The organism is uncultured Microbacterium sp. (assembly GCF_963524805.1).
Classification (GTDB): domain Bacteria; phylum Actinomycetota; class Actinomycetes; order Actinomycetales; family Microbacteriaceae; genus Microbacterium.
Genome location: NZ_CAURGG010000003.1, coordinates 113,782 through 170,519, shown reverse-complemented (window position 1 = coordinate 170,519; position 56,738 = coordinate 113,782). Strand labels below are relative to the sequence as shown.

Here is a 56,738-nt window from a genome sequence, read left to right as displayed (position 1 = left end):
GCCTACCAGACCGCAGCGTCGAACCGTGTGGTGGTCGAACAGATCACCGCCGCACTGAATCGGCTGAGCGCAGGAACCTACGGCCGCTGCACCCGGTGTGGAGGCCAGATCGCTCCCGCACGACTCGAGGTCCTGCCGCACGCTGCCGCATGCATCGAATGTCAAAGCCATGCCGACGCCGCCTGACACGAGGCAGTCCGGCCCACTCCAGCGACGCACATCCCGAACGTGACGAAGGCGCCACAGAAACGAGGTTGACATGAAACCCGTCATGTACGGACGCATCGAGCTTGTCCGCGTCGATGACGACTGCTGGCGCCTGTGCGACGGCACACTTCCTGAGAACGATCCGACACGCGTCATCGCACTGGCAGAGATCGAGGACGACCGCGTGACAGTCCTGTGGTTGCAGAAGCGGAACAAGCGAAGTACGTTCTCCACTTTCGAGCACGCACTCTGCGCCGCCGAGAGGTTCATCTGCGATGCCGAGCGCAGGCGGCCGGGGCGTCCCGTCAATATCCCGCACTTTCCTCCGCTTCGGCGCGCTGTCGGGTGAGTCCCGAGGATCGTTCACGCGCAAGCTCACGGGCGTGCTTTGGCGGCTGACCCGTTCGGGTTCGCCCCGGTGAAGCTTGTTGCGGCGGTCTCTGCGAGCGCCTCTGCGATCGGCGTAGCGGTCCAGCCGAAGCGCTCTTCGAAGTCGCGCGCGTGGATGATGAAGGGAGCCTCGTACTCATAGAGCATCTCGCGACTCGCGCGCACCAAGGGGTTCAGCATCCCGACAGCCGTCATGGCGACTCCGCGGAGAGCTTGGATCTTTGCCGCTCCGGGTTGACCCGCCGCGGTCCACAGCGTGTCGCACAGGTCGCGCTGCGTGATCGGTCCTGTGGCCGGAAGGATCCATGCGCGGCCGTACGCGTCGTCGGCGAGCGCGACATCCGCCATTGCGCGGGCGACGTCCGGCACGTAGCCGAACGAGTGCGGCTGGTCCACACGTCCGAACACCTGCATCGGCTTGCCGGCTCGCGCTCGATCGGTGAGGAGCCTCCGGGTCAACGGATAGGCCGCGCCGATGTAATTCGACGGCCGCGCAAGCGCCAGCTGCACCCTCCCCGCACGATGGGCGGCGAGGGCATCGTCCGCCATGGCTTTGCGCAGCTGGCCTTTTCTTGAGCACGGCGTCTCGGGCGTCGCGTCGGTGATCACGCCGCGGTCGCCGCCGCCATAGGCGTACAGGTTGTCGGCGAGCACCAGCCGAGCGCCCGCCTTCTCCGTCGCCTCCAGCACAGCTGCCTGCAGCAGAGGAAATTCTTGGATCCAGCGCGTGTAAGCGGGCTGACTCGTTTGCAGCACGACGGTGGCGCCCGCGATCGCCTGGGCCAGGCGAGGCGCATCGCGCGCGTCCGCCCTCACGTACTCCACGCCTTGCGGAAGGGGTTCGCGGAGTTCGCTGCGCGAGATCACGCGGCACTCGAGGCCGCGACGGGTGAACTCGCCGGCAAGGCTCGTGCCGAGCGTGCCGGCACCGATAATGGCAATGGTCATCAGATTCTCCTTCACTTAACGCTGTTAATCGGTGGCCGTACGTCGTAATCGAGCACTCCGAGCCGTCTCATTTCAGAGCGTCGAGGAGAGCATTCACGAGGGTGCGCGCCCGAGTGAGAACCTCGGCGGGCTCGAACAGATCGATCTGATCCCGGAATGCCAGCGCAAGCGCCACGACGCCGTGCAGTACGGACCACACGCCTGCGGCCACGTCCCGTGGATCAGCGCGGCGCAGGTCTCCCGTATCCATTGCCGCATTCACCACACCCACCAGGCCTTGGAAGGATGCCGGATCGCCGGGCGCGGCGATGGCCCACTCCTTCGGCCGTACGAACATGACGTCGTACAGCATGGGATTCGCCAGCGCGAATTGCACGTACGCATCGGAACTGGCAGAGATGCCCTGAAGGGGTGTGACGGCCGAGCGTGCCGCTGCTTCAAGACTCGCGCCGAACTCATCGAAGCCGCTGCTGCATACCGCGAGCATCAGCGCGTCCTTGCCATCGAAATGCAGGTAGATGGTCGTGGCCGAGTAGCCGATCGCAGTGGCGATCTGGCGCATCGACAGACCGTCCACGCCCCGTTCCTCGAACAAGCGCGTCGCGGCAGTGAGGATCGCGGTGCGAACGTCGGTCGTTCCCGAGTCAGGACGTCGAGGGGCCATAGCGACAATCTACATAACACCGTTAAGTCCCGCAAGTTCCCAAGGGTGACGTGTCCGGACGGCTTGGCGTGACAACACCCTCATGGTGCATGGGGTGCAGCGAGATGTATCCGGGGTACAGGCCGGTACGGTCGGATGTCGCAGCCGATCGCTACTGTGGCGTCACGTTTCGCGTGATGGTGAACAGGAGAGCTCATGGCCGAATCGATCAGCGCCAAGCAATTTCACGACGAGCAGGGAACGGCTGGGTGGCACGTTCTGTACGGGGGTGCGCAGACAGTCTTTCCGACAGGCTCGTTCGCGACGGGAGTGGAGTTCATCCGACGCATCGCATCGGCGACTCTTTCGGTGGGCCGCGAGCCCGACATTGACCTGCGACCCGAAGCCGTGGTCGTGCGTACCGCGTCAACGCCGCGCGGACGACTGGACACCGCCGATGTCGAACTGGTCCGACGCGTCTCGGCCATCGCAGCGGATCTCGGGCTCACACCCGACCCGTCGCAGCTCCACACCATTCAGATCGCCATCGCCGAAGCGGAGGGGGTAAGCACGCGCGATTTCTGGCTCGCGGCGCTGGGCTATGAGTCGCTCGGCGGATTCGTCGTCGACCCGCTGCGACGCGGACCGCGAATGTGGTTCGACGAGATCTCCTCGCCGGGACGCGGCCGCACCCACATCGATGTAGCCGTACCGAGTGACCGTGCGGAGGCGCGTGTAGCCGCAGTGCTGCAAGCAGGGGGGCGGCTCGCGGATGACTCCCACGCACCAGAGTGGTGGACCTTCGCGTCGCCCGATAACCACGGTGTCGACATCGCCGCGTGGGGAGATGTCGACGACGGGGCGTGACCGCCTGTCCACCCAAGCAAGCGACAGCAGCCCGAGAGCCGGCGTCCTCGGCCGCAAGCTGTGGGGGTCCCCACGCCGGCACCGTTGAGCTCTCCTCACCCGGCGGCTGTCAGCAGATCATCGACGATCGTCTCGATGAGCGGGCGGGGGCGTCGCTATTTCAGCGGCTAAGCGCCAGTCAGGGTGCCTCGAGACCAAGATTCATTGAATTGCGCTGGACTTCCGGCGCGAGCGCGGCTGAGCGAGGTGACCGCCTCACGGTTTCCTGCCTCTCGCGGGTCGGTTGTACGGCAGGGACGTAGTCGCGGTCACGGGACCGACAGCTCACGGATGATGAGTCCGCGGAAGGTGGCCTGTCCTTCGTGGGCGTACAGGCGGATCCGGTTGTCGCCCTCAACCGGGAACACCCGGTGGGAGTGAACGACGCGGCCGTCTCCGACGAAGAGCTCCACGCTTGTGCGATCCACGAGGATTCGGACGCTGAGCCGACCTGTCGAAGGGTCGATCGGGGTCTGCGACTCGCCGCCGGTGGGATTGATCGTCGGGCGCCGATTGACATACGTGAACGGACCCCGCAAGAACGCACCCGCAGCGACGTGGCGGCCTCCACCGGGAGCGCGGCACACCTCGAAGCCGAGATTGGCCGGAGGGGCTGCGGGATCCCACACCACTTCGCACGACAGGTCATAGGCGAGCGAGCGGACGTCGAGATCGCGGGTGCCGGCGACCGTGACGTCGCCGAGTCGGTGCGTCTTGTTCGCGTAGCGCTCGAGTGCCGCTGTCGGTGTGGAGGCAAGGTAGTACTCGGCACCGCCGCGTTTGAGCCGCAGGTCGCGAACGATCATGTCGTCGCCGTTGTAGCCGTCGGTCGCGAGCGTCGGGGTGTTATGCGGGTAGTCCCAGAAGTTCGCCCAGCCGATCGCGCGGCGCAAGGTGGCATCCTCAGCGCCGGAAGCGCTGTGGTGCGGGTACGTCACGGCACCGTAGAAATCGAACCCGTAGTCCAGCCACTGAGGCTCGCCGTGATCCGGGGCGAATGACGCACCGTCGAACGACCCCGTCCAATAGGCATAGGTCGCAGGAAGGCCTCGCCCCTTGCCGTTCGCGCTGACGCCGAGGATCCATTGGGATGTGCCGTCGTCCGCCGTCATACGGAAGATGTCAGGGCATTCGAGCACCCCAATGTCGGTCCGCACGAACTCGCCGACCCGCTGCCATGAGCGCAGGTCCGCCGAGACGTAGAACCCGAGCTTCTGCCCCTCCGCGTTAGCCATGAACCAGCGGCCGCGGTCGACGTCCCAGATCACCTTGGGGTCACGGAAATCCGGCACCCCCGGGTTCGGCAGCACCGGCGACTCCCCGCCTGGGCGGAAGGAGCGGCCGCGGTCCGTCGAGTACCAGAGGTACTGCGCCTGCTTGCCGTGGGGCGCTTGCGTCACAAGCGCTATGACCGCACCTGCCCCATACCCGGCGGTGTCGTTCTCGTCGACGACCAGGCATCCCGACCAGCAGTCGCCGTTCCCGTTAGTGAACTTGGGGATCGCGACTCCCCGGTCCTGGAACGTTACATGGTCGCGGGTCGTCGTGCGACGCCACGCGGTGCCCCCGCCGCCGTCGATGTAGTCGGCGTTGTACAGGTAGTAGTAGTGATACTCCCCATCGAGGTAGATGGGGCGCTGCGGGTCATTCTTCCAGTTGTCCGGAACGCTGACGTGATAAACGGGACGCATGCGCGTACGTCCTCTCGGGTTCGCGGCTGATGCGGACGCGGAAGTTGCGGCGGCGGCGGCCGAGGACGCGGGGGTCGCAGTTGTCAGCGCGAGAGTGCTGCCGAGTGCTGCAGCTCCGGCTCCAGTGAGGAGTGACCGGCGTGATACCGACTCTGAGTCTTCCATCGGTACCTTCCATTTCAGAGGCAGCGTTGGCGCTGCCATTCCGTTGCGTTGAGTGGTCAGTCGACGGATGCCACGCGCCAGGCACGCAGCGTGGCCTCAGCTCCATCGAGGTCGACCGTGATGCGCCGCGCATCCGGGCGGGTCGGGTAGGCGCGCGCCGCGAGAGGAACTCCGTTCGCGAAGGCTTCCAGAGCGGAGTGGTCGACGAGAACGCGCAGACGCATCGTGTCGCCGTCGAGCGGGACGCGCCCCGAGAGCGGTGTGGCATCAGTGCTTTGATCGAGACTCGACCGGCTCCTGTCGAGTGAGAAGTCCACACCGTCGTCGACACGGTACAGGCGGTAGGTGGTGCGCTCCTCACCGTCATCAGTGGCGAGCACGGCGAGTTCGATTGAAGCGCCCGGCCGCAGAGTGGCAACAAGCTCCAGGTCGAGCTGGTCGCCGCCGATTCCGGCGGCATCCGCGTCGGCCGCGTCCCCGTCGAACAGGAGATCCGTACGCAGGGCATCGACCTCCGGCGCGGGCGCCTGGTGCAGCGACCCGTCCGCCCGCGCAGTCACAACGCGGGGCAGCGACATCACCCCGGACCAGCCAGCCGCGACGGCCGCGGCATCCGTCCGCCCTTCCTGCATCCAGCCGAACATGAGCCGTCTGTGGGACTCGTCGAGCATCGACTGCGGGGCGTAGAAGAATCGTCCCCCCAGGTCTAGCCGGTGAAGTGCGTGCGCCTCGAACTGATCGCGGCGGTAGTGGCCCGACCAGTACAGGGGGTGGAGTGTCACGCCGTTGTCCCACGCGGAGAACGCGAGCACATCCACATGGCCGACACGGAAGAGGTCGATGCACTCCCACATCGTCCCGGTCCAGTCGGATGCCGCGCGCGGCCGGTCAGCGGCCTCGCCGAGCAGCAGCGGCCCGACGTATCGCCACGCGCGCAGATCGTCGGACTCGTAAAGCAGAGCGGCACCGCCTACGCCGCGAAGGCCGCTTCCGATGATCTGACGCCATCGGCCGCTCGTGCCGTCCGTTCCCTCCTCGCGCCACACGCAGTGATCCCGGAAGGCGACAACATCGAGGTCCTCGGGTGGTGCCAGGATGACCGGGTTCGAGGGTTCCTTCGTCCATTCGACGAGGTCGTCGGACCCGGTCGCGAGGCACGGCAGCTCTATCTCGCCATGGCGTCCCGAATAGACGAGCGTCGGCACTCCCCCGTCGTCGACCAGCACGCCTGACCAGCAGCCGTCGACGTCGGGCCCGTCGCCGGGCTCCAGCGCGATCGGCAGGTGCTCCCAGTGGATGAGGTCGGTGCTGCGTGCATGGCCCCAGTGGATGCGGTCGTGGACCGCGGCAAACGGATTGTGCTGATAGAAGAGGTGGTACCAGCCGTCCCGCTGCGTGAGTCCGTTGGGGTCGTTCAACCAGCCTGCCGGTGCGACGAAGTGGAACCCCGGACGGTGTGGGTCCCGCGCAGCTCGGTCCGCGAGATCATCAGCTGCCACGTCGGGCTGGGCAGTGGTGTGGCTGGTCATGCGGCGTCGTTCTCCAGGTCGTCTGCGGCTTGTTCCAGCGCGGTTCCGGGTGCATCCGCGGGCGGTGCGTACAGCCCGCAGCGCACCCAGTGCTGAGGCGTCTCGCTCAGCCGGTGGAACACCGGCTTCTCCGCCGAGCACGGCTCGGCTGTCTGTCCCGACCACCGGCACTCCGTCGGCTCCAAGACCTCGCGACGCAGCTGCGCTCGCTCCACGGCATCGAACGGCTCGGTGCGTTTCGGGTCAGGCACCGCAGAGATGAGAAGTCGCGTGTACGGATGCGCGGGTTGTGCGAGCAATTCCATCGCGTCTCCGCCCTCGACGAATTCGCCGGCGAACATCACGACGATGCGGTCGGCGAGATAGCGCGCCGACGCCAGGTCATGCGTGATGTACAGCATCGAGATGCCCTGCTCCTCGCACAGGTTGCGCATGAGGTTGAGCACGCCGATCCGCACCGACACGTCGAGCATCGACGTCGGCTCGTCGGCGAGAAGGAGGCGAGGATTGACCGCGAGCGCGCGGGCGATGGCGATGCGCTGCCGCTGACCGCCCGACAGCTCGTGCGGGTAGCGGTCGAGCATCTCTTCGGGAAGCCCCACCTTCGCCATGAGCCGGCGCTTGGCCTGCTCGATCGCGGCACGGCCGGAGGCGGCGCCGTGGATGCGCAGGGGACGCTCGAGGAAGTGCCCGATCCGGTGGACCGGATTCAGCGAGCCGAAGGGATCCTGGAAGATCATCTGCACCGCCGAGCGATACTCGCGCGTCGCACGCCGCTTCGAGGTGGCGATGACGTCTTCGCCCTCGAACAAAAACGTCCCTGCGGTCGGCTGCTCGAGCCGCGCGATACAGCGGGCGAGCGTGGACTTGCCGCTTCCCGACTCGCCGACGAGGGCCACGATCTCGCCGTGCGCGATGTCGAGGTCGACCCCGCCGAGCGCGCGGACCTGCTTGCGGGAGAACGACCCGCCGATCGTGAAGGTCTTCTGCAGTCCCCGCGTGGAGAGCACCGGGGTGTCGTGTTCGGTCATGCGATGGCCTCCGTGATCAGGTCGGCGTCGGTGCTGGGCGCGACCCAGTGGGTCGGTGTCACCGCTTGCAGGTCGGGAATATCGCGGAACCGCACGCCCTCGCCGAGGCCCCGCAGGCGAGTGCGCGGACCCGTCATGGGAGGGAACGCGTTCATCAGGGCGCGGGTATACGGATGCTTCGGGGCGTCGAAGATCTCTTTCGACGGCGCGGTCTCGACGAAGCGGCCGGCGTACATGATCGCCATCCGGTCGGAGAGCTCGACCATCAGCGAAATGTCGTGCGTGATGAAGAGGATCGCGAATCCCAGCTCCTGCTGCAGATCCTTGATCTGCGCCATGATCTCCTGCTGGACGACGACGTCCAGCGCCGTCGTGGGCTCGTCCATGATCAACAGCGGCGGTCGCAGGGCCGTCGCCATCGCGATGACGACGCGCTGCCGCATCCCACCCGAGAGCTGATGGGGGTAGGACCGCAGGCGGTCCCGCGGAATGCCCACGAGATCGAGCAGTTCACCCGCCCGAGCCATCGCCGTCTTCTTCGACACGCCCTCGTGAGTGGTGAAGATATCGGCGATCTGGTCGCCGATCGTCAGCACAGGATTCAGCGAGTTCATCGCACTCTGGAAGACCATGGCCACCTGACGCCAGCGGAAGTCCCGCAGTTGCTCGGCGCTCAAGGCCAGCACGTCCGTCCCCGCGAATCGGATGGAGCCTCCGGCGATGACGGCGGGGTCGCGCAGCAGGCGCAGGATCGCGTTGGCGACCGTCGACTTTCCGCAGCCGGACTCGCCGGCCAAGCCGAACACCTCACGTTCGGCGATCGAGAAGGTGACGCGGTCGACCGCGCGCACCGTGCGGGCCTCGGTCACGTATTCGACGCTGAGGTCTTCGACCTCGAGCAAGGGGGTGCTCATCGCTTCTGCTCCTTCTGTGGGGCTGCGGCCTGCGCTGAGCTGTTCTTCGCGGACGCCGCCACCCGCGTGGGCTCATCGGGGGTGGTGCGCCGACGGGGCCGGCGCAGGCGTGGGTTCGTCGTCTCGTCGACGCCGTAGTTGACCAGGGCGAGCGCGAATGCGACGAGCGCGATGCAGACGCCGGGCGGCACGAACACCCACCAGGCGCCGGTCAGCAGCGCACCGTCGTTGCTCGCCCAGTAGAGGTTCGTTCCCCAGCTGACGGTGCTGATGTCACCGAGGCCCAGGAACTCCAGACCCGCCTGGGCGCCGATCCCGAAGATGACGCACGCGAGGAAGGTGCTCATGACGATCGAGGCCATGTTCGGCAGCATCTCTCGGAACATGATGCGCAGGCCGCTCTCACCGGTCACCTGCGAGGCACCGACGAAATCTTTGCCGCGGATCGACATCGCCTGCGACCGGAGCACGCGGGCGGAACCTGCCCATCCGGTGATGACGAGCACCAGGATGACGGTGCCGAGGCCCTGTGGCAGGAACGCCGCGAGAATCACGAGCAGCGGCAGGCCGGGCAGGAGCAGGAACACGTTGGTCACGAGCGAGAGCAGGTTGTCGACCCAGCGTCCGAGATAGGCGGATGCGAGACCGACCAGGAGGCCGACGAGCATGGCCAGGATGCCGACCGCGAAGCCGACGAACAGCGACGAGCGCGAACCCCAGATATTGAGGGCGAGGACGTCCTGCCCCTTCGCCGTGGTGCCGAGCCAGTGCTCGAGCGAGGGTGGCTGGGAACCCATGCCGGTGATGAGGTTGGGGTCGCCGGGCGAGATGACCGGCGCGAAGATCGCAATGAGCGCGAAGAGGATGAGGATCACGACTCCGGCGACCGCTTTGGCGTTGCCCATGACCCCCCGAAGGAGCCCTCCGCCGCCGCGCTTGCGGGGCGGGGGCGGTGCGAGCTGGGGCTGTCCATCAGCGCCGGGCGCCGTGCCGAGATCGAGCTCGGCCATCGCCTGAGGATTCTGTGCGAGTGACATCACGCGCTCCGTTCAGCTCACGCGCACGCGCGGGTCGAGCCGCACGTACACGATGTCCACGAGGAAGTTGGCGATCAGCACGAAGGTCGTGATCGTCACGAAGATCCCCTGCATGAGGGGGTAGTCGAGGTTCTGCACAGCGGAGAGCAGCGTGTAGCCGATCCCCGGATATGCGAAGACGACCTCGGTGAGCAGTGCGCCGCCGACGAGGAAGCCGAGCGACATCCCGAACGCGGTGACCGACGGCAGCAGCGCGTTGCGCGCCGCGTAGCTGGTGCGGATGCGGTTGGAACGCAGGCCCTTTGCCTCGGCCATGACGATGTAGTCCTCGGCGTTCGTGGCGATCATCGTGTTGCGCATCCCCAGCATCCAGCCGCCGATCGAGACCAGGACGATCGAGGTGGCCGGCAGGACGAGGTGATAGGCGACGTCGGCGATGAACGCCAGGGAGAACTCGGGAGTCATGCCCACTCCGAAGGCGTGTCGCACCGGGAACCACCCGAGCACCACCCCGAACACATACAGCAGTCCCATCGCGAGCCAGAAGTACGGGAACGAGCCGATGAAGATCAGGATGGGCGGGACGTACGAGTCGAGGACTCCGCCGCGGCGCCACGCCGCGAGGATGCCGAGAACGTTGCCGATGACCACCGCGATGATCAGCGACACGAGGCCCAGGAGAAGTGTCCAGCCGATCACGCTGCCGATGACGTCGATCACCGGCGTCGGGAACCTCGAGATCGAGAAGCCGAGATTGCCGCTGAAGAGCTGGCCGAGGTAGCGCAGGTACTGCTCCCACAGCGGGGCATCGCTGAGCCCGAATGACTCTCTGAGCGCCTCGATCTGGTCGGGGCGGAGCTGACCCTGCAGGCGCGCAACCATGCGCGACACCGGGTCTCCCGGCATGAAGCGCGGAAGGAAGAAGTTGAGGGTGATCGACACCCAGAACGCGACGAGATAGAACCCGAAGCGTCGCAGCATGTATCCCATGGTGTGACTCCTGGTTCGTCCTGCTGCGCCGCGTCCGCGACGCAGCAGGACGAACCGTTTCTCAGTCGGCGGTGACTGGCTCGAGGGTGGTGAGGACCAGGACCGTCGTCCGCGAGCGCGTGGACAGCGTCGCGTAAGGGTTCTCCTCGGTAGGCCAGCCGGTGAACCGCTCGTTGCTCGCCGCGCCCCACTCAGGGCCTGGGAACAGGGGCGCAAGCGGCGCTTCCTCTGCAAACAGCGCCTGCAGCTGGTTCGCGGCGTCGTGCTGCGCCGCCTCATCGGGTGCTGCCGCGAACTGCGCGAGCAGTGCGTCTGCTTCCGGGCTGCCGTAACGGTGGTAGTTGTCGAACGTCTGCTCGCCGACCGGCTTGACTGTCTCGGTTCCCATCACGCCGCGATAGAACTGGTAAGGCGTCGGGGCGTTGGCGCTCCAGACGATGCCCGAATCGAACGTGCCGTTCTCGTACCCCGCGACCACGTCGCCCCAGTCCTTCGCGGCGACGGTGACCGTCACACCGAGCTCGGCGAGGTTCTGTGAGATCACGTTGCCGACCGAGACCCAGTCGCTCGAGGTCGAGCCGACCGAGAAGTCGAACGCGAAGGGCGTGCCGTCGGGAAGCACCCGCTTGCCGTCTGCACCGAGGGTGATGCCCGCGTCATCGAGCAGCTTCCCCGCGCCCTCCAGGTCACGGGCCGTCCACGTGCACGCTTCCACGACCGTGTCGTCGCGCCACGTGTCATACGAGCCGCTCAGACCGGTGCAGTCGGCGGGAGTGGTGTAGCCCTGCATCCCGATCTCGGTGACCTGCTCGCGATCGACGGCCATGGAGAGTGCCTTGCGCACGTCCGGGTCGTCGAACGGTGCCTTGGTGGTGTTGAACTGCCAGTTGATCATCGAACCCGTGGGCGGGAACCAGTAGAACCGGTTGTCGGGGTCCTTCGCGACGTAGGCGTCTTCGATGTTCGGGATGAACTGCGGCGCCCAGTCCACGTCGCCGTTGGCAGCGGCGAGGTTCGCACCATCGTTGCCGGCGAATGCCAGCATCCGGATGCCTTCGATCTGCTGCTTCTCGGGCTGCCAGTACTCGGGGTTCTTGCCCAGATCGAACGACTGGGCCTGGAAGCTCGTGACCTCGGTGTAGGGACCGGTGCCGACCGGCTCCTCGTTGGCGAATTTGGTCGTGTCCTCGACCTCGCTCCAGATGTGGGCCGGCGCGATGATCTGCTGCCCGATGTCGAGGAGCGCGGGCGAGAACGGCTGGTTGAAGTCGAACTGCACCGTGAGCGGGTCGACCGCGGTGACGGTCTCGATGTAGTCGAAGCCGCCGCGGATCTCGCGCTGCAGCTCGAACGAGAGCACGACGTCGTCGGCGGTGAACGGCTCGCCGTCCGACCACTTCACGCCCTCACGAAGCCGGTAGGTGATCCCCATGCTGTCGGGGGCGACTTCCCATTCCGTTGCGAGCCACGGGGTCGTTGAGCCGTCCGCCGGGTTGTAGACGAGCATCGATTCGTAGATCGCCTGCTGCGTCATAGGGAACTCGGGGTTCGAGAACGGGTTGAAGTTGCGGTCGAAGGTTCCCATGTCTTCGCGCGGGATGGTGAGCAGCTGGCTGCCGTCCAGCGAGTCGGCCGAGGTGCCTCCGCCGCCGCTGCAGCCCGAGAGCGCGAGCGCCGCCGTCGCTGCGAATGCCGCAGCGATGAGCACCGCTTTCCGGTGAACTGTCATGATGAGGGTGTTCCTTTCTTCTTCGTTGAAGCCGAAGGGGCTGCGCGCCGGCTGGGATGTCCAGTCACACCGACGCGCGTTCGAGGAGCGGGCAGTCGACCGTCACGGTTTCCGTGGCGGTCGATTGACCCGCGATGATGGCGGCGAGGAGTTCCACGCCTTTCGCGCCCATCGTTTCGAAGGGCAGCGCGACCGTCGTCAGTCCGGGTCTCAGGTAGGCCGCGATGAGCTCCTGATTGTCGAATCCGATGACGGCAACGTCGTGGGGGATGCGCAGTCCGCGCTCCTTGATTGCGTCGTACGCGCCCATCGCCATGCGGTCGTTCGCGCAGAAGAGCGCGGTGGGCGGGTCGGCGAGGTCGAGAAGGGCGGATGCCGCGGCATAACCGCCGTCGGCGGTCGCGTGGCCGGAGATCTCGAGGTTCTCGTCGGCCGAGAGCCCTGCGTCGTGCAGCGCCTCATGGAAGCCGATTCGTCGACCGACGGCTGCGGGGATGTCGGGGTCGAGATTGACGAAGCCGATGCGACGGTGCCCCGCCGCGAGGAGGCGCTCGGTCGCGCGGCGCCCGCCGGCGCGCTCGTCGGGAACCACCGCGGGAAAGCGGCCTTCCCTATCGAAGCAATTGACGAGCACCGTTGGCACCTCACGGGCGATCTCAGGAATCGTGACCGCGCGGTGCCACGTCGCCGCGTAAAGGAGACCCTCGACCCGCTGTTCCAGGAGGCGCTCGATGGCCGCCGTTTCGGCCACGGGGTCTGACTCAGTGGGCGCGATCAGCAAGTACTTCTCATCAACGAGCGCACGGTCCTGCGCCCCCTTGATGATGTCGACCGCGAACGGATTCGTGACGATCTCGGTAACGAGTCCGTATGAATCACTCCGCTGATTCGCGAGAGCCCGGGCGCCCGCGTTCGGCCGGTAACCCAGCTCGGCAGCGACGGCCAGAACGCGGGCCCTCGTCTCGTCAGCCAGCGCCACGGACTGCCGACCGTTCAGGATCAGAGAGACCGCCGTGCGGGAGACGCCCGCCTGAAGCGCAACGTCAGCCATCGTTACCGATCGGCGAGTCGTCTTCGACATGGGCAGTGCTTCCGTGGGGGAGATGAAACTAACGCGCGTTAGTTGATACCTGAGTAAGACTAACCCGCGTTAGGAAGCGCGTCAAGCAGCAATTTGGAAGCGCTGAAGCCCCGCGCAACGGCTGGAAGGCAGATTGCGCAGCAAGCGCCGTACCAGTCGGGTGTACTCAGCTTCGTGACTCGGATGCGGCGGCAGCCCACATGGTTTCGCTGTGTCGCCCCGTAAAGTCCGCGTCAGGGCGTCGGGTGTATCGTCGACGTTCTCGAAGTGAGCGTCGACAATGCGCGGGTGCAAGAGTGACTCCCGCCCGACCCCTCGCAATTGCGCCCGTCAGACTGCTCAATCTCCCTGAGCGGTTCGGTTGTCGACAAGACAATGGCCGGAGCGGCCGGGGCTTGAACAAAGGCACCACCTGTGCGGTCGCGTCGCTGCCCTTCAAGTGACCTCCGGGGTCACCTGGCGGTCACTCTTGCGAGCGCGTAGGCCTTGAGTCATCCAGATCAGGCGAAGAAGGAATAGCCACTGACCAGGCATTTTGTGGCGGAGACGGAGGGATTTGAACCCACACCCCGCGATCTTTCAACGCTGTGCAGCTCTGTCCTCAGCAGTGATTCGCGAAGGTCGACCTTTCATAGTTGTGCACGACCCGCCAGGGGTGGGACGCGATTCTTCTCACGCGTTTCCCACCCGAACCGCCCTGCGAGCGACGACTAGAAGACGGTACGGTCTCAGCTGACAGATCCCGCGACCTTCGAACAAGTCTCGACAGTCGCTCGAACCCCTCAATCGTGCCACCCTCCCGATGCCGTCGCCGTTCTTGGTTTCAACACATGTGCGTCCGAAGCGACTCGAACGCCCCAACCTCCAGATCGCCGTCGGAGGCTCTGAGAACCGACTCACACGTGTCCTCATGGATGCGGCTCCGCAGCCGCGCCTCGCAGGATGAGGTGACGCTCTACGACGACGTAACAAGGAGGTACAGAAGATGAATGTCACATACGATTTCTCCGGCAAAGTGGCGCTGGTCACAGGAGCGGCATCGGGGATGGGCCGAGTGAGCGCCCTTGCATTCGCTGCAGCGGGCGCCGCGGTCGCGGTCACCGATATCGATACGGCCGGCGGATTGGCGGTGACGAGAGAGATCACGGATGCCGGCGGCAAGGCACAGTTTTTCCAGGTGAACGTCACCGACCCCGACTCGGTCCAAGAAGGCGTTGCCCGGCTCGTGGGCGCGTTCGGCGGGCTCGACTTCGCTCACAACAACGCGGGCGCCGAGGGCCAGCACGGCAAGTTCCTCGAGCAGACGAAGGAGAATTTCGACAGGACTGTAGCCGTCAACTACACGTCGATCTTCCACTGCATGCAAGCCGAGATCCCGGCGATGCTCGAACGAGGTGGCGGCAGCATCGTAAACACCGCGTCCGCCGCTGGCATCATCGGCGGCTACGCCTTCGCGCCATACGGCGGAGCCAAGACCGGCGTCATCGGCCTCACCAAGCACGTTGCGCAAGAGATGGCTGAACACAACATCCGCATCAACTCGATCGCGCCAGGACCTATCAACACCCCGTTCATCGCGGACTTCCCGAAGCCCGTCCTCGATCGCTTGCTCACCGGAACTCCCATCGGTCGCCTGGGCGAGCCCGACGAGATCGCGCAGGCCGTCCTGTGGCTGTGCTCCGACGGGGCGTCATACGTCATCGGGACCGCCCTGTCCGTCGATGGCGGGACGGTCATCGGGGGCATGTCCACTCGAGCGGACGACCTCGGTCACTGAACCACCGCAACGCAGAGCGGCCCGGGCGATTCGACCGGGCCGCTCTGCGTTCGACTCATCGGTGAGCGCGAGGAATCTCGGCCGTGTCGAAGGTTTCGTTGCGGTACTTGCCGTCGTAGTAGGGGAAGCGCGCCACGGTGGCGCGGATCTCGAACTGCGGGTGGTCGACGTCCCCCCACAGCACTTTCACCTCGGTCCCCTCGATCGCGAACTCTCGATCGATCCAGGCCAGGGAAATCATCGTCCCGTAGTCGAACGACGGAGTGCGACCCGTGGCCAGCCCGACCTTCTTCCCGTCGACGAGCACGTAGTCGATGCGCATCCGACCCTTGGCGTAGTCCTCGATCGCGATGACGGGGTCGTTGCTCATGCGGTCGTAGATGATCGCGTCTTCGCCGCGGAACTGTGCCGAGTAGACCTCGCCGACGTCATCGGCGTTCCACTCAAGCGTGACGGCCGTGCGAGGAGGATTTTGCGAGATTCGCTGCAGCGCCGCCTTGCCGGGAAACTCGTGATCGAAGTTGACGAGGTAGCCCCAGCCGATGTCGTAGGGCGTGACGAACGCGTTGGCCTTGTCGTCGGCGGCACTTCCGTGCAAGCCCAGGTCGAAGGGGATGACCTGGTCCATGAATCCGGCTAATGCCGGACCGGAGTCGCGGTACGGCGGCAGGAAGTGGATGACCTGGTTCGGATATCCGCCGTTCGTGTGGTTGACGAGCGAGTAGTTCCAGAAGCCCTGCGGACGCCCGCCCACCTCTTCGACCGCGGTACGCAGCTGTTGATACGCATCGCGGGCCACACTCGAGGGACCGTGCACTTCATAGGCGAGGGCGCCAGACATGCCGAGGCGGTGAACGCGAGCGGTTGCACCGGCGAGCTGCACCTCCTTGTTCTGGCCGAACGTGAGGTCGTGCAGGTCGCTCCCGGTGACCTTTTCCATCACCTCGAGCGACTTTGGTCCGTCTATCTGGAAGAAGTACTCATCGATCACCCACGTGCCCTCGACGTTCATCCCGCTTCCACGCAGGTAGAAGTCGAGAACGGGTGCCAACCAGTAGGCCCGGAAGTGGTTCTCGGCGACCTTCATGAGAAGGCCATCGGCGAGGATGTAACCGTCGTCGTTGCAGATGAGCATGTGCTTCGACGACCCGTCCGGCATGAGACCGAAGTCCTTATTTGTGCCGACCGAATTGAGGAAGGGCACGGCATCCGGACCTGTGACGTCGTAAACGGGGCTGTTGTTAAGCACGAAGCCGAGTGATGCGGTTTCACGCGCAGCGAGCGACTCCTCGCGCGTCGTCGAGTACTCGGCCGGCAGCCAGCCGAAGCCGATGTTGGTCTGCACGTTAGAGCCGGCAAAGATGGGGCTGTCAGGGGCGAAGATCACCTGCCCGATCGGCGCTCCGGAGTTCGTTTCTGCCATGAGGCTTTCTCCTTACGTTCATTTCTCCCGGGTAAGCCCTGCAGCAGCGGCGCTGCGGACCGAGTCATGCATCGGGACCCCGAACGTGGACCACTACCCCGGGGTCAGCCTTGAGTCAAGCCTCGTCCAGCCCGTCCGCATGCGCATCCATGACCCCACTAGTGCCGGCGGGCACGTGCGAGTCCAGCCAGCGGATGACCGCGCCCGCAGCCTCGTCAGAGTTCTGCTCGAACATCAGTCCATGTCCGTTGCCGATGAGCCCGATGTCTTCCAAGGCGAGCAGTTCAACGCTCGCACCGCACTCGTCGCGCAGGAAGTCGCGCACGGCCACGGCCCCGCTCCGAAAGCGCGACGCCGAGCCGCTCACGACCACGATCGGCACGCCGCTGATTCCCGGCACACCGTTCTCGTCGGCGTCCCAGGTAAGGGCGGTGATGCCGGCGGCGAGAGAACCCACACCGGGGATCGTCGCAAATGGGGGTCCGGCGGGCTCGATCGCGACGATCACCCGGACGAGTTCCGGCCGCAGATGGGCGGCTGTCCAGACGCCGATCGAACCGAGCGAGTGCGACACGACGATCGCGGGACCGGTGAGATCGAGGAGTGCGGCGAGGCGCGCGGCATCGATGCGGTTCACCTCGGCGAGGTCGGTCAGCAGGGGCGAGTTGGCCGCGGTGAGCTGTGCGAGCTCCGCGCTATCGCTCCGACGGCTCCAGGGCCACTGCGTCTGACCGGTGGCGGCATCGGCCGCCGCGAAAAGAATGGCCGTCTGCTGCGCTGTGCCCTGGGCGCCGATCGGCCCGAATACCTGGGCCGTCTGCGCGGACCGACCGTGGCCCGGGCGGTCGACCACGTAGCACGCGAACCCGTCCGCGACGAATGCCCGCGCCCAGCCGGGCCTGCCGTCGGGAGTGGTGAGCCAGGCCGTTCCCTGCCCACCACCTCCGTGCACGAAGATCACCGGAAGTGGGCGTGCTCCCCGGGCCGGCGCCTCCCACTCCACCCACATGGGTCCGCGCTGGTGTGTACCGCCGTCGACCTCCATGCGGTCGCCCGCGATCCAGAAGCCGCCGCGACGCGTCGTGACCGCGGGGATGTCCGCGTCGTGCGGTGCGCCTTTGATCATCTCGCTCAATCTGGAAAGACGACGGTCGTGCGGCCATTGACGAATACGCGATTCTCCAAGTGATATCGCACGGCTTTGGCGAGAACGCGCCGCTCGATGTCGCGCCCCTTGCGCACCAGAGTGTCGGGCACATCGCGGTGGCTCACGGGCTCCACGTCCTGCGCGATGATCGGCCCCTCGTCGAGGTCGCCCGTCACGTAGTGGGCCGTCGCACCGATGACCTTCACCCCGCGTTCGTACGCCTGGTGGTAGGGCCGTGCTCCCTTGAACCCGGGCAGGAACGAGTGGTGGATGTTGATGCACCGGCCCGACAGTTCGACCGAGAACTCATCGCTCAGGATCTGCATGTAGCGGGCGAGCACGACCAGATCGACCTGCAGTTCCTCGATGAGCGCCGTGATGCGCTGCTCCTGCTCGCGCTTTCGATCGGGCGTGACGGGCAGGTGGAAGAAGGGCACTTCCCCGAGATTGAGGTTGCCGTATACCTCCCCCGGGTGGTTCGACACGACTCCCACGACGTCCATGGGCAGATCGCCGGTGCGCGCGCGATAGAGCAGGTCCGCGAGGCAGTGGTCGAGCTTCGAAGCGAGGATGAGCACGCGCTTACGGGTGGTCGATGCCTCGAGCGTGTACTCCGCGCCGAAGGGCGCAAGCACCTCGGCGAGCGAGCGTTCGAGCGCCGCGGTATCCGTCTCTGCCGTCGAGGCGAACTGCACACGCGAGAAGAATCGATCCGATATCGGGTCGTCGAACTGCTGCGATTCCTGGATCGTGTAGCCGAGCTCGAAGAGCGCTCCGCTCACTGCAGCAACGATCCCCGGCCGGTCCTCGCACGACAGCGCGAGAACCCAGGAATCCCCTACCTGGTTCACGGGGCGACCTCCCGGTAGCGGCGAGCCCATACTCCCGACTTACCGGGCTGCATGATGCCGTTCGGATCGATGGCGTCTTTGATGCGCTCGTTGAGCCGGAGGAGCGCATGGTCATTGAAGTCGAACTGCGCGGCAACCGCATCCATGTGCTGGAGGTTCGTTCGGTAGATCGGGTAGCCGCGCTGGCGCATGACTTCGAGCATCGCCGAGTAGTTCTCGTAGACCGCATCCGTCTGCGCTTCGTCGTGCGGATCGAAGAACATCGTGCTGATGTGGATGACGCTGCGCGGCGAGAGCATCAGGCCGGAGAAGAACCGCTCGCCGGTCCTCTCGTACAGTCCGCGCATGAGGTGCGCCGTCTCCACGACATCGGCGCCGCGCAGCGGACCCACCGGCGAGAAGTCGAGGTGAGCGGTGTCGGGGCCGTAGACGCTCTGGAAGAGGTCAAGGATGTCCATGTCGGGGATGCCAGCCATCACGCGGTCTTCGTGACCGGCGTGGCTCGTACGGTCGGCGCCGTCGTAGACCCTGCGGCGCAACGACACTCCCGGAACAGCACCGAACAGGCGCTCGCAGGCCGCCCAGTGCGCGTCCACGATCTCGGGACGGCCGTAGAGCGCGAACCGAACCAGCCACTGGTCCTGTTCGGGCGAGAAGCTCGGGTTGCCGTTGGCATCGAGTTCGACGCCGTGCAGCACGACCGGGTAGTTGGTCACCGTGCCATCGAGCATGAGCTCGCGCATCAGGTCGATGGATGCCGCGAGCGCTTCGTCGCCACGGAAGCTCAGCCAGCACGATGCGTAGGCCTCCGGTCGACGCTGCAGCCAGTAGCCCATCTGCGTGATAATGCCGAGGCCGGACGACTGGAACAGTCCCTGCAGTTGCGGGCCGAAGGCGTGCTTGTAGATGTGTGCGCTCTGGCTGCCGATCATGGCGCCCATACCCGTGCGCACGATCTCTCCCGTGGGGAGGACGACCTCGAGCCCGCAGATGTTCTCGGCGTGGTCACCGTAGGGGGTGTAGCCGCGACCGTACTCGCTGCTGTTGCCGACGACACTGCCCCAGCCGAGGTCGGGGATCGACGTCCAGAGGCGGCCGCCGGCCGCCTCCAGGGCGTCGAACAGGTCGAACCAACGAACGCCCGGTTCGACGACCGCGTAGGCCAGTTCGTCATTGACCTCCAGGACGCGGTTCATGTTGCGGAGGTTGACGATCACCGATCCGGGTACGCGCGGCGCGGGCCCACCGTAGGTGTTGTTCCGGCCCTGGCTGAATGTCCAGAGAGGGACGCCGTACTCGTTGGCGATCTTCACCACGGCCGAGACCTGCTCGGTCGTCGTCGGCATGACCACGGCCGAGGCATCCCACTGGTCGGACTCGCGATAGGTGAACGGATCCCGGAACTCGAGCAACTTGTCGAGATCGCTGATCACCGCGTCCTCGCCGAGGAGGTCGATGAAGGCGACCAGGGCCGTGTCGATATCGCCGATCGGGCGGGCTGGGGACTTTGTGTTGGACATACGGACGTGCTCCTTCGGGTGTATGTGTCTGCTGAGACTCTCGTTCGCGGACGGCACGGGTCGCATCCATGAGGTGCCTAGGGGCCGCCGGACGCGCGCCACTGGTGGGGCCACGGATGCGACACCGCGGCGTCGGCGCGCAACATGAGGGCACAACGAAAGGTGTGCAGATGCGCGAAATCTCTGGCCGCGTGGCGGTTATCACCGGTGGCGCCAGTGGCATCGGGCGCGCGATGGTCGATCGGTTCGCCGCGGAAGGAATGAAGGTCGTCCTCGCGGATGTCGAGCAGTCTGCCCTCGACCGGGCGGTCGCCGAGGTCCGTGCAACGGGAGCCGAGGCGATCGGGGTCCGCACCGACGTGGCGAAGGTCGACGACATCAAGGCGCTTGCGGAGCGCTCAGTATCCGAGTTCGGCGCCGTGCACGTGCTCTGCAACAACGCGGGCGTCGAGGGCGGCGCGTTGTTTTCGGAGATGTCGCTTCGCACATGGGAGTGGGTTTTCGACGTCAACTTTTGGGGTCCCCTGCACGGATGTCGGGTGTTCCTCCCGCTCCTGCGTCAGCAGGACGAGGCTCACATCGTCAACACCTCATCGCACGCCGCGTTCGCTACCGGCCTGCAGACCTTCCACGCGTACGTCGCGTCCAAGGCGGCCGTCTCGTCGATGACGGCGAATCTCGAGCGGGAGCTGAGCGAGACAGACCCGCACATCGGCGTGTCTCTCCTCGTGCCCGGACTCGTGAAGACCAGCATGAACAATTCCGAGCGCAACCGCCCAGTCGACGTTCCGGCGACCGATGCGGATCCCCTGCGCAAGAGCATCCACGAGAACATCGACCGCGCCACGGCCGAGGTCGGCATGTCGCCGGAGGATGTCGCGGCCCTCGCCCTCGACGGCATCCGCGAGCGCCGGTTCTACCTGCTGACCCACCCGACGATGACGCTGAGCGCGACGACCTCGCAGCTCGAGTGGATGCGCGGCGGACCGGCTCCGACACCGCCGGGCGAAGACGCCGTGCAGCGGAGAACCGCGGCCTCGTAACATGAGGTTCGACTACCGCTCGCTTCCAGGCGACGTCAGGTTCGGTGCCGGCATCGCCGCGGAGGCCGTCGAAGACGAGGTCACCCGCGGCGGATACCGCAACGCCATGGTCCTGTGCTCGTCTCGGGAGGCCCCGCGCGCCGCGGCCCTGACTGCCGGGCTCGGCGATCGTCTAGCCTGCACCTTTACGGGGGTGCGCCAGCACGTGCCGATCGACGTGGCCGAGGCCGCGAGATCGCTTGCGCATGCCTCGGGCGTCGACGTACTCATCAGCATCGGCGGCGGGTCGGCGACCGGCACGGCCAAGGCGGTTGCGCTCACGAGCGGTCTTCCGATCATCGCCGTCCCGACCACGTACTCGGGCTCCGAGATGACACCGGTGTGGGGCCTCACCACCGACTCCCGCAAAGAGACCGGCGTCGACCCCCGCGTGAAGCCCTCGACCGTGATCTACGACCCCGATCTCTTGGCCGACCTGCCCGACCCCACCGCGCTCACGTCGGCGGCCAACGCGATCGCGCACTGCGCCGAGGCGTTCTGGACCCCGCTGTCGAACCCGGTCCTTGCACTCGAGGCGACCGAGGGCATCCGTGTTCTCGCACGGGGCATGGACGCTCTCGTGACCGGGGCAGCGGCGCGCGACGACCTGCTGTACGGCGCCTTCCTCGGCGGGCTCGTGTTCGCGGGAGCGCGATCGGGCCTGCATCACAAGATCTGTCACATCGTCGGGGGCGCTTTCGACCTGCCCCATGCCCCCCTGCACGCCGTCATCCTTCCGCCCGTGCTCGAGTTCACCGCACCCGCGGCGCCCGAGGCTGCGGCCCGCATCGCCGGTGCGCTCGGCACGCAGGACGCGGTGGGCGGTCTGCGTGATCTCTATCGGCGGGCCGGTATTCCGCGCTCGCTGCAAGAGATCGGGATGCTGCCACACCATCTCGAACCCGCAATCGACCGGGTGGTCGCAGCGCTCCCAATCGCGCACGTCCGCACCGTGGACGCGGCGGCCGTCCGCCACATTCTCACCCGCGCATACGAGTGCTGAGTCCCCCGGTAAGGTCTGGTTCAGCGGGTCTGGTTCGGCAGGTGCGCGTCAGTCCTCGGCCAGCACGATGTCGAAGCGGACCTCGCTCCACGTCTCTTCGAGCGACCGCCCTTGCGGGCCGTTCGCGGTGGGCTCGCGCTCGACGAAGTCCAGAATGAGGCTTTCTTTCACGCCGAATACCGCGTCACTCTCGAGCCAGGGATCCCCCGCGACGAAGACGTGCGTGATCAGCTTCTCGTGCCCGTCGGCGGTGACCATGAAATGGATGTGGGCGGGGCGCATGGGCGACCGCCGGACCACCGCGAGCAGGTCGCCCACGGGACCGTCGTGCGGAATCGGATACGGGGCCGGTTGCACGGTCCAGAAAGAGAACTCGCCGTTGCTGTCCGTGGCGAGGTGTCCGCGTCCCGCGAACTCCGTCCCCACGACCTGCACGTCGTAGAAGCCCTCGTCATCGGCCGCCCAGACCTCGACACGAGCGCCGACCAGCGGCGTCCCGGTCGCCGAGGTGACGCTGCCGTGCACGTGGCACGGCCTGCCCGAGAGGCCCCGCGACAGGTCGTCTCCGTTCTCGAAGGCCGGCGCATCCGCGAGAAAGAAGGGTCCGAAGACCGTGGACTCCGTCGCCTCCGTGCGCGCGGGGCTGTTGACTCCCACGGTCATCATCGAGGCACCCAGCACGTCGGAGAGCAGGATGAACTCCTGCCGCCACTGGTCGGTGATGTCTCCTACGCGTGTGAGGAAGGCGATCGCCGCGTCCCACTCGTCCTGGGTCAGCCGCACATCCCTGATGAAGCCGTGCAGGTGACGGACGAGGCTTTCCATGACGAGCCGGAAACGGGGATCGTCGGACGACGAGAAGCTCGCGACGACTTCCTCGGTGAGTCTGCGCTCACGTTCGGCCTGCGCGAGCGCATCGGCCAGGCGGCTCATCGGGCTACCCGCATCGCCGACCGCGGGTGGCGGCCCGCGTGCCGAGGGGTGCCGGCAACTCGGACGCCGGAGTGTGTAAGGATCTGTGTGCCGTGCACTTCATGGAGCGGCAACAGGACCGCGTCGCTGGGGTCAGACATCTTCAGATCGTCGCTCCCGGTCGTGACTTGTCGCATCCATGAGCCCACCTGTACCCGCTGGAGCGCCATGACGACGAACGGATTCCCCGCCTCGCCGTCGATCGTCGACGCTACGTTTGCCGGCCGTCGTGACGAACTGCGAGAGTTGCACGCCTTGCTCTGGGACGGCCCCGACGCGGCAGGCGCCCTCGTGCTGCACGGCCCTCCGGGCATCGGCAAGACCGTGCTGCTGACGGAGCTCGCGTGCTCGGTGCCTCGCGTGCTGCACGGCCGCGACCTCGCCTCGCTTGTCCCGGAAGAAGGAACGCTGTCCGCGCTGGTCGCAGCACGCGACCAGCTGCTGCACGACGTCGGCGACCAACGCACTCTCGTCGTGGTGGACGATGCCGACGAGCTCGACCCCGCGCTCGCTCGCGTGCTCCTGTTCGTTGCTCGGCGGGTCTCGGGCACACCGCTCGGCTTCGTGTTCGTGAGCCATCGGCCGGGTGCTCTTTACGCCGACTCCGGTCTCGCGCTCTTTCGCCTCGGCGGACTCGACGACGACGCGGCCGCACTCGTCGCCTCCGAATCGGCACCGGTTCCCCTGAACACCGAGGCTCGCGCGGCGATCCTCGGTGTCTGCGACGGCAACCCCGGCTGGATCACCGAGGTCATTGCCGCGTGGAGCCAGGCAGAGCTGCAGGGGCGCGCGCGCCTGCCCTCCGTGGCCGCGCCGGCACGTCCAGCGCTCGAGTGGTGGGCGCCCGTGTTCGACGGCCTACCCGCCGCCACGCGGCACGCACTCCTGCTCCTCGCGGCGTGGGAGACCACGGATCTCGCCTCTCTCGCCCTCGATTCCGATGTCGCGCTCTCCGACCTCACCCCCGCCGAGCTGGCCGGCATCGTCGTCGTGAGCAACGAGCGCGTGCGTTTCGCCAGGCCTCTGCTGCGGTCCGTCACCTACTTCCGGGCTCCTCTCACCGACCGAGACGACGCGCACCTCCGCATCGCGGCCGTCCTCGACGCCCCGGGTGACGCCGACAGACGGGCATGGCACCGGGCGGCCGCGCAGCACTCACCCGACGAAGCCATCGCGGCAGCGCTGGAGCAGACGGTCGATCTCGCCCGGAGCAGGGGCGGCGCGAGCGGCGCGGCGCGCGCGTGGGAACGGGCCGCGGACATGAGCACCGCGCCCGCCGAGCAAGGCCGTCGGCTGGTCGCCGCGGCCTCGGCATACTGGCAGGCGGCACAGGGCGATCGCGCGACGGAGTTGCTCACGCGCGCCGACTCCCTGGTGACGGACCCCGCCGCCCGCGCCACCTCGGCGTTCGTCGCGGGAGCCATCGCGCTCGGCAGCGGGCACCCCGACGACGCCTTCTCGGTGCTCGTCTCGGGGGCCCGATCGGTCTCGCAGTCCGACCCCGAAATGGCGGTCAATCTGGCGTCGCGGGCGACGGGGATCGCCTGGTGGGCGGGGCTCGGCGACTGGTCGCAGAGCGCCATGAACCTTGTGCGTTCGTCGGTCGACGGCGACTCGCGGTTCGCGCGGTTCGCGCGCAGCACGTCGCCCGCGGGAATCGACATCCTCGCGCACCGCTTCGACACGGGTGGGCCCGCCCTGACCGCCGCTCTGACCGAAGCCGAAGAGTTCAGCGATCCGCGCTGGTTGCTCTACGCGAGCGAGTGCGCCGGACTGCTCGGCGACGACATCCGCGCCGTGACGCTGCAATCACGCGCGATCGAAGAGCTCCGTTCGTCCGGCAGCGCTCCCGAACTGCCGTTCGCACTCGAATTGCACGCCTACGTCAACGCCCTGCACGGGCGGCTCGATGCGAGCACGGCGGCGGCGCAGGAGGGTCTGCGCCTCGCCGAAGATGCACACGAAGAGTACGAGGGGTCGTTCCAGCTGGCGATGCTCGCGCACCTCGCAGCACTCCGGGGCGAGGCGGATTCCGCGCGGGACTTCGCGGATCGCGCGGTAGCCGCCGCTCCCGACGAGCGCTACCCGACCGCCCGGTGGGCCGTGGGCAGACTCGAGCTGAGCCTCGACCGCCCCGAGAGCGCGTACCGCGAACTCGCACCCCTCTTCGCCGCGGGCACCGGGCATCCGATCGTCTCTCTCTACGCCACGCCGGATCTGGTCGAGGCCGCCGTCGACACCGGCCACATCGATGCCGTGCAGGATGCCGTCGCGGCGTTCGAGGAATGGGCGACGCACGGCTCGCTCTGGGCGCAGGCGACGAGGTTCCGAGTGCGTGCCTTGCTCGCCGAGCCGGATGAGGCGGCCGCGTACTTCGAGCGTGCGCTCGACGACCCCGGATCGGCGCGTCGGCCCTTCGAGCACGCGAGGACGCATCTGCTGTTGGGTCGCCACCTGCGCCGGCTCCGCCGCCGCCTCGATTCACGCGATCATCTGCGGACGGCGCTGGCGTCGTTCACGTCCCTTGGGCTGGCGGCGTGGGCCGACCGCGCGCGTGCAGAGCTGCGAGCCAGCGGCGAAACCGTCGGGACCCACGAGGGCGGTCCGAGCGCCCAGCTCACTGCTCACGAGTCCCGTGTCGCCGCCCTCGTCGCCGACGGTTCTTCGAACCGCGAGGTGGCGCTCGAACTCCACCTCAGCCCCCGCACCGTCGAATACCATCTCGCCAAGGTGTACGTGAAGCTGGGAATCAGTTCGCGAGCGCAGCTCCCCGCCGCGCTGCGCCCGCCTCACTGAACTGAGCTCCAGGAGGCGGGCAGACGCTCAGATCGCGGCTGCGACCGCCATGTCCGACAGCCGCTGGAAGCGACGCACGTTGTCGGCCTCGCCCAGGATTCCGGCCGTCATGCACACGAACGTGAGGTCACGCTCTGGATCGATCCAGAACTGCGACGACCCTGCGCCGTAGCCGCCGAACGTGCCCGCCGACGCCATCGTTCCGAAGAAGGTCTGGTACAGCTGCGGACCGCGCAGCATGAAGCCGAGACCGATATTGGCCACCCACGGATCCCACTCCATCGCGGCGACGAGTTTGGCGTACCGATCGTTGAGCAGATCGCCGGTGTGATTGCGAGTGGCGAGTGCGATGGACGCCGGCGAGAGCACGCGATTACCGGCGAACTCCCCTCCCCGACGCAGCATCTCGCTGAATCTGAAGACGTCGTTCACCGTCGAGACGCAACCGACCCACGGCATCTCGGCTCCCTCGTACGCGGCCGCACCGGTGTCTTCCAGATCCTTCGGCGAGAAGAATCCGCCCGGCGGGAACTTCGCCACGACCGGGACGAGACGATCCGCCCACGCGGCGGGCGCCCCCATCGAGGTCTCGGTCATCCCGAGCGGATCGAGCAGCTCTTGCTGGAGGGTCTGCGTGAACGTGCGTCCGTCCCCGAGCGTGCGCCGCACGATCTCGCCCAAGAGAGCGTGTGACAGGCAGGGAGAATAGTTGACCCGCTCGCCGGGGGTGCCCACGAGGTCCATCTCGCAGATCGCTGCGATGGTGCGCGCCTGGTCGCCAGCCTCGAGAGGCGGCACGGGCCACGGCGTGGGCGACAGCGCCGCACGGTGTGTCATCAGGTGCTCGATGTTGACGCGGCTCTTGGCTCCCGTTCGGAAGCGGTCGGAGCCCGCGAACTCGGGAATGATGTCGACGACCTTGGTCGTGGGCGACACGAGTCCCCGATCGAATGCTTTGAGCACCAGCGCATTGGTGAACGCCTTCGTCATCGAGAAGATGCGGAACACGTCATGGACATGCGTGGGCCGCCCGCTCGACCGGTCGGCGTACCCGATGGCTCGGTGCAGGCCGACGTGACCGCCGCGCGCGACGAGGATCACCGCCCCGTCGTAGAGGCCGGATTCGACATCGGAATCGATCGAGGCTGCCAGTCGTTCGAGCGCGGCGGGATCGAGCCCCGCAACCGTGCTCACGCGATCACCAGCGGACGGGGAGAGAAGCTTCTTCGCATGCTTCGACTCTTCCCGCCGACGGGGCGGGCTCGCATCGATGGATCTACCAGTCGATGAGGGTGTCCTGCAGGGCGTCGGCGAGCGCAGACCGGGACGTGATCCCGAGCTTCGTGTATGCCTTGTGCAGGTGGTACTCGACGGTCTTGCGGCTGAGGAAGAGCCGCGCGGCGACCTCCTGATTGCTCGCACCGGCTACGACCAGGTCGGCGATCTGGCGCTCCCGCGGGGTGAGTCGCTGCTCCGAGCCACCGTCGCGCCGTCGCGTCGTCTGTCCGGATGCCAGGAGTTCCTGCCGCGCGCGCTCTGCCCACGGTTCGGCGCCGACCGTGTCGAACAGCTCCACGGCCCGCTCGAGGTGGGTGCGCGCGAGCACTCGCTGGCGGTCTCGTCGCAGGTACTCGCCGTAGAGCAGCCGAGTGCGCGCTTCCTCGAACGGCAACCCCGTATCGGCGACCGTCGCGACGGCCGCCTCGAAGTGGACGAGCGCTGCGTCGCCCTGAGCCGCCAGCGCCCGCAGACGGGGCACGACGGCGCGGGGCCAGCGCCCGCCGGATTCGGCCCACCGTTCGAACGAGGCGAGCGCCGGTGCCGCGAGCTCGGGTCGGCCCGTGCGCGTCGCCGCCTCGACGAGGTCGGGCGCCGCGAAGAGCGCGACCATCGGGTGGGCGTGCTCGGATCGGGGGTCGTCGATGGCCGCGAGTTGGGCGAGCGCTCCGGCCGGGTTGCCGAGCCCCAGTTCGAGCTGGCCCAGCGCCCAGAGCGCCGAGGCCGCCGCCGTTGGAAAGCGGTCGTGCTGCGCGATCCGCAGCACGTCCGAGACGCGCGTGCGGCACTCATCGACATTCCCCCGCAGCGCCGAGATATGAGCGAGGACCGATTGCTGTGTGGCGTCCGCCGCGATCGTCGCGTCGAGCGCCCCGGCCTGCTCCGCACGCTCGGCGGCGCCGCGCAGATTTCCCTGCCAGATGTCCACGGAAGCAGAACTCTGCAGTACCCACGGAAGTTCACCGAGTGAGTGCGCCGCTCGCAGCTCGGCGAGTGTGCGCTCGTGGAACGTCGCGGCCGCGCGGTCATCGCCCAGAAGGAGCGCGGCCTGCGCTGCGAGCACGGCGACCCGGGGTTCGCGCAGGCTCTCGGCCAGGCCGAGCGCGACCGTCAGTTCGTGTCCCGCCGCTTCGAGCTCGCCCGCGAAGCTGTGCGCTCCGCCCACGAGGACCGCGACGATGAACTCGGCGCTGGTCCCGCCGTCACGCGGAAAGGACTCTGCGATCGCCGCGACTTCCGCGGCGCGGTCGCGCCGGCCCGACCACCACGCCACCTCTGCGGCGCGCAAGAGAGCGGATGTCGCGATGACGGCGTCCTCGTCGACGGTGAGGCGCGCCGCAACCATGAAGGCTCGGTATGCCTCGGCCATGTCGCCCCCCGCGAAGGCGACAGAACCCTCCACCAGGCACGATCGAGCGCGCAGCCGGGGTCCCAGCCGCAGTCCGCGCAGCCGACGGGTCAGCTCACGGACGCGGTCGGCGCGTCCCGCGTGCCAGGCCGCCTCGGCCGCCACGACGAGCCGCCTCGACGCATCCGTCGACTCCACCGAGAGCCCGACTGAGCGCTCGAGGAGCTCGCTCGCCACATCGTGTTCACCGCGTACCGCCGCGACGGCGGCCGCGTCTTCGAGCTGGGCGGAAACACGCGTATCGGGACCGAGGGCGGCCGCCGCCGCGTGCACCGCCGCGCCGACGGAATCGCCCCGATCGGCGCAGAGCCCGCCGAGCGCGGTGTGCGCCGAGCGTCGCGACTCCGACGGCAACAACCGGTAGACCTCGTCCGCGGGTGAATCGGCAACGGCGAGCGCGAGGTCGAGCCGGGCATCCGCGTCGAGGTCGGCGATCAGACTCGGCGGCAGATCCCGTCGCGGCCAGCCGTCCAGTTCGGCGGGAACGACGGTGCCCCGCACGGCGACGATGACCGCGACGGGGAGGCTCGCCACGAGCCCCGGCAGCTCGCGCAGCACGGCGAGGGAGGCGGCATCAAGCAACTCGGCCTGGTCCACGAGCCACAGCGTGCCGGGTTCGCTGCGCGCGAGGAGTTCCGCAGCGAGCGCGGCGGGGTCAGCCCCGAGGCGGGCGATTGCAGGCATCATCGCGTGCAACCCGGCAAGAGCGATCGACGACTCCGAAGCCGCGGCAGATACGCGAACGACGCGCGACTGCGCCCCGATCTGTCCGGTCACGGCCGCTCCGTCCGCGCGCGTTATCACGAGCACTCCCCCGCTGCCGGCAGCGAGGCCGACCACGAGGTCGCTGAGACGTGCGTCCGTGCGCTCGCGCATCGCCGCCGCGCTGACTGCCGCGTACTCCATTGTGCTCGGTACACTAACCCATCCCGATCACGGGGACGGGTCACCGGTGAGGTCACCGATGCGACACCGGTGTCGAACAGCCGAAGCTTGCACCATGAGTACGTCGGACATTGTCGTCATCGGTGCCGGACCGGTCGGTGCACTTCTCGCCCTGGGTCTTGCTCAGCGCGGCTGCGAAGTCGTGCTGCTCGAAGCCGAACCGGACGTGGTGCCCTCGCCACGCGCGATGGTCTACTACTGGCACGTTCTCGAGGGTCTGGATCGACTCGGCGTCCTGGACGACATGGATGCGCGTGGGTTCCGCAATACCGCTTTCCTCCAGCGTGTGCTGTCGACGGGTCTCCAGGCCGACGTTCCGCTCGCGCCCGTCGCCGCCGTCTCGCGGTTTCCGTACAACATCCACTTGGGCCAGCACGAGCTCGTCCGGATCGCGCTCGAACACCTCCAGCGTCTGCCGAATGCCCACGTCGGGTTCGGAGCCAGAGTTGCCGAGGTCTCGGACGAGGGTGACCACGTCGTCATTCAGGCGGAGTCCGACAGCGGACGTGGCCAGTGGCGCGCGCGCTGGGTCGTCGGCGCCGACGGCGCCCGCAGCGTCGTGCGCCGCAGCGTCGGTCTCGGGTTCGACGGCACGACGTGGCCCGACCGGTTCGTCGCCACCAATCTCCGCTATCCGTTCGACGAACTGGGCGGGCTCGGCAACGCCAACATGATCTTCGACCCTGTCAACGGATGCGTGATCGCGCGCATCGACGACACGGGTCTTTATCGCTGGACCTGGAGCGAATCCGCGGAACTTCCCGAAGAGGGAGTGCGCGATCGTCTGCCCGGTCGACTCGCCGCGCTCGGCTTCGGCGACGTGCCGTACGAGGTCGTCGCCGTTGCGCCGTACCGGATGCATCAGCGCTCGGCGGATCGCATGAAGCAGGGTCGCGTGCTGCTCGTCGGCGACGCGGCTCACGCGACGAATCCGACAGGTGGGGTCGGGTTGACCTCGGGTGTGTACGACCTTCTCGCACTCATCGAGCCGCTCGCAGCGGTCGTCGGGAGCACGGACGACGAATCGGTGCTCGAGGAGTGGGCGCGCATCCGGCTCGACACGTTCCGCGACCAGGCGTCGCCCATGGCCTCGCGGACGAAGCACATGGTCTACGACGAAACAGACGTCGCCAAGCTCGAAGGCCTGGTCGGTGGCTCCGCGGACTTCAGCGATCCCGCGGCCACGCTCAAGCGCCTGACCGGCATGACGGTGTTGCGCAGCGCACTGCCCCGCCACCACAGCGACCTCGCATGAGCACTCTCTTCGTCGGACTCGGGATGATGGGCGCCCCGATGGTCCGACACCTCGCCGGCACCACCGACCTGCTGCTCTTCGACCTCAGCCCGGCGGCGCAGACGCTGGCCGGCGAGCTCGGGGCGACCGCCCTTCCCGCACTGTCGGCGATCCCGGACCATGTCGAGTCGGTCATCCTCATGCTCCCGAACAGCAGGATCATCGAATCGGTCCTGCTCGACGACGGTGTGCTCGAGAGGCTTGCACCCGGCTCGATCGTCATCGATATGAGCTCGTCGCTGCCCGCGAGCACGCGGGAGCTCGCGAACCGCGCATCCGCGCTGGGCGTCGACTTCGTAGATGCGCCAGTGTCGGGCGGAGTTGCGAAGGCTCGCACCGGCGAACTGGCAATCATGGCGGGTGGCGAGGCCCGGGCGGTCGAGCGTGCGGGCACGATCGTCGCCCCGATGTCGGCAGCGTTCATCCATGTGGGGCCCTCGGGGGCCGGGCACGCGGCGAAGGCACTCAACAACCTGCTGTCGGCGACGAACCTCGCCGCGATCGCCGAGGTGCTCGTTGTCGGAGCCCGGTTCGGCATCGACCCCGCCGTGCTCGTCGACGTGATCAACGCGTCGACCGGGCGCAGCCAGGCGAGCGAGGTCAAGTACCCGCAGCAGGTCCTCACGGGGGCCTACGCTTCGGGATTCGCCCTCGACCTCATGGTCAAGGACCTGCGCATCGCCCTGACGCTCGCCGACGACCTGGGGGTCGACTCCCCCGTCACGCGTGCCGCGACCGCGAGCACCGAATCCGCCTTGCACGATCTGGGCGGAGTCGGACTCGACCACACGCAAATCGCCGAATGGTACGAGAAGGCGCACGACGTACTGCTGCGCCCCCACGAAAGGAACTCATCATGACCGACGACGCCCAGCAGTACATCGACGACATGGTCACGAGCCGCGGCTACGTGCTCGACTATCACAAGGTCATGGCGAAGCAGGACTTCACCTTCCTGCAGGCGGCGAACGGCATCGTCAACGCCGCCTACCTGGACGAGCGTCTGCTCGACCGCGTGACCAAGGAACTCATCTTCATCTGCTGCCTCACGGTCATCCGTGCGCCCCGCGCACAGATCCAGGCGCACATCCGGGTCGCCCTTAAGCTCGGCGTCAGCGAACAGGCGATCCTCGAAGCCATCGAGATCACCCTGCCGGAGGCGGGAATCGTTGCCTTCCAGGACGGGTTCGAGGCGTGGCGCGAGGTCGTGGGAGCCGAGGGTCTCGAGCCGACGGTCGCCGGCTTCAACGGCTCGAGCACATAACTCTTCCGGGACCACGTCATGCCCGACGACCAGTACGAAGTTGTCATCGCGCGGCATGGAACGCGCACCGGAACGCGCAGCGAGGCGTTCCTGAACTACGCGCTCTACGACGAGCCGGATGCTCCATTCACCACGGACTACTACGTGTGGATCATCCGGAACGACCAGCGCACCATCATCGTCGACACGGGCTACGCGGCCGAGGCCGCCGCGAGGCGCGGCCGGGTCGTGTTGCACTCCCCGGCCGAGCTCCTCGAGCGCATCGGAGTAGACCCCGGCGCAGGGCATCCCGTGATCATCACGCACGCGCACTGGGATCACATCGGAAATCTCGACCTCTTCCCCGCATCGCAATTCTGGATCGCGCGCGCCGAATCGGATTTCTGGGCGCTGCCGACATCGCGAGCCCCCATGATTTCCCACTTCACCGAAGAACCAGAGCTGCAGCGGCTGGCGGAACTGCGAGCGCGCGGGCGCGTGACCGTCTTCGACGCCCAGGTCGAGATCGCTCCCGGGATCACCGTGATGCAGGTGGGCGGCCACACGCCTGGCCAATCCATGATTACCGTACGCACGAGTGTCGGCGTCGCACTCCTGACCTCTGACGCTGTGCACTTTCGAGAAGAGCTGCGCGACGAACGACCGTTCGTTTCGGTGACGGACCTGCCCGCGATGTACCAAGGATTCTGGACCGTCAAAGGCATGCTCGCGTCGGGGGCCGTGGACTTCATCGTCACGGGGCACGACCCGTCGGCGCTCGACGACGGCGAACTGCTGGAGCCAGACATCGCCGTGATCGGGAAGCTCCGCCAGACAGCGCCGCTCTACCATCGCCCGGGCGTCCCCAAACGCTCACGCTAGCCAGGGCCTCACGGCAGGGTGATCACGACCAACGCTTCGCAGCGGCCGGGAAGGGATCGTCCACCGGCCTGTTATTTGTTGACGGGCCCATCGGGTGGCCTGGCCTGTGAGAAAGCGAGTGAGAAAGAACGATCGAGGGGAAGGGCGCAGGTTCGAGAACGAATGCAGTCGAGCGCAGTCGTTGTGACCTCGGTGAGTATGGGTTCAGCGCCCACCGCGAGAGGGACGCTTCGCCCCTTCGCGGGGCTCGGTTCACCAAGCGCTCCACGAACGTCGGCAATCAAGCTCGCCGCTGCCAGCAACCGTCGCCTCACAGTGTTCAGCGAGGGCTGGTTCTCCTTCGGGCCAGCGAGGAAGTCGAGACCGAGGGGCACTATCCCTCGGTCCTTCTTCCCAAATTCTTCTCACCTCGGATCCGCGCGGACGAGATCCGCGGAATTCCGGGACTTGACCGGACCGAAAGGACGTGAAGAAGCCAGAATCCCTCCGTCTCCGAGAAGGCAGACTGCTCAGTGAGAAGACATGAAAATGATCGATTCGCTCAGAAACATTTCGATGCACACAGGCCGTCCGTCTCTGCACATCGAGGAAATGTCAGTGGCGGAGACGGAGGGATTTGAACCCCGATTCAACGCACCCGCACAGGCAGGATCCTGTGTGTTGGCGTTGATTCGTCGGAATTCGCGGCGCTATTCGTGAACGTTCAGGGCGCCTCGGAGGTGTTCAGCTGTTCGCAGATTCTTCGCACGCCTTGGTTGCTCGCGTGTTGGGTGAGGAGCGCATATCCAAACCGCTGGCTGCAGCGTCCTCGACGGCGAGTCAGCCTGTCAACGCAATAGTTCGGACGACTCGGTAGTGGGAAGCCGGTAGCCGTAACCTGCCGGAAGGCCTCGATTCATCCACTCTACGGAGAGTCGCCGCTGGAAGGCATATCCGAACCCGTGCGTACCATCCGCACGCACGGAACACATTGAACTGCTCCGCCGAGCTTCTTGACAGCGAGGGCACTAAGCGCACCGCGGCGCTTCAAGGTCATTCTGGGCGAGTGCCTTCCCCGAACCCCATCGGACGCCTCCGAGGATGACGTGACCGCGGTCATGATCGGCGATCGGATGGGGTGCGATGCTGATGGACGCCATCGCTGCGCGCTCCATCGACGTGCCGGGGAGGACACGTCCTCCAATCGAGGTCGTCGTAACGCGCCACTCCATCGGCAATCAGCTCGGCCAACTCGCTGTGACGTGCGGCCGTACTCTGCACCTCGGCGAAGTGCGCACGCTTCTCCTCGATTGTCAGCACCGATTGACTCAGGCCGGCCGTACTGAACTTCACCTCCACCCGTCCGCCCGCGAGCACCAAATCTCCCCGGGCGCCGCAGGTCGCGCACACGACATGGCTGGGCAAGATTTCGAAGACGCTGAGGTGGCACTGTGGACACAATCCCTCCGCTCCGGCGTACTGCGCAGCGTCATACGAACGGCCCGCTTGTTCTGCAACGGTGCTTCCGAGCCGAGCTGCACGCTCGAGCGCCTCCCCATCGAGGACGATGGAACCCGGACTCCCGGCGCCGGCGAATTGGACCTGGTCCACGACCGCAGCCTGCATGGACGCGGTGATCGTATGCATGAGCGGAAGTGCCAGCGACTTCCAGTGCTCAGGGAGGGATCCGCCGACCGTCATGAATCCCGCCACCCGTGGGCGCAGGACGCGTTCATCGACAGGAAAGTCGACCGCCAAGGGACGGCCTTCCGCGCGCAGCTTGAGGATCTCCTCCGTGAATGCGAAGTCAGCTTGCGGGCCGGAGATCTTGTCGCCGAGCAGGCGCAGCTTGCCAGGCAGGGTGCGGGAGTAGATGGGGCTTGAGACGATCAGTCCGTCGGACTCCATGAGCCGGTCCCAGAACCACTGCGCGTCATCCGACTGAGCGCCCGCACCCACCGACAGATCGAGGTCGTCGATCCGTACCATCTCAACGTCTGCTCCCGCACCTTTCGCCGCCTGCAGTGCTGCTTTCAGCAGGATGTCAGCGCTGCCCCGGTCGCTTGCGCCGGCCGTCACGCCCAGAATCCTCATCATGAGTTCATCCCTCCTGTAGTTTTCGAACCGTGCCGGCGAGAGTCCGAGTAATCAGACGAGCGTCCGTCCGCCATCGATGTACAGCACATGGCCCGTGATAAAGCCAGCGTGCCGCGACGAAAGGAACAGTGCGGGGCCGGACAGCTCGACCGGCGTGCCGAGCCTGCCCGCGGGGACGAGCGACTCGAGCTCTTCGCGCTTGCCCGGCTTGGCGAGATGCCCAGAGGTCAGCGGAGTCTCGATGTAGCCCGGAGCAAGGGCGTTCACCGTGACTCCAGCGGACGCCCATTCTCGGGCCATGACGCGCAGCAGCTGGTTGATGCCGCCCTTCGACGCGGCATACGGGCCGTGCGAGTGGTGGGCGAGCAGGCCCGACACGCTGGACAGTGCGAGCACGCGACCGGAGCCCTGGTCGACCATGTGCCGACCGGCCGCCTGAGCGAGGCCGAACAGGGATGACAGGTTCACCCGGAGGATGTTGTCCCACTCGTCTTCGGTGAAGTCGAGGATCGGGCGCCGGTCGTTGATGCCGACCGCGTGCAGCATGATGTCCAGGCCGCCGAGCTCCCGAACGACCTGCGCAACGACGCGCTCTCCCGCGCCCTGCTCGGTAAGATCCGCCTCGATCAGCATGGAGGGCACCGGCGCCGCATCGAGGGCGTTGCCGATCGCGTCGAGCGCTGCGCGGCTGCGGTCCACAACCGCGACGGATGCCCCGGCTGCCGCATACGCGAGCGCGCAGGCGCTCCCGATCCCGCCCGCACCTGCGATCAGCACACGAGAGCCGTGCAGCCCGAGCCAGGCCGTGTCGACCGCCGTTCGTGCTTCCTGGACGTTGTTCATTGGCAATGGCGTCTCCTCCTAACGCAGCGCATCCCTGGATGGGACGTCGCTGTGACCCGATGTGAACCGACACTTCGTTGTGCGAAAGTGGCTTTTACTGATGGAATAGCTTGGATGGTGACTCCCGAGCACCGTTTAACCCCGACTTCGGAGGACAAATGCGAGTCACTCACTACGGTCACGCTGCCTTGCTCGTGGAAACCGACGCCGGCGCCCGCCTGTTGTTCGACCCAGGGACGATGTCCTCGGGCTTGGAGGGTCTCACCGATCTGACGGCCATCATGATCACGCACGGCCACGACGATCATTACGACCCCACCGTCGTGGCCCGGTTGCTGGAAGAGAACCCGGATGCCGTCTTTCTGACGGACCCTGAGACCGCCCGTGATTCGGGCGCACGGCCGGTCGCGGCGGGCGATCACATCGTCCTTCCCGGTGCGACGATCGACGTTGTGGGTGGCGCGCACGCCTTCGTCTACGACCAGGTGCCGACGATCGCGAATGCTGGCTATCTCGTCGACGGCGGGGCCTTCTTCCACGGCGGTGACTCGTACGAGTTGCCGGGCGTTCCGGTGGACGTCCTCGCGGTTCCGATCAGTGGACCCTGGGTCAAGCTGGGCGAGTCGATCGGTTTCGCCAAGGCTGTCGCCCCGCGCGTCGTGGTGCCGATGCACGAGGGGGCCCTCGCGCACACCGGACAGGCGCACGGGATGCTGCGCGCCTTCCTCCCGGAGGCGACGACGATCTCGGTGCTTGACCCAGGGATCGCGACCCGGATCTAGCCGTGTGCCTCGTCGGCCAGAGGGTTGGTGTCCCACGACGACTCGATCCCTTCGATCAGCGAGACCATCGCGTCGTTCAATGGCGTCGGAACGTCGTACCGGCGGCCGGCCGCGGAGATGCCTCCATTGAGCACGTCCACTTCCGTTCGGCGGCGGGCGGTCACGTCCTGCAGCATGCTTGCGCGATGCCAGAACGCGTGCTGCACCGCGTCCTCGATCATCTCCTGGGGCTCGTCGCCGAACGAAATTCCCTGGACTCGCGCGACGGACTGCCCCTCGGCGATGAGTCCAGCGACCAGGGGGCGCAGCGACTCGCTCGAGCCGAGCTGGCCGATCGTCAGCCCGGTGATCGCTCCTACGGCGTTGGTGGCCGCGTTGAAGACGAGCTTGATCCACTGCGCAGTCCGTGAATCCGCGCTGGCGTGAGTCGGCATCCCGCCCTCGTTTAGCAACCGCGCAAGGAGTGCGACGTCCGCAAGAGGTGCCGGGCTCGCTTCGAAGGGCCCCAACCAGGTGTCCCCCGGTGCGTCGAAGCGGATGACGCCAGCGCCGGTGACAGCCCCCGCAACGAGCGTGGTGCCTCGGATCACACGCGACACGTGCCGCGCGATGATCTCCTCGTTGCCGACACCGTTCTGGACGCTCGCGACGGAACCGTCGACGAAGATGCCCGCCGCGGCGCTGATCGCGGCCTCGGTGAACGCGGATTTCGTGGCGACGATGCCGAGCTCGCAGGGCGGGATCGACCCGGCGTCGGTGCGCGCGTTCACCCTCGCGGTGAACTCGGTGCGCCCGGTGATGCGAATGCCATCCGCATTGATCGCATCCACCAGCTGCTTTGACGCGTCCAGCGCCCACACTTCGACGTCGGGCGCCGCTGCCAGGTGCGCGGCGAAAAGGCCGCCGATTGCGCCGCACCCGACGATGCAGACTCGTCGGCTCATGCGCCGAGCGCCGATCGCACGATTGCCGCAGCCGTTGCCGGCGCGACCCCGGCAACGCCGAGACCGCCGACGCACATCCCGTCCTCCCAGATCGGGGTGGCACCCGCAGTTGTCAGAAGCGGGAACGGCAGCGTGACGGCGATCCGATCGAGGTGACCGGCGAACTGCTCTCCGACCTCGTCACTCGGGAGCTGAAACGTGGCAGCGGTCGCCGCAGTCGCAGTGGCGAGGAACGTCGCAGACGTCGCGGTGCCGTCCATGCAGTCCTGCTGAACGGGGTCACCACGGTGATCGACAATCGACACGGCCACCCGGATGCCGCGCCCGCTGGCCTCCGCGATCACAGCATCCGCCAGCGCGATAGCCCAGTCGTGCTCGGTCTGCGCGCTGGCCCGTGGCGCCACTGCCATGCCGAGGCCTTCGTCGTCGACATCCGTCCACTCCCCGAAGGCGCGCCCCCATTTCTCGTAGTCGTCCCCGTGCTGTCCTACGTAGGGACGGTCGATCGCGTAGTGGATGACCAGATCTTCGGGATTCGCGGGACGCCCGTGCGCGATCAGCATCCGCTGCTCGATGCCCGCTGGGATGAATGGGCTGACCGTTGCGCCGGAGGCGGCGATGCCGCCTACGACGACATTGCCTTCGTGGAGCGGCATGCCACCGGCGCCGGGAAAGATCGCCTCCGGTGACGCCCCGACGAAACCCTTCTCCACGGGGGGTGAGACGAAGTTCATCCGCTTCAGATGCTCCGCGCTCGGGATCTGCTGTGTGGCCGAGATCCACGCCTTGGAACGGGCACGGGCCATTCCCCCGGCCCCACCGCGATCCATGCGGGATGCCGAGACGAGCGCACCGCTTGCCCCCACCACCGCGATCCCCCCCGCGAGGTGCAGTTGCTCCCCCTTGTCGATGGCGCGCTGAATGAGGGCGCGCGCGACGCTGAGGCTCACGTCTCCGGTCCGACCCTGATTCATGCGTCGACTCCGATCAGTTCTGCCTCGACCCGAGGCTTCGGTACGCGGAAGATCCGGTCCCTCAGCCGCTGGATCCGACCGGAGAGACCCTTCTCGCCGGCCAGCTCTGCGGCCACTCCGTCGGGGTTGCCGATGGCCGTGATCGCCAGCGCCACGCCCGCCACGATCATCTGGTACTGGCCGATGTGCAGGAACTTGTCGAGGAACGACACGAAGAGTCCGTCCGAGGCGAACATGAGTCCCGCGATCACAGCGCCGGCGATCCGGCCGATGCCGGCGACGTAGGCGATCGCGAGGACGCTCAATGACGCGAACACGGAGAACGCGGATGACGAAACTGTCCCCTGCTGATAGGCGATGAGGCCGCCGCCAAGGCCTGCGATGAACGAGGACAGCGCAAATGCGAACAGCTTGACGGGCGCCACGCGGATCCCGACGTAGGCGGCCGCGCGTTCGTTCGACCTGATGGCCACGAACATCCGGCCGGTCGCCGAGCTACGGAGGCGCGCCACGCAATAGCCCACGAAGACCACGACGAGCAGGACCAGCAGGCCGAAGACGATGCGCGGATAGTCCGCTCCGTCGGAGATGCCCAGGTTGATGCCGAAGAGGCTCGGCGGCTCCACCGTCCGTCCACCGAGGCCGCCGGTGAAGGGGACGATGCTGAAGACAAGAGCATCAATTGCGGCGGCGGCGGCGAGAGTGACGACAGCCAGACTCACTCCACGAACCCGGAGTGCCGGCAGGCCGATGATGATCCCCAGCGGCACCACCGCGAGAGCCGCCAGGAGCAGCGAGAAGGGGAAGGGGATTCCAACGCTTGTGCCTAAATGGCTCAAGGTGAACGCGCCAACCCCCACGAAGGACATCTGCGCGAGCGACACCTGGCCGATGTACCCGCTGAGGACGACCAGCGAGAGGCAGATCACAATGGTCGAGAGCGACGAGATGAATGCTGACCGCAACGATCCCTGGAGCAGCACGAGCACGACGACGCCCAGTGTGAAAAGGATGACCGAGCTGAGCACGGGCCGAGTAGGTCTGCCTAGCGACGGGTTGCGGGCGGCGAGCGCACCACCGCGCGTCCCCAATCGCGCGGTGGTGAGCGTCATCGTGATCAGGATGATGAGGAACGGCAGGCCGTCGGCCAGTCCCTGCTGCGGCAGCCAAGGGAAGATCACCTGCAGCTTGACGAGCAGCGACTGCACGACGCCGAGACCGAGTCCTGCCGCGGCGGTCCACCAGAACGACTGGAACCGCCCGATAAGCGCGGCACCCAGGGCCGGCACGACGAACAAGGTGTACGACGTCGGATCCAGCGAAGAGATGGGCGTGATGAGGATGCCTGAAACCGCCGCCAGGAAGCTGGCGATGACCCAGTTCCTCGCGGCGATGCCGGTAGGCGAGATGCCGATGAGCATGGCCCCGACCTCATTCTCGGCGCTGGCGCGTGTCGACAGCCCGAACCTGGTGTAGCGGTAGATCAGCATGAGAATCGCGGCGACCGCCACCACGATTCCGACCAGGACGAGCCGGTCGGAGGGGAAGGCGATTCCGGCGATGCGAATCGGCACCGACGGCAGCACTGCTCCGGCCGCGGACGAGGTGGTGCCGAAGTTCATAACGGCGATGCCCTCCAGCAGGAGCATCACGCCGACGGATGCGCAGACACGGGTGAGCGGGGAGGCACGCAGCAAAGGCCGGTAGACGAGGAGGAACAGGACCACCCCCAGGATCGTGCCGTAGACGACCGTGATCGCGAACGCGGGGAGGACGTCCATCCCCGCGTCCGCGATCACGATCTCGTGCGGAAGGATCACCCAGGGAAGCTGAAGGGTGCCCGTTGAGCGGAGATTGACGAACACATATGCGCAGAACATCGCGACGGCCCCGTGCGCGAAGTCGATCACGCCGGTGCTGCGGTATTTGAGCACCAGCCCGAGCCCGAGCAGGGCGTAGACCGAACCGGCGCCGAGACCGAGCAGCACGAAGAGCAGCAGGCTATCCATGTGCGTTCGTCACCTCCCTCATTTTCTGTGTGTAGGCGTCAGCTCAGTGAGCCGGCGTGTAGTACTCGGAGGGACTCAGCCACTCGTCGCTGACCAGCCCGGGAACGCTGTCCTTGACCTGCAGCATGTGCTGGTAGGCGTTGCAGATCGCCGTAGCGCCTGCCAGTTGCTCACCGTCGCAGGTGTAGGGGTGACCCAGGAAGTTCGTGTTGTCCGTCCCATCCCGGAATGCCGCGAGGATCGCCTCAGTTGTGAGGTCCTCAGGCGCAAAGTCGGCCAGAGCCGCCTGCAGGTTGATGATCGTCTGGAACCCCATCGCGGACAGGGAGTCGAGGTGCACATCGGCCGGTGCATACTTCTTCATCGCCGCGACATACAGATCCGCGTCCGCCGTACCGGAGTCGGCCTGGTCGACCGGGGCGGCGAAGTAGAGTCCTTCGGCTCCGCCGTTCGCCCCTTCGATCGCCGGCGGCGATGTGCAGGGATCGATTCCCAGCAGCTGCGCCTGGTTGCCCAGCTGCTTCAGCGAGCTGAGCACATTGGGACACGCCGCTGGTGTGTTCACGTAGATGACATCGGGGTTGGCGCCGACCGCGGTGGCAACCGCTGACGAGACGTCGGATGCGGTCGGCGGAATCGGCACGGGCGTGATGTCGGTGATTCCAGCCGCCTTCATGGTCGGGATGATCACGCCTTCGGCGGTGGATGTGCCCTGCGTGTCGGAGGTGTAGATGACGGCAGCCGACTTCGCGCCAAGTTCCTGGGCGGCGAAGATCGACGCAACAGCGTTGTCCGCCGTGGAGATGCTCGAAAAGAGCACGGCATTCGGACTGTTCTGCTCCACCGGCGTGAACGGGATCCCACCGATGTACGCCAGGTCGGCGGTCTCCCAGATGGGCATTGCGCCAGGGGACCCGATATCGGCTCCGCCCACGATCGCAACCGGCTCCTGATCCAGGATCTGGTTCGCGCAGCGCTGCGAGGTGGCCGGCGCGCCGTCCGTTTCACAGGTGACGAGCTTGATCGGCTGACCATTGATACCGCCAAGGTAGGCATTTACGTACTCGACGGCAGCCTGCTGCGCCGCGAGCACCTCGGGGAAGGTCACCGGACCGGATGCCAAGTCAAGCGTTCCGAACACGATCGGGTCGCCGGACGCGGCGTTCGGAGTGCCGAGGGGGTCGGCAGCCTCGGTCGATTCCGTGGGGGTGCCGGTCGATCCGCCCGCGCAACCGGTGAGCGCGAGCCCGAAACACGCCACAGTGGCTACGAGCACTCCGGTGCGCAGCCTCATCTTCTTGTCCATGTCACTCCTTCTTTGCAGTTCCTGGTGATGGTGCACCCCACTCGTCGAGCGGGATTCTTCGGCGGTGGGAGTCGCCGAAAGCTATGACGTTGCCTCGATGTCGTCGTCGTCTGTCCGGTCGGCCGACAGCTGCTCCTCAGCAGCGAGGTCGCCGAAGTACGAGGCCGCAATGAGGTCCTGGTCCTTGCGCAGAGCTGCCGCGGCGCCTTCCAGCACGATGCGGCCGTGGGCGAGGACATACGCGCGGGCGGCGACATCCAGCGCCAGCGACACATGCTGCTCGACGACCAGGACCGCAGCACCCAAGGTCGATGCGACGTCGCGGAGCACCGGCAGCAACCGCTCGACGACCACCGGCGCCAGGCCGAGGCTCATCTCATCCACGATAAGCACCTGCGGGCTGCCCACGAGTGCGCGGCCGACGGCGAGCATCTGCTGCTCTCCCCCGGACAGGAGCCCCGCTTTGCGGTTGAGGCACTTCTTGAGCTCCGGCAGAAGCTGGAGGATGTCGTCTTCGCTCTTTCTGACGGCACCTCTTGGCGCCGCCACGGTGAGGTTCTCACGCGTGGTGAGATCGAGGAACAGCGACCGATCCTCCGGTACGAGGGCGATTCCCTGAAGCGCCAGCTTGTGCGGCTTCAGCCCGGAGATCTCCTCACCGGCGAGCCTCACCGAGCCTTCGATCGGCTTGACGAGACCAGCGATCGTCGAAAGGATCGTCGTCTTTCCTGCGCCGTTTGCTCCCAGGAGCGCGACGATCTCCCCACCGCTCACGGTGATGTTCACATCCCTGACCACGGGAAGGCCGTTGTAGCCGGCTGCAAGATCGATGACCTCGAGCATCGGAGGAGCCTCAGCCGTCATGGTGCGCCCCCAGGTATGCTTCGATGACTCGGCTGTCTTGTCGAATCTGCGCGGGGGTGCCGGCCGCGATGATCGCACCGAAATCGAGCACGATGATCCGGTCGCATGTGCCGAGCACGAGCTCCATGTCGTGGTCGATGAGCAGGACGCTCACGCCCTGCTCGGGAAGCGATCGCAGCCGTCGACCGAACGCAATGCTCTCATCGGTATCGAGCCCAGCCGCGGGCTCATCCATGAGCACCAGTCGCGGGCGCTTGGCCAGTGCACGCGCGACCCCTGTCAGTTTGCGCTGACCGTGGGAGAGTTCGCGCGGGTAGCGGTCTGCGACGTCGCCGAGATCGCAGAGTCCGCTCGCCCAGTCGACGGCATCCTCGCGCGTCTTCCTCGACGGCACGATCAAATCTCGGAACATGCTCCACAGAGTCGGCTGTTCTGCGGCGACCTGCAGGTTCTCCCGCACGGTCAGATCATCGAACAGCTCGACTGACTGGAATGTGCGCACCAGCCCATGGCGGGCCACGGCGTGCGGGGCGAGCCCGTCCAGTGAGGAGCCTTCGAAGGTGACCTGACCGCCGCGGTTCTTGATGGCCCCCGTCAGAGCATCGATGAGAGAGGACTTGCCGGCCCCGTTGGGGCCAATAAGACCCACGATCTCACCCTCGCCGACCTCCAGTGAGACGTCATCGACGGCGACCACGGCCCCATACGTCACCCGCAGGTCGACGACTTCCAGCAACTGCTCCAATGCAGGCTCTTCTCGATCTTGTTCACCAGGTGAAAGTGAGTTTTACTTAACGATAGGGTGACCATAGACCCGGGTTGCCGCACTGTCAATTCGGCCTGCGACAGGAAGGGGACCGCATGCCGGTCATCGATCACACGGCGCGAGTATTCTCCGAGGCCGCCCGCGTGCAGCAGCGGCTGTGGAGCAGCGATTCGGAAGGTTGGGCGCTCTTCAGTGAGCCGCACACGCGTCCTCTTTTCGAGGCGGTGCTCGCTGCCGCCGGGCTGGCTCCCGGTGATCGGCTCCTGGACATCGCATGCGGTACGGGGCTGCTGCTGAGGATCGCGGCCGATCTTGGTATCACGGTGAGTGGCCTCGATATCTCGCCGTCGATGCTCGCCATCGCCCAGCGACACGTTCCCGCCGGAGACTTCCACTTATCAGACCTGCAGAAGCTGCCGTTCGCCGACGCTTCCTTCCAGGCGGCTACGGCGGTCAACGCGTTCCAGTTCGCCGTCGATCCGGTCGCCGCGATCGCGGAGGCTGCGCGCGTGCTCGTCCCCGGCGGTCGGCTGGTGTGCGGCATGTTCGCCGAGCCTGAGCTATCGGAATCGACCGCGGTCCACCTCGCCATGTCGGCCTTGAGCCCCGCGGCTCGAGACCGCGACCATCGCCCGTACGCCCTCGCGGGCCGCGGCCAGTTGGACGACGCGCTCTCGGACAGCGGGCTTGTTCTCGTCGGCGATGGTGAGGTCGAATGCGTGTGGGCGTACCAGGGCATCGACGATGCGATTCGCGGACTGATCGGCTCCGCGGGCGGGGTGCGGGCCGTCGAGGACGCCGGGCGGCCAGCAGTCGTGGAAACTCTGACAGCAGCACTGGGACCTTTCACCGACGCCCGAACCGGCCGGATCGCCATGCGTAACCAGTTCCGCTGGGTCGCAGCGCAGAAGGATGCGAATCAATGACCGCTCGAGGACTCCATCACATCGGATACTGGGTCGATGATCTGCAGGTGGCCGTCGGCCAGGCGGAACGGCTGCTCGGCATCGGTCCGTTCCGCATCGCGGAGCACATCGATATGGGCCACTTCCGCTTTCGCGGTGAGCCGGCCGTCCTCGACCACTCGGCCGCATTCGCCCAGTGGGGGCCGGTCCTCCTCGAGCTGAACCAGGCCCACCGCATCGAACCCCACGCCCTGCGCGCAGCCCTCGATGTCCGCGCCGGCGCGGTAAGCCATACCTCGTGGTGGGTGGACGACCTCGACCATGAGCGGGCACACATGGAGCTCAACGGATGTGCACTTCTCACCACAGCGGCAGGCGGGGCGACTGCTGACTGGTTCGATGGCGGACCGCTATTCGGGCACCCTATCGAGATCCACCAACCCACACAGATGGTGCGAGAGATGTGGGACTCGCTGCGGGCCGACTGACCGCCGTCCGCTGAGGAGATCAGGCGGAGAAGGCGAGGAGTCCTTCTGACGGGTGATGGGGCGATCGGGAGTCGGGTTGGTGAGACGGGTGAAACCCGACGAGATCAGAGAGTTCGCGTGCAAGTCGACGCGCTTGCACCAACCCTCGAAGAGGCAAGATCGGCTCCGCGAAAAGGCCGTGTCTTCGAGATCAAACTGGTCGGGCGACGAGGATGCGTGTGTGTCAGAAAGCAGACGACCCCGCAGCATCGCGGACCTCGCGCCAGACTCAGGCTTCCACGAGTGGCACCGGCAGCAGCCGGTCGCGTCACTCCCCTACGCACGCGCCTAGCTCACCGGCTGGGTCAGCTGGCCTCGGCCCTGCTTAACGTTTCCCGTGTTCTCAAGCTGCCAGCGGGGTAATCGTTGAACGTCGGCGCCAGGTGGGAGGAGTCCACGGCGGCCGGAGTGCCTTTCGCTGCGCGCTCGCACTCCGCTTCCAGCCGTGCGTGGAAGTCGCGGTTCTTCGTGTCGTCTTGCACATGCCCTGCCGCAACGAGCCATCCAGCGGCGCCCGGGAGATTGGCGTCGGTTCTGGGGCCGAAGGCTTCCGGCGTCTCGGCATCACCGCCCGCCCCTGCGCATCAATGAATTCACGGACCGCGGCGTCGACCACGTCCTTCTTCGAGCGCTTCAGAAAGTGTGCAGCGTTGGAAACGAGACGATCAGTCTCGACGTCAACCTTGATGGGTGCGGTGGTAGCCATGGTCATGCGCCCTTCTATCGGGTAGCAAGTACCAGAGTTACCTGGGCCCTCCGGCGCTGTGGACGCCACCCGGCGCCAGCTAACGACGCGGATTGAACGAGTCGACCGGCAGCCATGCGGTTGCCGAGGGATCGAACCCCTCCGCGCCCGAACCCGCATCATCGGCCAGAACTAAGCCCTGACCTGGGCCTACATAGGAAGCCGCGAGGCGAGAAGGCAGAACTGAGTCACCTACGGTGCGAACAAGAAGCGTTCGCGAAGTGTTCGCAGATCGAGCCTTGGTGCAAGACAATTGCTCCTTGACCTGGGCTTTTCTTGGCGGAGACGGAGGGATTTGAACCCTCGGACCCCGTGAGGGGTCTCCACCTTAGCAGGGTGGTGCACTAGGCCGAACTATGCGACGTCTCCAGGCATCCCGCCGCAGAAGCGGCACGATGCGCCCAGCAATCATAACCGCTTCGGCCCGAGGGCAACGAACCCGCTACTGATCCCCCGCGCGAGTGCAGGTGACCTGAGCGGCGGTCGTGCCGGTGATCTCCGTCGGCAGTTCCACCCGAGTCTCCGGCGCGCTCGACTCCGACGGCGCCGGAGTCGCCGATCCCGGATCCGCCGCTTCACCCGTGACGTCGACCCCGGAGCCCTGGCTGGCTTCACCCGTGAGGGTGATCGGCTGGTTGGCGGCGAGCGCCGCGAACAGCGGGGCGGCGGCATCCCGCAATGGAAGGACGTTGATGAAATCCGATCTGTACTCGGTCGGGTACTGCACGAACACGATGTCCTCATAGGGCACATCCTTGGCGGCCATGGCGATCTGCACCATGCGCGTCGGGTTCGCCAGCTCCGAGCTCAGCACGAGCTGCGGCGGATCGCTGCGCGTGAGGCCGACGGCGGTCGTCGCGAAGTTCAGCAGCACGGCGGGGTTGGACAGCAGCGCGTCGGATTTCAGCTTGCGCACGAGCGAAGACATGAACTGCTGCTGGTTCGAGATGCGCCCGAGGTCCGAGCCGTCCCCGATGCCGTGGCGGATGCGCAGGAACTGCAGCGCCTCGACACCCTGCAGCGTGTGCGTGCCGGAGGTGAGCGAGAGCCCGGTGTGCGGATCGCTGATGTCACCGTCCACGCACACGTCGACGCCGCCGATCGCGTCGGACATGTCGATCACTCCGGTCCAGCGGATGGCTCCGGCGAACTGGATGTCCTCCCCCGTCAGCTCCTCGATGGTCAGCACGGTGCAGGCAAGACCGCCGTATTCATACGACGCGTTCAGGGGCTGCGAGCTCATCGCCGAGTAGGAGCCGCCCTCGCCGTCGGGGCAGGACGGAATCGGCACGAGCATGTCGCGGGGAAAGGAGACGACCGTGACGCGACGGGGCTGATCGCTGATGTGCACGAGCATGGTGACGTCGTTGCGCTCCCCGGGCGCATCATCCGGATCGGCGCAGCGCGGGAACAGCGCGACGTCCTGCCCTTCGCACGAGTCCGAGCCCACGAGCAGCAGGTTCACCCCGCCCTCGATCTCGCCGATCGACGGGGGCAGGGCCGCCCCCGCGAGGTCGACCGAGTTCTCGCCGATCGCCGAGAACGTGTCCCACACCGCGTACGCAGCCACTCCGGCCGCACTCACTCCGACGACGGCGAGGACAACGGCGAAGATCGAGAGGGCGCGCATCACCGGATGCCGGTCCTTGCGGACCGCGTGGCGGGCGAGCGGGGTCTTGCCCGGGGTCGAGCCGGGCGTGCGAGAAGTCACTGAGCTCAGCCGGAGACGTTCCCGGCCGAGCAGGTGTTCTGCGCGGCGCTCTGTCCCGGAATGTCCAGTTCGGCCGCGGTCTCGCCGGGAGCATCCGACGCCCCGGGCGTCGCCGCCGGGTCGGGCGTCGCCGGGTCGGTCGGCGCGGGGTCGACGGTGATGACGCCGCCACCGGCATTCGGGTCGCTCGTGAGCACGAGCGGCTGGTTCGCGGCCAGCGCCGCCCACAACTGGTCGGCCGAGTCGTAGTCGGGGACCACGCGGTTCGGATCCGACGGGTCCTCGATGACGGGGTACTGGACGAACACGATCTCGTCGAACGGCACGCTCTTGACGGCGAGCGCGATCTGCACGAGCGTCAGCGGGTTGGTGAGGCTCTTGCTCGGCGTCGTGTTGTCGACCGCGGTCGTGGCGAGCTTCAGCAGGGTCGCGGGGTTCGTGAGCACCTCTTCGCTGACGAGCTTGCGCGCCAGGCGGGACATGTACTGCTGCTGGTTGCTGATGCGCGCCAGATCCGAGCCGTTCTCGAGGCCGTGACGCGTCCGCAGGAACTGCAGCGCCTCCATGCCCTGAACGGTGCGGTTTCCGGCCGGCCAGTCGATGCCGGTGTAGAAGTCCTTGATGCCGCCGTTGCCGATGCAGACTTCCACGCCGCCGATCGCGTCAGTGATGTTGATGACGCCGCCGAAGTTGACCTTGGCCGCGAACGGTATGTTCAGTCCGCTCAGCTGCGAGACGGTCTTCACGACGCAGTTGAGGCCGCCCTCTTCGAAGACGGAGTTGATCTGCTGCTTGCTCGCACCACCGGTCTCGGAGCCGTCCTCAGCGGTGCACGACGGGACCGGAGCCATGAGGTCGCGCGGGAAGGAGATGACGGTGACCCGACGCGGCGCATCGGAGATGTGCACGAGCAGGTTGACGTCATTCAGCTCGCCGACCGAGTCCGCGCCGGTGCAGCGGTCGCCGAAGTACGCCGCGAACTCGGGCAGGCATTCATCCGTGCCGGCCACGACGAGGTTGACGCCGCCCTCGATTGCGCCGATGTCAGGCGGGACGGCCTCCTGGCCCTCGAGGTCCACCGCATCGGCGGTGAAGCTCGCGGTGATGTCGTATGCGGCATATGCGGCGACGCCGGCACTCGAGACCAGGCCGACGGCGACGATGATGCCCAGGACCTTGAGCAGGAAGGCGAGTGGATGCGGCGACTTCAGCTCACCGTGACGCGCGACGGTGCGGCGGCCACGGTGTGCGGGCTTGGTCGACGGGCTCACTCGGTCCTCTCAGGTGTCTCTGGATACGAGCTCGAGAGCACACCCACGACGAAGCGGAGGGTGTGGGATTCGAACCCACGGGACATTGCTGCCCACTGGTTTTCAAGACCAGGTCCATCGGCCGCTCGGACAACCCTCCCGGAAGACACCGCTTGTGGCGGACATCCCCCGAACAGGCGTCGAGTCTATCCGACGGCACTGCTGCCCCATTCTTCCAGCAGCGCCTGAGCAGGTTCTGTACGGCGTGCGCCGTGTCAGCGCATCCGCGTCACAGCGCGCGCAGGACCGCCGCCACCCCGCCGGCCTCGACCGATGTGGTGACCTCGCCGGCGGCATCCCGCACCTCCTGCGGGCCCTGCTCCATCGCGACGGCGCGTCCGCCGTTCTCGAGCGCCCAGCGGAACATGCCGACATCGTTGCGGCCGTCGCCCATGACGAGAACGTGAGCGGGGTCGACGCCCAGCCACTCGCGGACGCGCTCGAGGGCAGTGCCCTTGTCCACGCCCTGCGGCGCGATGTCCAGCCATGCCGTCCAGCCGACCGCGTACGAGACCTCGTTGAGTCCGATGCGCTCGACCAGCTCGACGAAGTCGTCCTCGGTGTCTCCGGGCGAGACCACGACGATGCGGCACACCGGCGTCGAGCTGAGCTCATCGAACGGCACGCGGGACGCGTTCGCCAGGTTCCAGTCGCCGAGATGCTCGGTGAAGAGGCGATGGCCATCGGCGAGCTCCACCATGTACTTCGCGTCGGGCAGGTGCTCGCGCAGGAGCGTGAGCACCTCGGTCGGGTCGAACGTCTCGGTGAAGAACCTCCCGTACTCGAGGCCCTCGCCCTCGCGCCGGCGCAGGATGACGGCACCGTTGGAGCACACGACGAACTGCGGCGACATGCCGAGCGCGCGAAGGATGTCCTCCGTGCCCTCCCAGCTGCGGCCGGTGGCGAGCATGAGCTCGTGGCCGTCGCGTTGTGCGCGATCGACGGCTTCGACGACGCCCGGGCTGAGCGTCTCGTCCTCGAGCAGCACGGTTCCGTCGATGTCGAGCACGATGAGCAGCCGCTCGGTCGTGGTGGTCGGGTCCTCGGTGTCGCGCGCGATGTCCTCGACGATCTCGGCCGCCTCGGCGGGCGGGACGACCTCGATGGATCCGGTCTCGGGCAGGCGGCCTTCCGTCACGCGGTCGGCTCCATGATCTCCAGGCCGCCGAGGTACGGGCGCAGCACCTCCGGCACGACGACGGACCCGTCGGCGCGCTGATGCGTCTCGAGCATCGCGACGATCCAGCGCGTCGTGGCGAGGGTGCCGTTCAGTGTCGCGACGGGCTGCGTCCTGCCCGCACCCGCACCGCCGTCCTCGGCGGGGGGACGGTGGCGGATGCTGAGCCGCCGCGCCTGGTACGTCGTGCAGTTCGAGGTCGAGGTGAGCTCGCGGTACGCGCCCTGCGTCGGCACCCATGCCTCGACGTCGTACTTGCGTGCGGCACTGGAGCCGAGGTCGCCCGCCGCCACGTCGATCACCCGGTAGCTCAGGCCCAGGCTCTGCAGCATCTGCTCCTGCATCTCGACCAGGCGCAGGTGCTCGGCCTCGGCGTCCTCCGGCGTCGTGTACACGAACATCTCGAGCTTGTTGAACTGGTGCACCCGGATGATGCCGCGGGTGTCCTTGCCGTACGAGCCGGCCTCGCGGCGGTAGCACGTCGACCAGCCGGCGTAGCGCTTCGCACCGCTGGACAGGTCGATGATCTCGTCCATGTGGTAGCCCGCCAGGGGCACCTCGCTCGTGCCGACGAGGTAGAGGTCGTCCTCTTCGAGGTGGTAGATCTCATCGGCATGCTGCCCGAGGAAGCCGGTGCCCCGCATCACCTCGGGCCGCACGAGCGTCGGCGGGATCAGCGGGATGAAACCCGCCTGCAGGGCGCGGTCGAGGGCGAGCATCATGAGGGCGAACTCGAGCCGTGCGCCGATGCCCTTCAGGAAGTAGAACCGGCTGCCCGACACCTTCGTGCCGCGCTCCATGTCGATCGCGTCGAGCAGCTCGCCCAGTTCGAGGTGATCGCGGGGCTCGAAGTCGAACGTCGGGATCTCGCCGTGGGTGCGCAGCGTGACGAAGTTGTCTTCGCCGCCCGCCGGAACGCCCTCGATGACGATGTTCTCGATGCGAGCGAGGGCAGCGTCGGCCGCCTCCTCGGCGGCCGTCACGGCGTGCTGCGCCGCCTTGACCTGGTCGCTCAGAGCCTTCGCCTCGGTCACCAGGGCGGCCTTCTCGTCCTTCGGCGCCTGTGCGACGCGCTTGCCGTGGGCGTTCTGCCGTGCTCGCAGCTCCTCGAAGGCGGTGATCGCCGCGCGGCGGTCGCGGTCTGCGGTCAGCGCATCATCCACCGTGCTCGTGGACTCTCCGCGCGCCTCCTGCGAGCGCTTGACCAGCTCGGGATTCTCGCGCAGGACAGTCAGATCGATCACCCGATAAGTCTAGTCAGCGGCATCCCTCCGGCTCCTCGGCCGCCGTCGCAGCCCGGGACGCCGGCATCCGCGAGCCGATCGCGACACGGCTATCGTGTGACCATGACCGAGGCCGCTGCACCCCGCCATGCAGCGCTGGTCTACAACCCCATCAAGGTGGATGCCCCCACCCTGCGCGCCCTGGTCGCCCGGCTGTCCGCCGCCGCCGGCTGGGCAGCGCCGTCGTTCCACGAGACCACGGTCGAGGATCTGGGCGCCGGCGTGACCCGTCAGGCGCTCGAGGCGGGCGCGGCGGCCGTGCTCGTCGCGGGCGGCGACGGCACGGTGCGCGCCGTGGTGGAGTCGATGAGCGGCACCGGCGTGCCGCTGACGATAATCCCGAGCGGCACGGGCAACCTGCTCGCCCGCAACCTGCTGCTGCCGTTGACGGATCCCGCGACCATGGTGCAGGCGACCTTCTCCGGCGATCAGCTCGCCGTGGACGTCGGATTCGCCGCCATCCGGCGGGCGGACGGCACCAGCGAGGAACGCGCGTTCGTCGTGATGGGCGGCATGGGCCTGGACGCGGCGATGATCGCGAACACGAACGGCGTGCTGAAGAAGCGGGTCGGCTGGATCGCCTATGTGGACGGCGCCGCGCGGTCCCTGGCGAACGCCAAGCCGTTTCGCATCATGTACCAGGTGGCCGGCCGCCGCCTGCACTCGGCGCGGGTGCAGAGCATCCTCATCGCCAACTGCGGTTCGCTTCCGGCGGGGCTCGAGCTCATCCCCTCGGCATCCGTGTCCGACGGCGAGCTGGACATCGCGATCTTCCAGCCCAAGAACGCCCTGGGCTGGGTGCTGGTGTGGCGACGCGTCGCGTGGGACAACAGCTTCCTGCGCCGCTTCCGGGCAGGCCGTCAGGTGCTGGCTCTGCGGACGGAGGACAACTCGGTGCTGTACGCGCGCGGCACGGGCCTGGACGTTGCGACGGATCCGGCCCAGCCGGTGCAGCTGGACGGCGACCAGTTCGGCCAGGCGATCCGCCTGCGGTGCCGGGTCGTCGCGGGCGGCGTGACGGTGATGCTGCCGAAGGGACACGACACCGCGCGCCTCTGAGTCGCGACCGCGGTCAGGTGCCGGGCGTGGACGCGTCGGGCGCGACCACTCCGGCGACGGCGGTGAACAGCGGGTTGGCGATGTTGCTGTTGTCCGGGGCTCCGGTCGAAGGGTCGAACGCGTCGTCGGCGTACGTGGCGGCGATGGCGATCGTGACGTCCTCCGAGGGCAGGTACGCGCTGACCCCCGCGAAGCCGTGATACTGCGGGTTCTGCAGCAGCCAGTCTCCGGACAGGACGATGCCGAGCCCGTAGGTGTAGAACTCGTTCTGCACGAAGCAGGTGTTCGGGCAGGCGTCGAGCTTCGTCGTCTTTCCGCGCAGCGTCGGCGCGGTCATCTTCTCGAACGACTCGGCGCTGACCAGGTCTCCCCGGCCGATCGCCTGCAGGGTCGTCGCCATGTCGGTGATGTCGGTGTTCTGAATCGAGCCCGGCCCGAGCGACCACGACGGGTTCCAGTACGTCGAGTCCTCGATGTACGGCAGACCCTCGGCGACCTGGAGGTATTCACGGCGCTCACTGTCGAACGCGTGCAGCACGGGCTGCAGGATCTCCGGCGTACCGGGGTCGGCCGTCTGCTCCATGCCGAGCGGTTCGAAGATGCGCTCCTGAATGCTCTCGATCATCGGCTTTCCGGTGATCTTCTCGAGTGCGAGGGCGAGCAGCACGTAGTTCGTGTGGGCGTAGCCCCAGTTCGTGCCCGGCTCGAACAGCAGCGGCCGGCTCGTGCCGAACGTGTAGAGCTCCTCCGGAGTCCACTGCCGGAACGGATCCCGATTGAAGTCGTCGAGGAACGTCGCATCCTGGACGTAGTCGGCGTAGCCGGACGTCATCTGCGACAGCTGTCCGAGCGTGACCCGATCGGCGTTCGGCACGTCGGGCATCCACGTGGCGAGCTTGTCGTCCAGGGTCACGGTTCCCTCGTCGACGAGCTGCAGGAGCACCGTGGAGACCATCGGGATGGAGACCGCTCCGCTGCGGAAGTGCATATCCGTCGTGGCGGGCACGCCGCTCATCGACTCGCCCCACGCCTGCATCAGGACGACCTCGTCGCCGCGCAGGACCCGGACGATCGCCGCGCGCACGTAATGCTTCTCCATCGCGTCCTCGACGGCGGCCTGGATCGCGGCGACTTCGGCCGGATCTGCAGCCGGGCCCCCGGCATCCGCCGTCAGCGTCGGGGTCGGTGTCGGTGTCGGCGCCGGATCGGGGGCGGTGCAGCCCAGAAGCAGCAGCGCGACCGCCATCGAGGCGACACCGCCGATGGACCTCGCCCGAGTCCGCCGCGCACCGCCCATGACGCCCCTGTCCCCCGCTGTCGATCCCCCGGCGCGCCCAGACTATGCCCGCGCGCGACCCGCCCACAGTGGCTCGTCAATCCGGTTCGATCGGAGCCCGGCCGCCGCAGCCGCGGTTACGATCCGAGGGTGACCTCGCCCTCGATCGTCTGGTTCCGCGACGACCTCCGGCTCGCGGACAATCCGGCCCTGCGCGCCGCCGTCGATCGAGGCGAGCCGATCATCGCGCTGTACGTCCTCGACGAGGAGTCCGACGGCATCCGGCCGCTCGGCGGGGCGGCGAAGTGGTGGCTGCACGGCTCGCTGGCCTCGCTTGGCGAGCGCGTGTCCGAACGGGGCGGCACGCTGATCCTGCGGCGCGGGCCGGCGGGCCGGGTCGCGCGCGAGGTCGTCTCGGAGTCCGGCGCCGGCGCGGTCTTCTGGAACCGCCGCTACGGCGGCGCCGAGCGCGGGGTGGATGCGGAGCTCAAGGTGGGACTGCGGGATGACGGCCTGAGCGTGGAGTCGTTCGCCGCCTCCCTGCTGTTCGAACCGTGGACCGTGCAGACCGGCGGCGGTACGCCGTACTCGGTCTTCACGCCGTTCTGGCGCGCATGCCAGGCGATGCCCACACCGCGCGCCCCGCTGGCCGAACCGCGCACGATCTCCGGCCCGGCATCCACCCCGAAAAGCGACGACCTCGACGATTGGATGCTGCTGCCCAACGCGCCTGATTGGGCGGGGGGCCTGCGCGAGACGTGGGAGCCCGGCGAACCGGCGGCACGCGCGCGACTGCGCGAGTTCCTCGCCGACGATCTGACCGACTACGACCGCACGCGCGACGAGCCCTCGGCCGGCGCGACGTCTGCTCTGTCGCCGCGGCTGCGGTGGGGCGAGATCAGTCCGTACACCGTGTGGCACGAGACGGTCGCCTCCGGCAGGGACGCCGGACGGTTCCTCTCCGAGATCGGATGGCGGGAGTTCGCCGCCCACGTGCTGTTCCACCACCCCGATCTCGCGACGAAGAACCTGCGCCCCGAGTTCGACGCCTTCCCCTGGCCCCGGCTGAATCGGTCGCGCCTCGAGGCCTGGCAGCAGGGGCGCACCGGAATCCCGCTCGTCGATGCGGGCATGCGGGAGCTCTGGCACACCGGGGCGATGCACAACCGCATCCGCATGGTGACGGCATCCTTCCTCATCAAGAATCTGCTGATCGACTGGCGCCATGGGGAGCAGTGGTTCTGGGACACGCTGGTGGATGCCGACGGCGCGAGCAACCCGTTCAACTGGCAGTGGGTCGCCGGTTCGGGCGCAGACGCGGCGCCGTACTTCCGGGTGTTCAATCCCGAGCTTCAGGCGAAGAAGTTCGATCCGCACGCGGAGTACATCCGCCGGTGGGCACCCGAATACCGCCCGGACTCGGGCGAGCTCGCGCCGCAGCCGATCGTCGATCTCGGCGAGACGCGCAAGGCCGCTCTGGCCGCGTACGAGCAGATGCGGCGCACCTCGCGCTGACGGTGTCGTGGGCCGGGTGCCGCGGAATCAGGATGAACAGGCCTCAACCGCGCCATTTGAGCTCCGGGAGGTCGTTTCGTCCTGAGAGCGCCACGCTGATCGGGCGGAGGTGATCGGGCCACGGGCATCAGCCACGGGCATCGGGCGGAGGTGATCGGGCGGAATAGACGCGGTGGTCACCCGGGTTGATCCTGGGGATGTCTTCTTCGTCCGCCCTGCCCGCTCTGTCCGTCCTCGATCTCGTGCCCGTGCGCACCGCGCAGACCAGCGCGCAGGCGGTCGCCTCGTCGCTCGCGCTCGTGGCGCGGACCGACGAGCTCGGCTACCGGCGGTACTGGTTCGCCGAGCACCACAACATGCCGGCGGTCGCCTCGACCACTCCCCCGGTGCTGATCGCCGCGGCCGCGGCGCGCAGCACCCGCATCCGCGTCGGATCGGGCGGCGTGATGCTGCCGAACCATTCCCCGCTCGTGGTCGCCGAGCAGTTCGCGGCGCTCGAGGCTCTCGCGCCCGGCCGCATCGACCTCGGCATCGGACGCGCACCGGGCAGCGACCCGGTGATCACCCAGTTGCTGCGGATGTCGGGCACCACCTCCGATGTGGAGCGGTTCCCCGAGCACATCCGCGACATCCTCTCGCTCGTCTCGCGCGAGGGGGCCACCGTGCGGTACACGAGCGGCGGCACGTACGACGTACATGCGACCCCGGCCGCCGAGGGCGCTCCCGAGGTGTGGCTGCTGGGCTCGAGCGACTACTCGGCACAGCTGGCGGCATCCCTCGGCCTGCCCTACGTGTTCGCGAACCACTTCTCGGGTGAGGGGCTCGATCGTGCGCTCGACCTGTATCGCGGAGGGTACTCACCGTCGCCCGAGCACCCCGAGCCGCAGACGTTCCTCACGATCAACGCCGTCGCCGCGCCCACCGCGGAAGAGGCCGAGGCTCGTGCGATCCCGCAGCTGCGCATGATGGCGCGCCTGCGCACCGGCAAGGCCCTCACCGCGCTCGAGACGGTCGAGCAGGCGCGCGCCGCCCTCGTGGTCGAGGCCGACGCGCAGGCCGAGTCGATCATGGCGTCGGCGCGCAGTCGCTGGCTGGTCGGCACCGGACCGGAGGTGCAGGCTCAGGTGACCGAGTTCGCGTCGCGGTACGGCGTCGACGAGGTCATGATCTCGCCGGTGGCGGGAGCGTTCGACGGCGAGCCGATGGATGCCGCGCTCGCCCGCGTGCAGACGCTCGAACTGCTCGCCGCCTGACCGATCACCAGGCGATCAGCTGACGCGGCGTGATCTCGATGACCACGCTGTAGCGCACGGCCATCTCGGCCAGCGTCATCTTCAGGCCCGCCAGGCCGCTGCGGTACTTTTCGGCGTACTCGTCGCCGATCTCATCGAGCCACTCGGCGGCCGGCCTCGGCGACAGCGTCGCCGTGCCGCGCAGCACGGTCAGCTGCTCGTGGTCCTCACCGGCTTCGAGGTGCAGCACGACGCGCCCGTCGGCGCGCAGATTGCGCACCTTGGCGGTCGCCGGTTCGCTGAAGATCAGTGCCCGCCCGTCTCGCCAGAGGAACCAGACCGGCACGGCGTGCGGAAAGCCGTCGCGTCCGGTCGTGCCGATCCACGCGATCTGCTCGGATGCCAGCCGGGCGAGGGCCCGCGCATGCACATCGTTCGCGGGGTCGAACGCGAACGGGGCCTCACTGATCGGCATCGGCTCAGGCCTCCGGCTCGCCGCTGACCAGACCGCGCAGCCAGTCGCGCGCCTCGACGAACACGTCGTCCGAGTAG

The 56,738-nt window shown here is 67.3% G+C and carries 49 protein-coding genes and 2 tRNA genes (2 of these 51 only partly in view); 17 read left to right on the top strand and 34 right to left on the bottom strand.

Features of this window, described 5'->3' with window-relative positions; translation table 11 throughout:
- Both RWQ91_RS08340 and RWQ91_RS08335 read left to right on the top strand, forming a co-directional pair.
- Positions 1 to 186 carry the 3' portion of a TraR/DksA family transcriptional regulator gene (locus tag RWQ91_RS08340; RefSeq protein WP_314504716.1) on the top strand. Its footprint begins 135 nt before the window's first position, so the window shows 186 of its 321 coding nt (coding positions 136–321); its start codon lies off the left edge, out of view; the stop codon is at positions 184 to 186.
- 73 nt (positions 187 to 259) lie between these two features.
- Positions 260 to 556: a hypothetical protein gene (locus RWQ91_RS08335; RefSeq protein WP_314504713.1), complete on the top strand. Its 297-nt coding sequence runs from the start codon at positions 260 to 262 to the stop codon at positions 554 to 556.
- A gap of 26 nt (positions 557 to 582) precedes the next feature.
- On the opposite strand, the gene RWQ91_RS08330 is transcribed toward RWQ91_RS08335, so the two are convergent.
- Both RWQ91_RS08330 and RWQ91_RS08325 read right to left on the bottom strand, forming a co-directional pair.
- On the bottom strand, positions 583 to 1,545 hold the full coding sequence (locus tag RWQ91_RS08330; RefSeq protein WP_314504710.1) for an NAD-dependent epimerase/dehydratase family protein: 963 nt from the start codon (positions 1,543 to 1,545) through the stop codon (positions 583 to 585).
- 67 nt (positions 1,546 to 1,612) lie between these two features.
- Positions 1,613 to 2,209, bottom strand: a complete 597-nt coding sequence (locus tag RWQ91_RS08325; protein ID WP_314504708.1) for a TetR/AcrR family transcriptional regulator — start codon at positions 2,207 to 2,209, stop codon at positions 1,613 to 1,615.
- Between the two features lie 195 nt (positions 2,210 to 2,404).
- On the opposite strand from RWQ91_RS08325, the gene RWQ91_RS08320 reads away from it, so the two are divergent.
- Positions 2,405 to 3,055 (top strand): VOC family protein, encoded by a 651-nt coding sequence (locus RWQ91_RS08320; RefSeq protein WP_314504705.1) that lies wholly within the window; start codon positions 2,405 to 2,407, stop codon positions 3,053 to 3,055.
- 308 nt (positions 3,056 to 3,363) lie between these two features.
- On the opposite strand, the gene RWQ91_RS08315 is transcribed toward RWQ91_RS08320, so the two are convergent.
- The 8 genes from RWQ91_RS08315 to RWQ91_RS08280 all read right to left on the bottom strand — a co-directional run bounded on the left by RWQ91_RS08315 (position 3,364) and on the right by RWQ91_RS08280 (position 13,231).
- Positions 3,364 to 4,950, bottom strand: coding sequence for a glycoside hydrolase family 32 protein (locus tag RWQ91_RS08315; protein WP_399546118.1), 1,587 nt, complete (start codon positions 4,948 to 4,950; stop codon positions 3,364 to 3,366).
- Between the two features lie 56 nt (positions 4,951 to 5,006).
- On the bottom strand, positions 5,007 to 6,479 hold the full coding sequence (locus RWQ91_RS08310; RefSeq protein WP_314504700.1) for a glycoside hydrolase family 32 protein: 1,473 nt from the start codon (positions 6,477 to 6,479) through the stop codon (positions 5,007 to 5,009).
- Positions 6,476 to 7,510 carry an ABC transporter ATP-binding protein gene (locus RWQ91_RS08305; protein ID WP_314504698.1) on the bottom strand — a complete coding sequence of 345 codons (1,035 nt, stop codon included), beginning with the start codon at positions 7,508 to 7,510 and terminating at the stop codon, positions 6,476 to 6,478. The genes RWQ91_RS08310 and RWQ91_RS08305 overlap by 4 nt, the downstream gene beginning before the upstream one ends.
- Positions 7,507 to 8,424 carry an ABC transporter ATP-binding protein gene (locus RWQ91_RS08300; protein WP_314504695.1) on the bottom strand — a complete coding sequence of 306 codons (918 nt, stop codon included), beginning with the start codon at positions 8,422 to 8,424 and terminating at the stop codon, positions 7,507 to 7,509. Before RWQ91_RS08300 ends, RWQ91_RS08305 begins: the two co-directional genes overlap by 4 nt.
- Positions 8,421 to 9,461: an ABC transporter permease gene (locus RWQ91_RS08295; protein WP_314504692.1), complete on the bottom strand. Its 1,041-nt coding sequence runs from the start codon at positions 9,459 to 9,461 to the stop codon at positions 8,421 to 8,423. The genes RWQ91_RS08300 and RWQ91_RS08295 overlap by 4 nt, the downstream gene beginning before the upstream one ends.
- Before the next feature lie 12 nt (positions 9,462 to 9,473).
- On the bottom strand, positions 9,474 to 10,451 hold the full coding sequence (locus tag RWQ91_RS08290; RefSeq protein ID WP_314504690.1) for an ABC transporter permease: 978 nt from the start codon (positions 10,449 to 10,451) through the stop codon (positions 9,474 to 9,476).
- Between the two features lie 61 nt (positions 10,452 to 10,512).
- A complete protein-coding gene (locus tag RWQ91_RS08285; protein WP_314504688.1) occupies positions 10,513 to 12,180 on the bottom strand; it encodes an ABC transporter substrate-binding protein in 1,668 nt (555 codons plus the stop codon).
- A gap of 64 nt (positions 12,181 to 12,244) precedes the next feature.
- Positions 12,245 to 13,231 carry a LacI family DNA-binding transcriptional regulator gene (locus tag RWQ91_RS08280; RefSeq protein WP_314504686.1) on the bottom strand — a complete coding sequence of 329 codons (987 nt, stop codon included), beginning with the start codon at positions 13,229 to 13,231 and terminating at the stop codon, positions 12,245 to 12,247.
- Positions 13,232 to 14,246: 1,015 nt separating this feature from the next.
- Here RWQ91_RS08280 and RWQ91_RS08275 point away from each other — a divergent pair.
- Positions 14,247 to 15,038 carry a glucose 1-dehydrogenase gene (locus tag RWQ91_RS08275; protein WP_314504684.1) on the top strand — a complete coding sequence of 264 codons (792 nt, stop codon included), beginning with the start codon at positions 14,247 to 14,249 and terminating at the stop codon, positions 15,036 to 15,038.
- A 55-nt stretch (positions 15,039 to 15,093) separates the two neighbouring features.
- Here RWQ91_RS08275 and RWQ91_RS08270 read toward each other — a convergent pair whose 3' ends face one another.
- From RWQ91_RS08270 to RWQ91_RS08255, 4 genes are all read right to left on the bottom strand, one after another.
- Complete coding sequence (locus RWQ91_RS08270; protein WP_314504682.1) at positions 15,094 to 16,461, bottom strand: hypothetical protein; 1,368 nt, start codon at positions 16,459 to 16,461, stop codon at positions 15,094 to 15,096.
- Positions 16,462 to 16,576: 115 nt separating this feature from the next.
- Positions 16,577 to 17,587: an alpha/beta fold hydrolase gene (locus RWQ91_RS08265; protein ID WP_314504680.1), complete on the bottom strand. Its 1,011-nt coding sequence runs from the start codon at positions 17,585 to 17,587 to the stop codon at positions 16,577 to 16,579.
- 5 nt (positions 17,588 to 17,592) lie between these two features.
- On the bottom strand, positions 17,593 to 18,489 hold the full coding sequence (gene purU, locus RWQ91_RS08260; RefSeq protein ID WP_314504677.1) for a formyltetrahydrofolate deformylase: 897 nt from the start codon (positions 18,487 to 18,489) through the stop codon (positions 17,593 to 17,595).
- On the bottom strand, positions 18,456 to 19,979 hold the full coding sequence (locus RWQ91_RS08255) for an FAD-binding oxidoreductase (protein WP_314504674.1): 1,524 nt from the start codon (positions 19,977 to 19,979) through the stop codon (positions 18,456 to 18,458). Before RWQ91_RS08255 ends, purU begins: the two co-directional genes overlap by 34 nt.
- A 170-nt stretch (positions 19,980 to 20,149) precedes the next feature.
- Between RWQ91_RS08255 and RWQ91_RS08250 the strand changes: the two genes are divergently transcribed.
- Both RWQ91_RS08250 and RWQ91_RS08245 read left to right on the top strand, forming a co-directional pair.
- On the top strand, positions 20,150 to 21,022 hold the full coding sequence (locus tag RWQ91_RS08250; protein WP_314504671.1) for an SDR family NAD(P)-dependent oxidoreductase: 873 nt from the start codon (positions 20,150 to 20,152) through the stop codon (positions 21,020 to 21,022).
- A 1-nt stretch (position 21,023) separates the two neighbouring features.
- The gene (locus RWQ91_RS08245) at positions 21,024 to 22,064 is read left to right on the top strand and encodes a maleylacetate reductase (protein ID WP_314504667.1); all 1,041 of its coding nucleotides are present in this window, start codon (positions 21,024 to 21,026) and stop codon (positions 22,062 to 22,064) included.
- A gap of 48 nt (positions 22,065 to 22,112) precedes the next feature.
- Here the strand turns inward: RWQ91_RS08245 and RWQ91_RS08240 are convergent, their stop codons facing one another.
- The gene (locus tag RWQ91_RS08240) at positions 22,113 to 22,997 is read right to left on the bottom strand and encodes a dioxygenase (protein WP_314504664.1); all 885 of its coding nucleotides are present in this window, start codon (positions 22,995 to 22,997) and stop codon (positions 22,113 to 22,115) included.
- Between the two features lie 207 nt (positions 22,998 to 23,204).
- Here RWQ91_RS08240 and RWQ91_RS08235 point away from each other — a divergent pair, with 207 nt between their 5' ends.
- Entirely contained in the window at positions 23,205 to 25,832 is a 2,628-nt protein-coding gene (locus tag RWQ91_RS08235; protein WP_314504662.1) for a LuxR C-terminal-related transcriptional regulator, read from the top strand.
- Between the two features lie 27 nt (positions 25,833 to 25,859).
- Here the strand turns inward: RWQ91_RS08235 and RWQ91_RS08230 are convergent, their stop codons facing one another.
- Together RWQ91_RS08230 and RWQ91_RS08225 are read right to left on the bottom strand one after the other, a co-directional pair.
- The gene (locus tag RWQ91_RS08230; RefSeq protein ID WP_314504661.1) at positions 25,860 to 27,026 is read right to left on the bottom strand and encodes a serine hydrolase domain-containing protein; all 1,167 of its coding nucleotides are present in this window, start codon (positions 27,024 to 27,026) and stop codon (positions 25,860 to 25,862) included.
- Between the two features lie 82 nt (positions 27,027 to 27,108).
- Entirely contained in the window at positions 27,109 to 29,424 is a 2,316-nt protein-coding gene (locus RWQ91_RS08225; protein WP_314504660.1) for a LuxR C-terminal-related transcriptional regulator, read from the bottom strand.
- Positions 29,425 to 29,518: 94 nt separating this feature from the next.
- On the opposite strand from RWQ91_RS08225, the gene RWQ91_RS08220 reads away from it, so the two are divergent.
- Genes RWQ91_RS08220 through RWQ91_RS08205 form a run of 4 tightly spaced genes read left to right on the top strand, consistent with a single transcriptional unit; the run spans position 29,519 to position 32,882 of the window.
- A complete protein-coding gene (locus RWQ91_RS08220; RefSeq protein ID WP_314504658.1) occupies positions 29,519 to 30,718 on the top strand; it encodes an NAD(P)/FAD-dependent oxidoreductase in 1,200 nt (399 codons plus the stop codon).
- Positions 30,715 to 31,617 (top strand): NAD(P)-dependent oxidoreductase, encoded by a 903-nt coding sequence (locus RWQ91_RS08215; RefSeq protein WP_314504656.1) that lies wholly within the window; start codon positions 30,715 to 30,717, stop codon positions 31,615 to 31,617. The genes RWQ91_RS08220 and RWQ91_RS08215 overlap by 4 nt, the downstream gene beginning before the upstream one ends.
- Complete coding sequence (locus RWQ91_RS08210) at positions 31,614 to 32,021, top strand: carboxymuconolactone decarboxylase family protein (protein ID WP_314504654.1); 408 nt, start codon at positions 31,614 to 31,616, stop codon at positions 32,019 to 32,021. The genes RWQ91_RS08215 and RWQ91_RS08210 overlap by 4 nt, the downstream gene beginning before the upstream one ends.
- An 18-nt stretch (positions 32,022 to 32,039) precedes the next feature.
- Positions 32,040 to 32,882, top strand: coding sequence for an N-acyl homoserine lactonase family protein (locus tag RWQ91_RS08205; RefSeq protein WP_314504651.1), 843 nt, complete (start codon positions 32,040 to 32,042; stop codon positions 32,880 to 32,882).
- Positions 32,883 to 33,977: 1,095 nt separating this feature from the next.
- Here RWQ91_RS08205 and RWQ91_RS08200 read toward each other — a convergent pair.
- Entirely contained in the window at positions 33,978 to 34,958 is a 981-nt protein-coding gene (locus RWQ91_RS08200) for a flavodoxin family protein (protein WP_314504648.1), read from the bottom strand.
- Positions 34,959 to 35,009: 51 nt separating this feature from the next.
- On the bottom strand, positions 35,010 to 35,801 hold the full coding sequence (locus RWQ91_RS08195; protein WP_314504646.1) for an SDR family NAD(P)-dependent oxidoreductase: 792 nt from the start codon (positions 35,799 to 35,801) through the stop codon (positions 35,010 to 35,012).
- A 158-nt stretch (positions 35,802 to 35,959) separates the two neighbouring features.
- Between RWQ91_RS08195 and RWQ91_RS08190 the strand changes: the two genes are divergently transcribed.
- Positions 35,960 to 36,583: an MBL fold metallo-hydrolase gene (locus RWQ91_RS08190; protein WP_314504645.1), complete on the top strand. Its 624-nt coding sequence runs from the start codon at positions 35,960 to 35,962 to the stop codon at positions 36,581 to 36,583.
- On the opposite strand, the gene RWQ91_RS08185 is transcribed toward RWQ91_RS08190, so the two are convergent.
- The 6 genes from RWQ91_RS08185 to RWQ91_RS08160 all read right to left on the bottom strand — a co-directional run bounded on the left by RWQ91_RS08185 (position 36,580) and on the right by RWQ91_RS08160 (position 43,425).
- Positions 36,580 to 37,527, bottom strand: coding sequence for a ketopantoate reductase family protein (locus RWQ91_RS08185; protein WP_314504642.1), 948 nt, complete (start codon positions 37,525 to 37,527; stop codon positions 36,580 to 36,582). The two genes, RWQ91_RS08190 and RWQ91_RS08185, sit on opposite strands and share 4 nt — an antisense overlap.
- Entirely contained in the window at positions 37,524 to 38,501 is a 978-nt protein-coding gene (locus RWQ91_RS08180; RefSeq protein ID WP_314504639.1) for a heme-binding protein, read from the bottom strand. Before RWQ91_RS08180 ends, RWQ91_RS08185 begins: the two co-directional genes overlap by 4 nt.
- Positions 38,498 to 40,510, bottom strand: a complete 2,013-nt coding sequence (locus tag RWQ91_RS08175; protein WP_314504636.1) for an ABC transporter permease — start codon at positions 40,508 to 40,510, stop codon at positions 38,498 to 38,500. Before RWQ91_RS08175 ends, RWQ91_RS08180 begins: the two co-directional genes overlap by 4 nt.
- A gap of 43 nt (positions 40,511 to 40,553) precedes the next feature.
- Complete coding sequence (locus RWQ91_RS08170) at positions 40,554 to 41,804, bottom strand: ABC transporter substrate-binding protein (protein WP_314505469.1); 1,251 nt, start codon at positions 41,802 to 41,804, stop codon at positions 40,554 to 40,556.
- 93 nt (positions 41,805 to 41,897) lie between these two features.
- Positions 41,898 to 42,659, bottom strand: a complete 762-nt coding sequence (locus tag RWQ91_RS08165) for an ABC transporter ATP-binding protein (protein ID WP_314504635.1) — start codon at positions 42,657 to 42,659, stop codon at positions 41,898 to 41,900.
- A gap of 10 nt (positions 42,660 to 42,669) precedes the next feature.
- Entirely contained in the window at positions 42,670 to 43,425 is a 756-nt protein-coding gene (locus RWQ91_RS08160) for an ABC transporter ATP-binding protein (RefSeq protein ID WP_314504633.1), read from the bottom strand.
- A 116-nt stretch (positions 43,426 to 43,541) separates the two neighbouring features.
- On the opposite strand from RWQ91_RS08160, the gene RWQ91_RS08155 reads away from it, so the two are divergent.
- On the top strand, positions 43,542 to 44,372 hold the full coding sequence (locus RWQ91_RS08155; RefSeq protein ID WP_314504630.1) for a methyltransferase domain-containing protein: 831 nt from the start codon (positions 43,542 to 43,544) through the stop codon (positions 44,370 to 44,372).
- On the top strand, positions 44,369 to 44,839 hold the full coding sequence (locus tag RWQ91_RS08150; protein WP_314504627.1) for a VOC family protein: 471 nt from the start codon (positions 44,369 to 44,371) through the stop codon (positions 44,837 to 44,839). The genes RWQ91_RS08155 and RWQ91_RS08150 overlap by 4 nt, the downstream gene beginning before the upstream one ends.
- A gap of 1,061 nt (positions 44,840 to 45,900) precedes the next feature.
- Here the strand turns inward: RWQ91_RS08150 and RWQ91_RS08145 are convergent.
- The 6 genes from RWQ91_RS08145 to serS form a co-directional block, all read right to left on the bottom strand.
- Positions 45,901 to 45,992 (bottom strand) — tRNA-Ser (locus RWQ91_RS08145).
- A 73-nt stretch (positions 45,993 to 46,065) separates the two neighbouring features.
- Positions 46,066 to 47,334: an LCP family protein gene (locus tag RWQ91_RS08140; protein ID WP_314504624.1), complete on the bottom strand. Its 1,269-nt coding sequence runs from the start codon at positions 47,332 to 47,334 to the stop codon at positions 46,066 to 46,068.
- Positions 47,335 to 47,339: 5 nt separating this feature from the next.
- The gene (locus tag RWQ91_RS08135) at positions 47,340 to 48,605 is read right to left on the bottom strand and encodes an LCP family protein (protein WP_314504622.1); all 1,266 of its coding nucleotides are present in this window, start codon (positions 48,603 to 48,605) and stop codon (positions 47,340 to 47,342) included.
- Between the two features lie 54 nt (positions 48,606 to 48,659).
- Positions 48,660 to 48,744, bottom strand: a tRNA-Ser gene (locus RWQ91_RS08130).
- Between the two features lie 129 nt (positions 48,745 to 48,873).
- Complete coding sequence (locus tag RWQ91_RS08125; RefSeq protein WP_314504620.1) at positions 48,874 to 49,782, bottom strand: HAD family hydrolase; 909 nt, start codon at positions 49,780 to 49,782, stop codon at positions 48,874 to 48,876.
- On the bottom strand, positions 49,779 to 51,065 hold the full coding sequence (gene serS / locus RWQ91_RS08120; RefSeq protein ID WP_314504617.1) for a serine--tRNA ligase: 1,287 nt from the start codon (positions 51,063 to 51,065) through the stop codon (positions 49,779 to 49,781). Before serS ends, RWQ91_RS08125 begins: the two co-directional genes overlap by 4 nt.
- Positions 51,066 to 51,167: 102 nt before the next feature.
- Here serS and RWQ91_RS08115 point away from each other — a divergent pair, with 102 nt between their 5' ends.
- Positions 51,168 to 52,163 carry a diacylglycerol kinase family protein gene (locus RWQ91_RS08115; protein WP_314504614.1) on the top strand — a complete coding sequence of 332 codons (996 nt, stop codon included), beginning with the start codon at positions 51,168 to 51,170 and terminating at the stop codon, positions 52,161 to 52,163.
- Positions 52,164 to 52,176: 13 nt separating this feature from the next.
- On the opposite strand, the gene RWQ91_RS08110 is transcribed toward RWQ91_RS08115, so the two are convergent.
- A complete protein-coding gene (locus RWQ91_RS08110) occupies positions 52,177 to 53,460 on the bottom strand; it encodes a serine hydrolase domain-containing protein (RefSeq protein ID WP_314504612.1) in 1,284 nt (427 codons plus the stop codon).
- A 129-nt stretch (positions 53,461 to 53,589) separates the two neighbouring features.
- Here RWQ91_RS08110 and RWQ91_RS08105 point away from each other — a divergent pair, with 129 nt between their 5' ends.
- Complete coding sequence (locus RWQ91_RS08105) at positions 53,590 to 54,954, top strand: deoxyribodipyrimidine photo-lyase (protein WP_314504610.1); 1,365 nt, start codon at positions 53,590 to 53,592, stop codon at positions 54,952 to 54,954.
- Positions 54,955 to 55,151: 197 nt separating this feature from the next.
- A complete protein-coding gene (locus tag RWQ91_RS08100) occupies positions 55,152 to 56,207 on the top strand; it encodes an LLM class flavin-dependent oxidoreductase (protein WP_314504609.1) in 1,056 nt (351 codons plus the stop codon).
- A gap of 4 nt (positions 56,208 to 56,211) precedes the next feature.
- Here the strand turns inward: RWQ91_RS08100 and RWQ91_RS08095 are convergent, their stop codons facing one another.
- Together RWQ91_RS08095 and pheA are read right to left on the bottom strand one after the other, a co-directional pair.
- Entirely contained in the window at positions 56,212 to 56,661 is a 450-nt protein-coding gene (locus tag RWQ91_RS08095; RefSeq protein ID WP_314504606.1) for a TIGR03618 family F420-dependent PPOX class oxidoreductase, read from the bottom strand.
- Between the two features lie 4 nt (positions 56,662 to 56,665).
- On the bottom strand, positions 56,666 to 56,738 hold the 3' end of the coding sequence (gene pheA, locus RWQ91_RS08090; RefSeq protein WP_314505466.1) for a prephenate dehydratase. It continues 869 nt past the right edge of the window; the window shows 73 of its 942 coding nt (coding positions 870–942); the start codon falls outside the window, past its right edge — the gene reads right to left on this strand; the stop codon is at positions 56,666 to 56,668.

Excerpts from the sequence above, each read along its gene's own strand:
- RWQ91_RS08310 (WP_314504700.1), bottom strand. The coding sequence starts at position 6,479 with ATGACCAGCCACACCACTGCCCAGCCCGACGTGGCAGCTGATGATCTC.
- RWQ91_RS08195 (WP_314504646.1), bottom strand. The coding sequence starts at position 35,801 with ATGAACAACGTCCAGGAAGCACGAACGGCGGTCGACACGGCCTGGCTC.
- RWQ91_RS08215 (WP_314504656.1), top strand. The coding sequence starts at position 30,715 with ATGAGCACTCTCTTCGTCGGACTCGGGATGATGGGCGCCCCGATGGTC.
- RWQ91_RS08110 (WP_314504612.1), bottom strand. The coding sequence starts at position 53,460 with ATGGGCGGTGCGCGGCGGACTCGGGCGAGGTCCATCGGCGGTGTCGCC.
- RWQ91_RS08210 (WP_314504654.1), top strand. The coding sequence starts at position 31,614 with ATGACCGACGACGCCCAGCAGTACATCGACGACATGGTCACGAGCCGC.
- RWQ91_RS08305 (WP_314504698.1), bottom strand. The coding sequence starts at position 7,510 with ATGACCGAACACGACACCCCGGTGCTCTCCACGCGGGGACTGCAGAAG.
- RWQ91_RS08115 (WP_314504614.1), top strand. The coding sequence starts at position 51,168 with ATGACCGAGGCCGCTGCACCCCGCCATGCAGCGCTGGTCTACAACCCC.
- RWQ91_RS08220 (WP_314504658.1), top strand. The coding sequence starts at position 29,519 with ATGAGTACGTCGGACATTGTCGTCATCGGTGCCGGACCGGTCGGTGCA.
- RWQ91_RS08155 (WP_314504630.1), top strand. The coding sequence starts at position 43,542 with ATGCCGGTCATCGATCACACGGCGCGAGTATTCTCCGAGGCCGCCCGC.
- RWQ91_RS08170 (WP_314505469.1), bottom strand. The coding sequence starts at position 41,804 with ATGAGGCTGCGCACCGGAGTGCTCGTAGCCACTGTGGCGTGTTTCGGG.
- RWQ91_RS08250 (WP_314504671.1), top strand. The coding sequence starts at position 20,150 with ATGCGCGAAATCTCTGGCCGCGTGGCGGTTATCACCGGTGGCGCCAGT.
- RWQ91_RS08275 (WP_314504684.1), top strand. The coding sequence starts at position 14,247 with ATGAATGTCACATACGATTTCTCCGGCAAAGTGGCGCTGGTCACAGGA.
- RWQ91_RS08270 (WP_314504682.1), bottom strand. The coding sequence starts at position 16,461 with ATGGCAGAAACGAACTCCGGAGCGCCGATCGGGCAGGTGATCTTCGCC.
- RWQ91_RS08255 (WP_314504674.1), bottom strand. The coding sequence starts at position 19,979 with ATGTCCAACACAAAGTCCCCAGCCCGCCCGATCGGCGATATCGACACG.
- RWQ91_RS08325 (WP_314504708.1), bottom strand. The coding sequence starts at position 2,209 with ATGGCCCCTCGACGTCCTGACTCGGGAACGACCGACGTTCGCACCGCG.
- RWQ91_RS08285 (WP_314504688.1), bottom strand. The coding sequence starts at position 12,180 with ATGACAGTTCACCGGAAAGCGGTGCTCATCGCTGCGGCATTCGCAGCG.
- RWQ91_RS08280 (WP_314504686.1), bottom strand. The coding sequence starts at position 13,231 with ATGGCTGACGTTGCGCTTCAGGCGGGCGTCTCCCGCACGGCGGTCTCT.
- RWQ91_RS08165 (WP_314504635.1), bottom strand. The coding sequence starts at position 42,659 with ATGCTCGAGGTCATCGATCTTGCAGCCGGCTACAACGGCCTTCCCGTG.
- RWQ91_RS08095 (WP_314504606.1), bottom strand. The coding sequence starts at position 56,661 with ATGCCGATCAGTGAGGCCCCGTTCGCGTTCGACCCCGCGAACGATGTG.
- RWQ91_RS08315 (WP_399546118.1), bottom strand. The coding sequence starts at position 4,950 with ATGGAAGACTCAGAGTCGGTATCACGCCGGTCACTCCTCACTGGAGCC.
- RWQ91_RS08320 (WP_314504705.1), top strand. The coding sequence starts at position 2,405 with ATGGCCGAATCGATCAGCGCCAAGCAATTTCACGACGAGCAGGGAACG.
- RWQ91_RS08190 (WP_314504645.1), top strand. The coding sequence starts at position 35,960 with ATGCGAGTCACTCACTACGGTCACGCTGCCTTGCTCGTGGAAACCGAC.
- RWQ91_RS08330 (WP_314504710.1), bottom strand. The coding sequence starts at position 1,545 with ATGACCATTGCCATTATCGGTGCCGGCACGCTCGGCACGAGCCTTGCC.
- RWQ91_RS08175 (WP_314504636.1), bottom strand. The coding sequence starts at position 40,510 with ATGGATAGCCTGCTGCTCTTCGTGCTGCTCGGTCTCGGCGCCGGTTCG.
- RWQ91_RS08240 (WP_314504664.1), bottom strand. The coding sequence starts at position 22,997 with ATGAGCCGCCTGGCCGATGCGCTCGCGCAGGCCGAACGTGAGCGCAGA.
- RWQ91_RS08185 (WP_314504642.1), bottom strand. The coding sequence starts at position 37,527 with ATGAGCCGACGAGTCTGCATCGTCGGGTGCGGCGCAATCGGCGGCCTT.
- RWQ91_RS08225 (WP_314504660.1), bottom strand. The coding sequence starts at position 29,424 with ATGGAGTACGCGGCAGTCAGCGCGGCGGCGATGCGCGAGCGCACGGAC.
- RWQ91_RS08150 (WP_314504627.1), top strand. The coding sequence starts at position 44,369 with ATGACCGCTCGAGGACTCCATCACATCGGATACTGGGTCGATGATCTG.
- RWQ91_RS08290 (WP_314504690.1), bottom strand. The coding sequence starts at position 10,451 with ATGGGATACATGCTGCGACGCTTCGGGTTCTATCTCGTCGCGTTCTGG.
- RWQ91_RS08200 (WP_314504648.1), bottom strand. The coding sequence starts at position 34,958 with ATGATGAGGATTCTGGGCGTGACGGCCGGCGCAAGCGACCGGGGCAGC.
- RWQ91_RS08205 (WP_314504651.1), top strand. The coding sequence starts at position 32,040 with ATGCCCGACGACCAGTACGAAGTTGTCATCGCGCGGCATGGAACGCGC.
- purU (WP_314504677.1), bottom strand. The coding sequence starts at position 18,489 with ATGGGCTCGCCGCTACCGGGAGGTCGCCCCGTGAACCAGGTAGGGGAT.
- RWQ91_RS08295 (WP_314504692.1), bottom strand. The coding sequence starts at position 9,461 with ATGTCACTCGCACAGAATCCTCAGGCGATGGCCGAGCTCGATCTCGGC.
- RWQ91_RS08235 (WP_314504662.1), top strand. The coding sequence starts at position 23,205 with ATGACGACGAACGGATTCCCCGCCTCGCCGTCGATCGTCGACGCTACG.
- RWQ91_RS08265 (WP_314504680.1), bottom strand. The coding sequence starts at position 17,587 with ATGATCAAAGGCGCACCGCACGACGCGGACATCCCCGCGGTCACGACG.
- RWQ91_RS08300 (WP_314504695.1), bottom strand. The coding sequence starts at position 8,424 with ATGAGCACCCCCTTGCTCGAGGTCGAAGACCTCAGCGTCGAATACGTG.
- RWQ91_RS08100 (WP_314504609.1), top strand. The coding sequence starts at position 55,152 with ATGTCTTCTTCGTCCGCCCTGCCCGCTCTGTCCGTCCTCGATCTCGTG.
- RWQ91_RS08180 (WP_314504639.1), bottom strand. The coding sequence starts at position 38,501 with ATGAATCAGGGTCGGACCGGAGACGTGAGCCTCAGCGTCGCGCGCGCC.
- RWQ91_RS08335 (WP_314504713.1), top strand. The coding sequence starts at position 260 with ATGAAACCCGTCATGTACGGACGCATCGAGCTTGTCCGCGTCGATGAC.
- RWQ91_RS08245 (WP_314504667.1), top strand. The coding sequence starts at position 21,024 with ATGAGGTTCGACTACCGCTCGCTTCCAGGCGACGTCAGGTTCGGTGCC.